Annotated in this window: 51 protein-coding genes and 1 tRNA gene (1 of these 52 running past the window's edge); 31 read left to right on the top strand and 21 right to left on the bottom strand. The window is 49.9% G+C overall.

From position 1 onward, the window contains the following. A protein-coding gene (locus GWK09_RS14205; protein WP_163694134.1) for an ABC-F family ATP-binding cassette domain-containing protein crosses the window boundary here: on the bottom strand, window positions 1–622 show its beginning. Its footprint begins 1,295 nt before the window's first position; the window shows 622 of its 1,917 coding nt (coding positions 1–622); it begins with the start codon at window positions 620–622; its stop codon lies beyond the left edge, outside the window. Window positions 623–685: 63 nt separating this feature from the next. Between GWK09_RS14205 and GWK09_RS14200 the strand changes: the two genes are divergently transcribed. Then, the gene (locus GWK09_RS14200) at window positions 686–1,093 is read left to right on the top strand and encodes a DUF983 domain-containing protein (RefSeq protein ID WP_163694133.1); all 408 of its coding nucleotides are present in this window, start codon (window positions 686–688) and stop codon (window positions 1,091–1,093) included. Here the strand turns inward: GWK09_RS14200 and GWK09_RS14195 are convergent. From GWK09_RS14195 to GWK09_RS14160, 8 genes are all read right to left on the bottom strand, one after another. Further along, the gene (locus GWK09_RS14195) at window positions 1,059–2,123 is read right to left on the bottom strand and encodes an NAD(P)/FAD-dependent oxidoreductase (RefSeq protein WP_163694132.1); all 1,065 of its coding nucleotides are present in this window, start codon (window positions 2,121–2,123) and stop codon (window positions 1,059–1,061) included. The two genes, GWK09_RS14200 and GWK09_RS14195, sit on opposite strands and share 35 nt — an antisense overlap. A 75-nt stretch (window positions 2,124–2,198) precedes the next feature. Further along, on the bottom strand, window positions 2,199–3,101 hold the full coding sequence (gene porN, locus GWK09_RS14190; protein WP_163694131.1) for a type IX secretion system ring subunit PorN/GldN: 903 nt from the start codon (window positions 3,099–3,101) through the stop codon (window positions 2,199–2,201). A gap of 24 nt (window positions 3,102–3,125) precedes the next feature. Continuing rightward, window positions 3,126–4,694 carry a type IX secretion system motor protein PorM/GldM gene (porM, locus tag GWK09_RS14185; RefSeq protein WP_163694130.1) on the bottom strand — a complete coding sequence of 523 codons (1,569 nt, stop codon included), beginning with the start codon at window positions 4,692–4,694 and terminating at the stop codon, window positions 3,126–3,128. A 56-nt stretch (window positions 4,695–4,750) separates the two neighbouring features. Continuing rightward, on the bottom strand, window positions 4,751–5,398 hold the full coding sequence (gene porL, locus GWK09_RS14180; protein WP_163694129.1) for a type IX secretion system motor protein PorL/GldL: 648 nt from the start codon (window positions 5,396–5,398) through the stop codon (window positions 4,751–4,753). Between the two features lie 64 nt (window positions 5,399–5,462). Continuing rightward, complete coding sequence (porK, locus tag GWK09_RS14175; RefSeq protein ID WP_163694128.1) at window positions 5,463–6,818, bottom strand: T9SS ring complex lipoprotein PorK/GldK; 1,356 nt, start codon at window positions 6,816–6,818, stop codon at window positions 5,463–5,465. Window positions 6,819–6,932: 114 nt separating this feature from the next. After that, a complete protein-coding gene (locus tag GWK09_RS14170; protein WP_163694127.1) occupies window positions 6,933–8,090 on the bottom strand; it encodes a formimidoylglutamase in 1,158 nt (385 codons plus the stop codon). Window positions 8,091–8,110: 20 nt separating this feature from the next. Continuing rightward, entirely contained in the window at window positions 8,111–10,576 is a 2,466-nt protein-coding gene (gene topA, locus GWK09_RS14165; protein ID WP_163694126.1) for a type I DNA topoisomerase, read from the bottom strand. A 114-nt stretch (window positions 10,577–10,690) separates the two neighbouring features. Beyond that, entirely contained in the window at window positions 10,691–11,923 is a 1,233-nt protein-coding gene (locus GWK09_RS14160; RefSeq protein ID WP_163694125.1) for an LVIVD repeat-containing protein, read from the bottom strand. Between the two features lie 158 nt (window positions 11,924–12,081). Here GWK09_RS14160 and miaB point away from each other — a divergent pair, with 158 nt between their 5' ends. The 14 genes from miaB (at window position 12,082) to rodA (ending at window position 26,516) form a co-directional block, all read left to right on the top strand. Then, window positions 12,082–13,530, top strand: a complete 1,449-nt coding sequence (gene miaB, locus GWK09_RS14155) for a tRNA (N6-isopentenyl adenosine(37)-C2)-methylthiotransferase MiaB (protein ID WP_163694124.1) — start codon at window positions 12,082–12,084, stop codon at window positions 13,528–13,530. Further along, entirely contained in the window at window positions 13,530–14,792 is a 1,263-nt protein-coding gene (locus GWK09_RS14150) for a sigma-54 interaction domain-containing protein (RefSeq protein ID WP_163694123.1), read from the top strand. The genes miaB and GWK09_RS14150 overlap by 1 nt, the downstream gene beginning before the upstream one ends. Further along, complete coding sequence (gene lptE, locus GWK09_RS14145; protein WP_163694122.1) at window positions 14,792–15,310, top strand: LPS assembly lipoprotein LptE; 519 nt, start codon at window positions 14,792–14,794, stop codon at window positions 15,308–15,310. The genes GWK09_RS14150 and lptE overlap by 1 nt, the downstream gene beginning before the upstream one ends. Then, window positions 15,310–16,239, top strand: a complete 930-nt coding sequence (locus GWK09_RS14140; protein WP_163694121.1) for a hypothetical protein — start codon at window positions 15,310–15,312, stop codon at window positions 16,237–16,239. The genes lptE and GWK09_RS14140 overlap by 1 nt, the downstream gene beginning before the upstream one ends. A gap of 1 nt (window position 16,240) precedes the next feature. Beyond that, a complete protein-coding gene (gene secG / locus GWK09_RS14135; RefSeq protein WP_163694120.1) occupies window positions 16,241–16,597 on the top strand; it encodes a preprotein translocase subunit SecG in 357 nt (118 codons plus the stop codon). A gap of 141 nt (window positions 16,598–16,738) precedes the next feature. After that, window positions 16,739–17,017: a co-chaperone GroES gene (locus GWK09_RS14130; RefSeq protein WP_163694119.1), complete on the top strand. Its 279-nt coding sequence runs from the start codon at window positions 16,739–16,741 to the stop codon at window positions 17,015–17,017. 62 nt (window positions 17,018–17,079) lie between these two features. Further along, complete coding sequence (groL, locus tag GWK09_RS14125; protein ID WP_163694118.1) at window positions 17,080–18,711, top strand: chaperonin GroEL; 1,632 nt, start codon at window positions 17,080–17,082, stop codon at window positions 18,709–18,711. A 110-nt stretch (window positions 18,712–18,821) separates the two neighbouring features. Further along, the gene (locus GWK09_RS14120; protein WP_163694117.1) at window positions 18,822–19,271 is read left to right on the top strand and encodes a GAF domain-containing protein; all 450 of its coding nucleotides are present in this window, start codon (window positions 18,822–18,824) and stop codon (window positions 19,269–19,271) included. A gap of 92 nt (window positions 19,272–19,363) precedes the next feature. Continuing rightward, window positions 19,364–20,896, top strand: a complete 1,533-nt coding sequence (gene purH / locus GWK09_RS14115; RefSeq protein ID WP_163694116.1) for a bifunctional phosphoribosylaminoimidazolecarboxamide formyltransferase/IMP cyclohydrolase — start codon at window positions 19,364–19,366, stop codon at window positions 20,894–20,896. A gap of 59 nt (window positions 20,897–20,955) precedes the next feature. Further along, entirely contained in the window at window positions 20,956–21,984 is a 1,029-nt protein-coding gene (locus GWK09_RS14110) for a rod shape-determining protein (RefSeq protein WP_163694115.1), read from the top strand. Window positions 21,985–22,060: 76 nt separating this feature from the next. Further along, on the top strand, window positions 22,061–22,879 hold the full coding sequence (gene mreC / locus GWK09_RS14105) for a rod shape-determining protein MreC (protein WP_163694114.1): 819 nt from the start codon (window positions 22,061–22,063) through the stop codon (window positions 22,877–22,879). Beyond that, a complete protein-coding gene (locus tag GWK09_RS14100; RefSeq protein WP_163694113.1) occupies window positions 22,869–23,378 on the top strand; it encodes a rod shape-determining protein MreD in 510 nt (169 codons plus the stop codon). The genes mreC and GWK09_RS14100 overlap by 11 nt, the downstream gene beginning before the upstream one ends. Further along, window positions 23,375–25,243 carry a peptidoglycan D,D-transpeptidase FtsI family protein gene (locus GWK09_RS14095; RefSeq protein WP_163694112.1) on the top strand — a complete coding sequence of 623 codons (1,869 nt, stop codon included), beginning with the start codon at window positions 23,375–23,377 and terminating at the stop codon, window positions 25,241–25,243. The genes GWK09_RS14100 and GWK09_RS14095 overlap by 4 nt, the downstream gene beginning before the upstream one ends. Beyond that, the gene (gene rodA / locus GWK09_RS14090; RefSeq protein ID WP_163694111.1) at window positions 25,233–26,516 is read left to right on the top strand and encodes a rod shape-determining protein RodA; all 1,284 of its coding nucleotides are present in this window, start codon (window positions 25,233–25,235) and stop codon (window positions 26,514–26,516) included. The genes GWK09_RS14095 and rodA overlap by 11 nt, the downstream gene beginning before the upstream one ends. Here the strand turns inward: rodA and GWK09_RS14085 are convergent. Beyond that, window positions 26,513–27,319, bottom strand: a complete 807-nt coding sequence (locus tag GWK09_RS14085) for a DNA/RNA non-specific endonuclease (protein WP_163694110.1) — start codon at window positions 27,317–27,319, stop codon at window positions 26,513–26,515. The genes rodA and GWK09_RS14085 overlap by 4 nt on opposite strands. A 139-nt stretch (window positions 27,320–27,458) precedes the next feature. On the opposite strand from GWK09_RS14085, the gene msrB reads away from it, so the two are divergent. Both msrB and msrA read left to right on the top strand, forming a co-directional pair. Then, window positions 27,459–27,920, top strand: coding sequence for a peptide-methionine (R)-S-oxide reductase MsrB (msrB, locus tag GWK09_RS14080; protein ID WP_163694109.1), 462 nt, complete (start codon window positions 27,459–27,461; stop codon window positions 27,918–27,920). Next, on the top strand, window positions 27,913–28,458 hold the full coding sequence (gene msrA, locus GWK09_RS14075; protein WP_163694108.1) for a peptide-methionine (S)-S-oxide reductase MsrA: 546 nt from the start codon (window positions 27,913–27,915) through the stop codon (window positions 28,456–28,458). Before msrB ends, msrA begins: the two co-directional genes overlap by 8 nt. Before the next feature lie 65 nt (window positions 28,459–28,523). On the opposite strand, the gene GWK09_RS14070 is transcribed toward msrA, so the two are convergent. Continuing rightward, window positions 28,524–30,653 carry a carboxy terminal-processing peptidase gene (locus tag GWK09_RS14070; RefSeq protein ID WP_163694107.1) on the bottom strand — a complete coding sequence of 710 codons (2,130 nt, stop codon included), beginning with the start codon at window positions 30,651–30,653 and terminating at the stop codon, window positions 28,524–28,526. Between the two features lie 191 nt (window positions 30,654–30,844). Between GWK09_RS14070 and surE the strand changes: the two genes are divergently transcribed. The 5 genes from surE (at window position 30,845) to GWK09_RS14045 (ending at window position 35,721) form a co-directional block, all read left to right on the top strand. Continuing rightward, window positions 30,845–31,627, top strand: coding sequence for a 5'/3'-nucleotidase SurE (surE, locus tag GWK09_RS14065; protein ID WP_163694106.1), 783 nt, complete (start codon window positions 30,845–30,847; stop codon window positions 31,625–31,627). Next, the gene (locus tag GWK09_RS14060) at window positions 31,617–31,901 is read left to right on the top strand and encodes a hypothetical protein (RefSeq protein WP_163694105.1); all 285 of its coding nucleotides are present in this window, start codon (window positions 31,617–31,619) and stop codon (window positions 31,899–31,901) included. The genes surE and GWK09_RS14060 overlap by 11 nt, the downstream gene beginning before the upstream one ends. 1 nt (window position 31,902) lies before the next feature. Next, window positions 31,903–33,021, top strand: coding sequence for a lipid-A-disaccharide synthase (gene lpxB / locus GWK09_RS14055; protein ID WP_163694104.1), 1,119 nt, complete (start codon window positions 31,903–31,905; stop codon window positions 33,019–33,021). Between the two features lie 104 nt (window positions 33,022–33,125). Next, complete coding sequence (locus GWK09_RS14050; protein WP_163694103.1) at window positions 33,126–33,701, top strand: C40 family peptidase; 576 nt, start codon at window positions 33,126–33,128, stop codon at window positions 33,699–33,701. Between the two features lies 1 nt (window position 33,702). After that, window positions 33,703–35,721, top strand: coding sequence for a ComEC/Rec2 family competence protein (locus GWK09_RS14045; RefSeq protein WP_163694102.1), 2,019 nt, complete (start codon window positions 33,703–33,705; stop codon window positions 35,719–35,721). Between the two features lie 5 nt (window positions 35,722–35,726). On the opposite strand, the gene GWK09_RS14040 is transcribed toward GWK09_RS14045, so the two are convergent. The 3 genes from GWK09_RS14040 to GWK09_RS14030 are packed head-to-tail and all read right to left on the bottom strand — an operon-like array spanning window position 35,727 to window position 41,079. Then, the gene (locus GWK09_RS14040; protein ID WP_163694101.1) at window positions 35,727–37,481 is read right to left on the bottom strand and encodes a peptide MFS transporter; all 1,755 of its coding nucleotides are present in this window, start codon (window positions 37,479–37,481) and stop codon (window positions 35,727–35,729) included. A 31-nt stretch (window positions 37,482–37,512) separates the two neighbouring features. Beyond that, window positions 37,513–38,898 (bottom strand): peptide MFS transporter, encoded by a 1,386-nt coding sequence (locus GWK09_RS14035; RefSeq protein ID WP_163694100.1) that lies wholly within the window; start codon window positions 38,896–38,898, stop codon window positions 37,513–37,515. 18 nt (window positions 38,899–38,916) lie between these two features. Further along, on the bottom strand, window positions 38,917–41,079 hold the full coding sequence (locus GWK09_RS14030; RefSeq protein ID WP_163694099.1) for a S9 family peptidase: 2,163 nt from the start codon (window positions 41,077–41,079) through the stop codon (window positions 38,917–38,919). A 176-nt stretch (window positions 41,080–41,255) separates the two neighbouring features. Between GWK09_RS14030 and GWK09_RS14025 the strand changes: the two genes are divergently transcribed. Then, window positions 41,256–42,578 (top strand): hydroxymethylglutaryl-CoA reductase, degradative, encoded by a 1,323-nt coding sequence (locus tag GWK09_RS14025; RefSeq protein WP_163694098.1) that lies wholly within the window; start codon window positions 41,256–41,258, stop codon window positions 42,576–42,578. 2 nt (window positions 42,579–42,580) lie between these two features. Then, window positions 42,581–43,495, top strand: a complete 915-nt coding sequence (locus GWK09_RS14020; protein ID WP_163694097.1) for a GYDIA family GHMP kinase — start codon at window positions 42,581–42,583, stop codon at window positions 43,493–43,495. Between the two features lie 48 nt (window positions 43,496–43,543). Here the strand turns inward: GWK09_RS14020 and GWK09_RS14015 are convergent, their stop codons facing one another. From GWK09_RS14015 to GWK09_RS13985, 7 genes are all read right to left on the bottom strand, one after another. Beyond that, window positions 43,544–45,664: a peptidylprolyl isomerase gene (locus GWK09_RS14015; RefSeq protein WP_163694096.1), complete on the bottom strand. Its 2,121-nt coding sequence runs from the start codon at window positions 45,662–45,664 to the stop codon at window positions 43,544–43,546. Window positions 45,665–45,755: 91 nt separating this feature from the next. Then, a complete protein-coding gene (locus tag GWK09_RS14010; protein WP_163694095.1) occupies window positions 45,756–47,045 on the bottom strand; it encodes a hemolysin family protein in 1,290 nt (429 codons plus the stop codon). A 2-nt stretch (window positions 47,046–47,047) separates the two neighbouring features. Continuing rightward, window positions 47,048–47,251: a hypothetical protein gene (locus GWK09_RS14005; protein ID WP_163694094.1), complete on the bottom strand. Its 204-nt coding sequence runs from the start codon at window positions 47,249–47,251 to the stop codon at window positions 47,048–47,050. After that, window positions 47,248–47,814: an LPS export ABC transporter periplasmic protein LptC gene (gene lptC, locus GWK09_RS14000; protein WP_239530957.1), complete on the bottom strand. Its 567-nt coding sequence runs from the start codon at window positions 47,812–47,814 to the stop codon at window positions 47,248–47,250. The genes GWK09_RS14005 and lptC overlap by 4 nt, the downstream gene beginning before the upstream one ends. A gap of 41 nt (window positions 47,815–47,855) precedes the next feature. Then, window positions 47,856–49,226: a hypothetical protein gene (locus GWK09_RS13995; protein WP_204260477.1), complete on the bottom strand. Its 1,371-nt coding sequence runs from the start codon at window positions 49,224–49,226 to the stop codon at window positions 47,856–47,858. Window positions 49,227–49,265: 39 nt separating this feature from the next. After that, a complete protein-coding gene (locus GWK09_RS13990; protein WP_163694092.1) occupies window positions 49,266–50,531 on the bottom strand; it encodes a porin family protein in 1,266 nt (421 codons plus the stop codon). After that, window positions 50,532–51,260 (bottom strand): type III pantothenate kinase, encoded by a 729-nt coding sequence (locus GWK09_RS13985; protein ID WP_163694091.1) that lies wholly within the window; start codon window positions 51,258–51,260, stop codon window positions 50,532–50,534. Window positions 51,261–51,494: 234 nt separating this feature from the next. On the opposite strand from GWK09_RS13985, the gene GWK09_RS13980 reads away from it, so the two are divergent. From GWK09_RS13980 to GWK09_RS13950, 7 genes are all read left to right on the top strand, one after another. Then, window positions 51,495–51,567 (top strand) — tRNA-Phe (locus GWK09_RS13980). A gap of 352 nt (window positions 51,568–51,919) precedes the next feature. Beyond that, entirely contained in the window at window positions 51,920–52,381 is a 462-nt protein-coding gene (locus GWK09_RS13975; RefSeq protein WP_163694090.1) for a hypothetical protein, read from the top strand. A 79-nt stretch (window positions 52,382–52,460) separates the two neighbouring features. After that, the gene (xerA, locus tag GWK09_RS13970; protein WP_163694089.1) at window positions 52,461–53,405 is read left to right on the top strand and encodes a site-specific tyrosine recombinase/integron integrase; all 945 of its coding nucleotides are present in this window, start codon (window positions 52,461–52,463) and stop codon (window positions 53,403–53,405) included. A gap of 58 nt (window positions 53,406–53,463) precedes the next feature. Next, entirely contained in the window at window positions 53,464–54,228 is a 765-nt protein-coding gene (locus GWK09_RS13965) for a DUF6090 family protein (protein ID WP_163694088.1), read from the top strand. 547 nt (window positions 54,229–54,775) lie between these two features. Beyond that, window positions 54,776–55,222, top strand: a complete 447-nt coding sequence (locus GWK09_RS13960; RefSeq protein ID WP_163694087.1) for a hypothetical protein — start codon at window positions 54,776–54,778, stop codon at window positions 55,220–55,222. 510 nt (window positions 55,223–55,732) lie between these two features. Then, entirely contained in the window at window positions 55,733–56,050 is a 318-nt protein-coding gene (locus GWK09_RS15145) for a TIGR04104 family putative zinc finger protein (RefSeq protein ID WP_163694086.1), read from the top strand. Between the two features lie 310 nt (window positions 56,051–56,360). Further along, window positions 56,361–57,080 (top strand): hypothetical protein, encoded by a 720-nt coding sequence (locus GWK09_RS13950; protein WP_163694085.1) that lies wholly within the window; start codon window positions 56,361–56,363, stop codon window positions 57,078–57,080. Window positions 57,081–57,671: the final 591 nt, after the last annotated feature.

Raw genomic sequence — 57,671 nt, 5'->3', positions numbered from 1 at the left:
CCGTGAGAAATTGCTCGAGCCAAAGGATGGATTCTATGTCGAGGTGGTTCGTAGGCTCATCCAGCAGCAGCACATCATTCTTCTGCAGCAGGAGTTTCGCAAGTTCGATCCGCATCCTCCACCCTCCGGAAAAAGTATCGGTCTTTTTGTTGAAGTCGTCTCTTTTGAATCCGAGTCCCAGCAGGATCTTTTCCGTCTCCCCCTGATAATTATAGCCCCCCAGGATCTCGTACCTGTGCGTGAGATCATTGAGATCTACCATCAGTTGGTGATACCCATCGGTTTCGTAATCGGTCCGTTCCGCCAGTTGCTCATTGACGTGGACGAGGTCGCGCTCTATGGCCTGGAGAGCCTCAAAAGCCTGGTAGGCTTCCTCTAACACGGTATTCCCCTCCTCAAAATCGATATCCTGCCTCAGGAAACCTATGTTCAGGTCCTTGTCCGAGGCAATGGTCCCTGAATCCGGGGCCATGTCTCCGGAGAGGAGTTTCAGGAGGGTCGACTTCCCTGCGCCGTTCCTTCCGATGAGTCCGATACGGTCTCCCGGGTGCAATCGGAAGGAGATTTCCTCGAACAGGTATTCCCCTGAGAAGGAGACAGAAAGATTGTGCACATTTAACATGATTGTAACCCGATTTACAGAGAATGGCAGGCAATAAGGTATCTTTGCCCAAAAGTTTTGCAAATGTTAAAAAAAGGAGGCAAACTCTACAGCATTTTAACAGGAAGTTGCCCTAAGTGCCATCTAGAGAGCATGTACGAGGACAAGAATCCATATCACCTCGGATCCCTTTTCAAAATGCATGAACGCTGTTCTCACTGCCACACGAAATACAAGATAGAACCCTCCTTCTTCTACGGGGCCATGTATGTGAGCTATGCGGTGGGTATCGCCTTTGCTGTGGCAGCCTTCGTCATCTCCTTCCTGTTGCTCGGGGCCACCCTGCTACAGACCTTTCTGAGTATCATAGGGACCCTGGTCGTATTCCTTCCGGTAATCATCCGCCTGTCCAGGAACATCTGGATCAATCTCTTTATGCATTATGATCCTGCCATACTCAGGAAGGGTTCTGCTTCCCGAAACGCTTCCTGAACCTTGAAATATCCATCTCGGAAGGGAGTTCCTTCCCTTCCTCTATGAATTGGCAGAGCACTTTGGAGGCAAAAGGGGCGATCATGACCCCCCTGGAACCAAAACCGTTCAGCACGTACAGGTCCTTGTGAACAGGGTGCCTCCCCAGGAGGGGCCTGCGGTCTGCCACTGTAGGACGTACCCCTGCCACATGGTCCACCACCTCGTATTCACATCGGAGAAAGGTCCTCAGTTTGGTTTCCAGCTCTTCACGGGCTTCCCGTGTCGGCAAATGGGTCTTGTCCTGCCACTTATAGGTCGCGCCGATCCGGTAGAGGTCTTCCCCCAGGGGGATGATAAAGACTGCGGATTTGATAACCCGACTTTCCTTTAGTTCAGGCGCCCTGATGGTGAGCAGCTCTCCTTTGGTCCCATTGAGGGGCAAATAATTAAAAAAGGGGTCCTGTTTTAGCCCAAAGCCCATGGCAAATACGATCTGCCTTGCCTCCACACCTTTGTAGGCCACCCCCGCATCAGTGAACACAAGGGCGTCAAAGTCGAAGGTTTCTGCCACCAGAAGGTTTCTTCTAGTGAGATACTTCCGGTAGGCCTGCTGCAGGAGTTCTGTATCGAGCCTTCCCGTATCCAGTACTTCTCCATATCCGAAAGGAGCATCGATGACCGGGTTGGTATTCTTAATAAGATCGGTGGAAAGCAGGGGGCCGAGTCCTGGTCTGTCCGAGGCCTCGAACCAGCCATTCTGCTCTTCCGTGCTCGCAAAGCGCCTCAGGACCCGAAGGGGAAAGTCCAGGGGTACCCCGAGTTTTTCCTCGAGTCCGGTGTAAAAAGGACGCAGCAGCGGGAGTTGTTCATGGGCTTTCCAGGAAAGGGTGAAGCGTTTGAGGATGACCGGATTGTAGAGCCCCCCTGCAACGGTGGAAGCCTTTTGAGAGTCGTCTGTGACCACGCGGAATGACCTTCCGTTCTGTTCCAGTGTCTCGCAAAAGGAAATGCCTGCCAGGCCAAGGCCCACTACAAGGTAATCTAGCATGTCACAAAAATAAAAACGCCGCTTGAATAAAGCGGCGTTTCCATCTTATAATTGAATTGGAATACTCTAAAGGTCCTAGTAGGCCCACATATCCTGCTCCCTGTCCCTGATCGCTTCCTTGATGCGATTAGACTCCAGCAGCTGGAAAAGGGCATTATCAGCAATGTAATCGTCTATTGCACGGTCTCCGTGAACGTTATCCTCCTTGTAGATGACGGCGTTAAACCTCCTGGCATTCAACAGCATGTCGAACGAGATAGGCTGGGCGGAATTCCGCTGGTTGTACACCTTGGCATCGTGAAGGATCTTCCTGGCACTTGGAAACCAGACCCAGAACAGCTCCACCTTGTTATCGGCAGGGCTCATGGAGTCGTCGTCCACGAAGTTAACATCCGGAGCCACAGGGGCTATCCCCAGCAGTCGATACTTCAGCTCTCCCTGGCGCTTGTCAAAATACCAAATACCTTTGATACGATATTCTTCGATATCCGCGGCGGTAATATCCCTCCTGTTTACGTATTCAGGGGAGAGTTCCTCGCCGGCGTTGATCTGCTCGTATCCGAGATCTGTAGTATCTATTCTGGTCAGGGTAGCCCTGAGATCCTCGAACTTCCTCTTTTCAGTGAAGTAAGAATCCACATAGACATCCGTTAGTTTACCGTTCTTGATGTTCTTGATTAAGACATCGTAGAGCGACCTCCTGTCGGCGCTGATATCCACGGTATCGGTAGGATAATAGAGGGTGAAATTCACCCTCTCATCCAGGTCGACCACTTCCCATATGGTTTTGGACCAGAGGATATCCCTGTCGTCCACATAACCGTATTCCAATGGAATGTCATCGTCCATCGCCAACTGGTTGGCTGTCTTCTTCCCGATTTCCTCAGGCTTCTTGGCATTCAGGATGTTTGCCTGGGCCATGATGGAGATCGGCAGCAAGGAAACAGCACCAACTAGTATTACATTCTTCCAATTCATAAAATTCAATTTAACTGTCAATTCTTAGTTTGTGATCTCCACCACAACAGGAGACACTTTCTTAAGTTTATAGGACTTGTTGTTCGTGATATAGGCTTCGATATCAAAGATCTGAACCGCATCACCTCTGCCTGCCCTTTTCAGAGCCGACTTAGCCCTGGCATCCAGTTTGTTTCCATTGACCAGGACGGTAGGCTGTCCGGGCACTTTGAACTTGAATCCGCTTACAGCAAGGTTCAGGTCAAAGTCGAAATCTTCCAGCAAGGCACCGATCGTAGAGATCTCGAGGTTTTGTCTGGGCATCTGTGTGCTTCCGGACTCTCCCCTTACAGAACCTGCAGGCCTTGGAATATCCTTGATCCTGAAGGTTGCCGGAGTTGAGATCTTCTTGCCATCGGGCAGTACACCAGAGGCATTGATAGTCACTTCACGTCCGGTTCCCGGGTTCATAACATACTTGCTTCCGGTCACCCTTTTAAGTCCAGGTGCACTTGCAGAAACTTTGTTATCCGGAATTCCGGGAATGGAGATGGTCATTGGGTTTGCAACCCCTCGGTAGACCACGTTCATCTTATCTGCAGAGATCACAGCCGCATCGGGCTTGGAAATGGTAGAGAAGGAGTTCTTTACGGGAACTTCGGTCTCCACACCATCCTGCATATAGAAAAGGGTACCTGCGATTTCGTGATCACCGGCGCTTCCTGCACCGATCAACAGCTCTACGCCCCCTTCTTTGAGTTCGTAGTCCTTTCCTTCCACCATTTTACGTCCGTCGATGGTCAATTCTGCTTTTACTGGTTTGGCAGACCTGTCGGTCTTCCCAAGCACCAGGCTTCCGCTGAATTTTTCTCCGGCGTAAAAGGCCGCTTTTTCAGAGTACAGCTGGGTCTCGAAATTGGTCAGTGAGACCTGGCTGGTAAGCTCTCCCTGTAACATGGACTTCAAAGCAGCTTCTTCCGTAGCCTTGATGTCTGATTGAAGGGCAGTCAGTTTGGTAAGAGAGGCGATCAGAGGAAAACCTTCATAATTGTAGTTGATCCAGTCTACCTTTACCCCGTCTCTACGCTCTACCTTTCCATTCTCGTCCCCTGTTTTGAAACGGGTTATCACCTGCTCCTTCACATCCGGGAAAGCATCTCCAAGGATCGCAATTACCTGTGTGCGGTAGTCGTTGATCCTCTTCATGAATTCCTTTCCTTCGGGGGCCAGATTGTCTCCCTGGAAGAACTTCTGATCGAGGTAGTCCGATTTGTCCATGACCTGGTAATCCTTCGGATCCTCCACGTCTACGGTCATCGATTTCTTTAACTCTTCCAGATAAGTGTAATACTCCGCTGAAAGCTCTTTTATTTTCCGGGCGTCGCCGTACAGCTTTTCATACTTAGCCGCATCTTCCGAAGCCTTCGTTTCCAGGCTTGCCAAAAACGCTTCATTGCTTTCGGTTGCCTTTACATTGGAAGCCTCGAACTTTTCGTTCATCAGGCCAAAAGCGGCCAGAACTTCCTTACTCATATTTAGCGCCAGCATTGCGATGAAGATCAAATACATTAGGTTGATCATCTTTTGCCGCGGCGTTTGTTTTCCTGATGCCATGTTTTTCTAATTAGTTTGGATTTGTAACTTGATTTGGGTTATTGCTTCGCGACTAATTAGTTTCTGCTCATGGCAGACAACATGCCACCATAGACACCATTCAGAGATGAGAGGTTAGACGCCAGTGATTCCATTTGATCTTTCAGAGCGCCGGCGTTCTGCACAACTTCTTCGTTGATAGAAGCCTGCCTGCTAGCACTCTCCAACTGAACCTTGTAAAGGCTGTTGAGGGATTCCATCTGAGCGGCGGCCACGGCCATCTCTTCAGAGTACTTCTTGGTAGTTTCCATAGCGTCTACCGATGGAGCGATTCCCTTGGCAGCTCCTTCAAAATTGCGGATACTGTCGCCGAGGCTGGTCATCAATTCTGCGTCGATATTGGCTTCTTTCAAGAGCTGATCCAATTTCTTGGAAAGCAGTCCTTCAGCTTCCTTGGCTTCTGCAGCAGCGTTCTTTCCGCTAGACTGTCCGCCGGCAAGCTCGGGGTAGACCAGAGACCAATCGTATTCGTCATCGACAGGCTCAAATGCACTGATCGCGAAAATAAGGGCTTCTGTGATCAGACCCACGGCGAGGAGGAGACCACCAGTAAGGGGGCCGAACTCCCAGTGAAGGATCTTGAAGAGGGCTCCGATAATTACCACCGAAGCACCGAGGCCATAGGCCATGTTAAATAGTTTCTTTGTTGATTTTGACTGTGCCATAATTCTAAGATTTAATTAAGTTTAATAAATAAGTATTTGGTTTTTGTTTGATTTGAATGCTTGATTACTGTGTTGAGTCTTCTTCTCCCATGTAGTCCTGTACGGTCCTGAAGCCGATGTAGCTCCTGGCGGAATCCTTGTACTCGTAATCTCGGGTGCTCACCTGCAGGAAGTACGCGACGTCCTTCCAGGATCCTCCCCTGATCACTTTCCTCGCATTGTCCTTGGAATCTGCGTTCGGGTTCATGGTAGAAGCGAATTCATAGGAACCTGTGAAATAGCTACTGTTGGTCCACTCGGATACGTTCCCTGCCATGTTGTACAGGTTGAAATCATTGGGTTCGTAAGACTTTGCCTCGACGGTATACAGGGCTGCATCGGCTGCATAGTCCCCGCGTTGCGGTTTGAAGTTGGCCATAAAACAGCCGGTGTCACTGATCACATACGGACCTCCCCAGGGGTAGGTACCTCCTTCAATACCCCCACGGGCAGCGTATTCCCATTCGGCCTCAGTGGGCAGTCGGAACTGGTTGACAAACTGCTTGCCCCGGCCTTTCTGATCGTCGTTCTTGAACTTCGTCCTCCAGTGGCAGAATGCCTTGGCCTGTGTCCATGACACCCCTACGACGGGATAGTCACTATAGGCATCGTGCCAGAAGTAGTCGTTGTGCATGGGCTCGTTGTAGGAATATTCGAAATCCCTGATCCAAACGGTGGTGTCCGGGTAGATCTCGAGTTCTTCCGTGCGGATGAAATCCTTTCTGCGCTTATCCCTGGTGCGGGCTGCAGCTTCAATATCCATCCAGGTGTATTTGTACTTTAATTTGGTCACGTCTATGGTGCGCTGTCCGTTGTAGGACTCCTCTTCAGGGATGTAGAGAGAATCCATCACCTCGGCGTAATACTCATCCGGATAATCTGAGGTATCCCAAACCAGATCTTCATCTGTATTGAGTTTATACCCTTCATACCCGGTGGCTCCGAGACCGGAGTAATTGTCGAGCATGTACTTTTCATAAACGGACATCCTGGTGGTGTCGGCACTCTTAAAGGCGTACTCGCCTATGCCTCCGTCCTCAGGACCCATTCCCAGTTCATCGGCCAAAATAGCCAATCGGGTCCTGACGATAGAATCGCGGACCCACTCTACGAACTGACGGTATTCGCTGTTTGTTATTTCGGTATCGTCCATATAGAACGATCGTACCGTTACTGTTTTGGTCGGGGCATTGAGAACCTGCGCCACATCCTCCTCGCTTTTACCCATGATGAAAGCACCTCTCGGTATGAGCTCCATCCCGTAGGGTTTTTCAGGGTACCACTTCTTTCCTTGGACGCCCACTAGTTCTCCTTTTGTCTTAGACCCGCAACTAGAGAGTAAAAAAACAAACGCTATAGATAACAACAATAGCTTCTTCATACTTAGGTTAAATTTCGATTTAGACTTTAAGCAGTAATGTCAATTATACTCTCTAAAACTACTTTTTGAGTAAATTATTGTACGTTACCAGCCTTCCTTGCAAAAATTTCAATTTTAGTTCAGCCCTTTCTTGTAGGCCTTAAACCACCGTTCCGGAATGATCTGATCACATGCGTCCAGATAGTCCTGTTCAGTGCAAGGTAATAACGAAGGTGGATTGGATTTAGTATGCGAAGAAGTAAATGGGGGAACCTCTACCCACCACCTGTGGGTGAGCAGGCTTTTATAAAAGATGAGTTCCTCTGTTTGGGTGGGTACGATGAATTTGGTGAAGTCCTTATTGGAAGCACTGGGGCGTTCCGTAATTCGGAAGTTGAAGCCTTCCATGAAATACCATATGATCTGTGACACGAGCTGATAAGACTGAGGGGTGTTCTCTATTTCGTAGATCCCGAAGACTGCTACGTTCTCACTGATCCCTGCATACCTCGAAATGGCACAGATCTCCCGCCCGTCAAAACCATTGGGAGAAAAGTGGGAAGGGCAACCCATCTCACTGGCCTTTACCGCCCGCATGTCCAGGCTCACGGAATGGGCATTGCGCAGCACGGGTTCCGCCAGAGTGATATCCGAAGTGATCTCCCCCAAGCGATAAGCATCGAAGAACAACCTTTCCATCAGGTCGATCTCCTCCTGGGCATTAAAATAGCTCTGGTACCCTATATTGGAAAAATTGAAGAGGTTGTTAGGCTTATCGGTGATGATCTTACTCATATAGGAATGGGAAGAGATCAGCTCCTCATCCGCCCCAAAGTCGAACCGGCTGTCAATAGACACCAGGTTGATCAGGTCCTTGATCCGGTCAAAGGCGCGGTAGGTGGGATAGGTGATGTCCTGGGTGGCACCTATTATTATAGGTATAACTTTTTCTTCGAGCAGTTCGGCAGTGATCTCCTTGACCACGAAATAGGTGTCCTCCACGGTCTCCCCTTCTTCCACATTCCCAAGGTCTACGATATTCACGTTCCAGTTGCCCATCATCAGCTTGTACAACTGTATGCGGATCTCGACCAGGGCGAGTTTCTCAGGCTTCTTTTCAAACGCGTTGCGGGATTCGTTCACCCCCATGATCGCAAAGGAGGCATTGGCCAGGACGGGCAGACCATCCCTGTGGGTGTGTTTAAAGATATTTTTTCCCAGAGACTGGGGGGGCAACAATTCACAATGCGCCAGGGCCTTGTCTTCTACCGGTACCAGGAAATCGAACGCCATAGGGCTCTTGCCAATAAAGGTTATTTACTTTTCTTACGGGGCTTTTTCTTATCCAGCAGGCCTTTGGCATCCTCCAGGCTTACTTTGGATATGTCAACTTCTTTCCCGAGTTCGGCCTTGGTCCTGCCTTTGATGACAGTATGCCTTCCCCAACGCGCTTTTTCGATGCGTATCCCTTCTTCCGGCCATTCCTTGACCACGCGCTCGGCTTCCTTCTTTTTCTTGGCCTCGATCAGTTCGGCAATATCCTTTTCGGACAGATCGTCAAAGTCGTACTTCTTGCTGACGTTGATGAACATCCCATCCCATTTGATAAAGGGTCCGAACCTGCCTGTGCCTTTGGTCACATCCTTCCCTTCGTAGGTGGTGATAGGCGCCTCTGCCTTTTGCTTGGCCTGGATCAGCTCCACGGCCCTGTCCAGATCCACGTCCATGGCACTTTCTCCTCCTTCCAGGGAAATGAATTTCTTTCCATGGCGAATATATGGGCCATAACGCCCCACATTGGCCTCTACTTCCTCCCCCTCATACACCCCGAGTTTCCTGGGGAGTTTAAAGAGGTCCATGGCCTCTTCAAAGGTAATGGTGGTGATCGACTGTTCCGGCAAGAGGCTCGCGAACAGCGGTTTTTCCTCCTCTTCAGCCGTGCCTATCTGGACCATGGGCCCGAAGCGGCCGAGTCTGGCGGAGACCTGCCTTTTGGTCTTGGGATCTATTCCCAGCACCCGCTCGCCGCTGGCGCGATCTGCATTTTCCTCCACATCCACCACGTTGGGATGGAAGTCCTTGTAGAAGTCCTTCATGACCTTTTGCCAATCCTCTTCCCCGGAGGCGATCTCATCGAAGTCCTTTTCTACCTTGGCGGTAAAATGGTAATCCAGGATATTGGCAAAATTTTCCACGAGGAAGTCGTTGACGATCATGCCGATATCCGTTGGGACCAGTTTGCCTTTATCCGACCCCACCGTTTCGGTAAGCGTGCTTTCTTTGATGGCATTGTTTTCAAGGACGAGCTGACGATAGGTTCGTTCCGAGCCATCTATGGTTCCTTTTTCGATATACCCCCTGTTCTGGATCGTAGAGATCGTAGGGGCATAGGTTGAAGGTCTTCCGATCCCCAGTTCCTCCAGTTTCTTTACCAGGGAAGCCTCGGTAAAGCGATAGGGAGGACGCGTAAACCGTTCGGTTGCCGTGATGTACCTGTTCCTAAGTGAGTCTCCTTCTTTAAGGGCCGGCAGGATACCTTCCTGTTCCTCTGCATCTTCTTCATCCTTTCCTTCCAGGTATACCTTAAGGAACCCGTCGAATTTGATAACCTCCCCATTGGCGGAGAATTCCTCCTCATGGGTCGTGGCGCTGATCCTCACGTTGGTCCTTTCCAGTTCGGCATCCGCCATCTGGGAGGCGAGGGTCCTCATCCTGATAAGTTCATACAGCCTGGCCTGGTCCCTTTCCACCTTGGGTTGCTGCAGAGTCATATCCGTGGGCCTGATGGCCTCGTGGGCCTCCTGGGCCCCTTTGGACTTCCCCTTGTAATTCCTCACCTTGCTGTAGCGCTCCCCGTACATGGAAACAATCGCCTGTTTGGCCTCATTGATAGCCTCTGGCGACAGGTTCACGCTGTCTGTCCTCATATAGGTGATAAGCCCTGCCTCGTACAAACGCTGGGCCACCTGCATGGTCCTGGCCACCGAAAAATAAAGTTTCCTCGAGGCTTCCTGCTGCAGTGTGGAAGTGGTGAACGGGGCTGAAGGCGATTTCTTGGCGGGTTTCTTGTCGAGTGAAGACACCGCATAGGCAGCCTGTAAATTCTTTTTCAGAAAGGCCTCTGCCTCTTCCCTGGTATCAAAGGTTTTTGGGAGTTTCGCACCGAAAACCTCCCCGTTGGCTGTGCTGAATTCCGCATTGATCCTGAAGGAGGCCTCAGGGGTAAATGCCTCTATATCCCTTTCGCGTTCCACGATAAGGCGTACGGCCACGGACTGCACCCTTCCGGCGGAAAGACCGGGTTTGATCTTTTTCCATAGGACGGGGGAGAGCTCGTATCCCACCAGCCGGTCCAGGACCCTGCGGGCCTGCTGGGCATTCACCAGGTCGTAGTTGATCCCCCTGGGATTGTCGATTGCTTTCTGAATGGCCGATTTGGTGATGGAGTTAAAGACGATCCTCCGGGTCTTGTTCTTGTCGAGGTCCAGGGTCTCCGCCAAATGCCAGGAGATGGCCTCCCCTTCCCGGTCCTCATCACTGGCCAGCCAGATCAAATCCGCCTTTTTGGCCAGGTCTTTCAATTTTTTGACGAGGGTCTTTTTGTCCTTGTCAACGATATATTTCGGCTTAAAATCATTGTCTACGTCAACCCCCAGCTCCTTGGAAGGCAGGTCTGCGATATGACCGAAACTGGACTCCACCTTGAAGTCCTTGCCCAAGAATTTTTCGATGGTCTTTGCCTTGGCAGGGGATTCTACGATTACTAGATTTTTAGCCATTCATTGATTTTTGAAGTCACAAAAGTATGGCAAAAAATTTATTTGCCTCCTTTTATACTTCCTGCGGCCAAATATTTCTTTCCCCACTACTTCTCCTGCAGGGGGTATCCGGGATCAGTTTAAGGAAAAGGTGCTGATCAGGTCCAGCCCCGTATCATTATATGTATACTGATACAAAACCTCTTCCCCTATCATGAGGAGGTGCTGCTGCAGGGGAATGACGTCGAAGGTGGTGATATCCCTAAAATGCTGCACGGGCACCAGGTCGGGGACATTCGATTTATCAAAGACCTTCAGGCCAAAGCTGCCGTCGCAAACGAACAACCTGTTATCTTTCACCCCCAGGCCGTAAGGCTCTTCCATGGGATAGGTAGAAAGCAGTTCTGGATTGGTGAGATCTGTGATATCGATCACAAAGAGACCGCTTTCGGTGGCCCCGCACATATTCCCGCCCCTTAGGGTAACATAGGCATAGTCGCCGTCCACGACCACGGGATCACAGGCCGTCCCATGCTGGAACTCAGAAACGAAACCGGGTTGGGATGGATTGGTGATGTCATAGATGTACATGCCGCTGCGGCTTCCCAAAAACAGATGGTTTCCCTGGTTAAAGATAGTCTCTATATCGAACCCGGCATAGACGTCCTCCAGGTCACTGGGGTTGCCCAGGTCCGTGATATCAAAAACGTTGATCATATGGTTGTCAACCGCATACAGGTAATCCCCAACGATCATAAAACGGGCCAGGGATCCCCCCTGCCCTATGCTGTTGGCTGCTGCATCCATCATGAGGACATTTTCAAATCGCATCTGAACTTCCTCTACCAGGCGGCGTTCCGTAGTTACTTCCCAGCCGATCAGTACCTGATCGGGATTTCCCCAGTCGTCGTATTCAAAAATATCGGCTTCCATAGGCCAGATCACATTGTCCCTGAGCACATTTTCCAGGCGGTTCACGATCTGTATATTATCGATGTCCGAAATGTCCAGGACGATCAGATCCGTCAGGCTGTCTGCATAGAGGTAATTGTCCTTCACGGAAATATCGACGTTCCCGGCGATCTTGATAAAGGCCACCTTCCTGGGGGAAGAGGGGTTACTGTTGTCGATCACATGCACCCCTTTGTATTTATCGTTGACAAAAATTAGGTCCTGATAGGCGTAGATCTTTCCGGATTCATCCATGGGGATGGGGGCGATCACATCAACCCCATTCCTGAATTCCTCCAGGGATACGGTCAGAGGTCTGGCAACGAGGTAGTCCGCATATTTTCCGGGGTCGTCCTCAGAACAGGACAACAGACCGGTGAGCGCCAGAAGTGCAAGCAGGGATTTCAGGGTTTTCATAGGATGTATATTAATTGGGTAAGGTTACTCTATAGATACGTTCCAAACCCCCGAGTTGCGTCTTGTTTTATGAAAATATTCACCTGCCAAATTGTCATAAAAAAGGATATTGTGTTATCTTTGCGATCCTTAAAACACAAGGGCAGCAGCCTATGGGTATGGATAAAATAATAGACGAAAGCGTACAGGGTTCTCCGACGATGATCGCAGGGGAAGGGAAGGAAGGCCGCAAATTGTACATAGAGAGCTACGGGTGCCAGATGAATTTCTCTGACAGTGAGATCGTGGCTTCCATCCTGGCGGGGGAAGGGTTCCAGACCACCTCTGAGCTGGAGGATGCAGATCTCGTCCTGGTCAACACCTGCTCTATCAGAGAGAAAGCGGAGACCACGGTGAGGAGGCGACTCGAAAAATACAATGCCGTCAAAAAGAACAGGCCCCATATGAAAGTGGGAGTACTCGGCTGTATGGCTGAGCGACTGAAAAGTCAGCTGCTGGAGGAAGAGAAGATCGTGGATATGGTGGTTGGCCCCGACGCATACAAGGACCTTCCCAATCTGGTGCGGGAGGTAGACGAAGGCCGCAATGCGGTAAATGTCATCCTTTCCAAAGAGGAGACCTACGGGGACGTTGCCCCCGTTCGCCTCAACTCCAACGGCGTTACCGCCTTTGTCTCCATCACTCGTGGGTGCGACAATATGTGCACCTTCTGTGTGGTTCCGTTCACCCGTGGCAGAGAACGCAGCCGGGATCCGCAATCCGTGGTTCAGGAAGTAAACGAGCTCTGGGAACAGGGGTACAGGGAAGTGACCCTTTTGGGGCAAAACGTCGACAGCTACCTCTGGTATGGGGGCGGACTCAAAAAAGACTTTGACAAGGCCTCAGAAATACAGAAGGCCACGGCGGTCAACTTCGCCGGTCTGCTGGCCCTGGTGGCAGAAGCCCAGCCGGGAATGAGGATCCGCTTTTCCACCTCCAACCCACAGGATATGTCACTGGATGTGGTCAGGACCATGGCCAAATACAAAAATATCTGCAATTATATCCACCTGCCGGTACAGAGCGGAAGCAACCGCATCCTGAAGGCCATGAACCGCTTGCACACCAGGGAGGAGTACATGCAGCTCATAGACGATATCAGGAGGATCATCCCCGATTGCGGGATCAGCCAGGACATGATCGCGGGATTTCCAGGAGAAACGGAGGAAGACCACCTGGAAACGCTTTCGCTCATGGAGTACGTGAAATACGACTTCGGCTTTATGTTTGCCTATTCGGAAAGACCCGGTACGCTGGCCGCCAGAAAACTCGAAGATGACATCCCCGATGCGGTCAAGAAGAGGAGGTTGCAGGAAATCATCGCCCTGCAGCAGAAACACAGCCTGTACCGCACTTCCCAGCATGTCGGCAAGACCGAAGAGGTATTGATAGAAGGGCCTTCAAAGAAATCGGACGCCCACTGGATGGGCAGGACGTCGGGAAATACCGTGGTGGTATTCCCGAAGGAAGACTACAAGGTAGGGCAGTTGGTCATGGTAAAAATCCATGACTGTACCTCCGCCACCCTCCTGGGTGAGGCTGTGGGGCCCGTAGAAAATTACAATTGATGGAAAGTGTACAAGCCATAAAGCAGCGTTTTGGTATCATTGGCAATGACCCCAAACTCAACAGGGCCCTTGAGAAGGCCATACAGGTGGCCCCTACGGATATCTCCGTGCTGGTCACAGGGGAAAGCGGGGTCGGGAAGGAAGCCGTTCCAAAGATCATCCATTCCCTCTCACACCGCAAGCACGCCAAATACATAGCCGTGAACTGCGGAGCCATCCCCGAAGGAACCATAGACAGTGAGCTTTTCGGGCATGAGAAAGGTGCCTTTACGGGTGCCACCCAGACCCGCAGCGGCTACTTCGAGGTGGCCGACGGGGGGACCATCTTCCTGGATGAGGTAGGGGAACTCCCCCTGACCACTCAGGTGAGATTGCTGCGTATCCTCGAGAACGGGGAATTCCTGAAAGTGGGGTCGTCCCAGGTACAGAAGACTAATGTGCGTATCGTGGCTGCGACCAACCTCAATATGATAGAGGCGATCAAAAAAGGGAAGTTCAGGGAAGATCTCTATTACCGGCTAAGCACCGTCGATATCAACATCCCCCCCTTAAGAGAGCGGAAGGACGACATCCATTTGCTTTTCCGCAAATTCGCCTCTGATTTCAGCCAGAAATACAAGATGCCTACCATCCGCCTGGAGGACGACGCAGTACAACTGCTGGAAAAATACCGCTGGCCCGGGAACATCCGCCAGCTCAGAAACGTGGCCGAGCAGATCTCTGTCCTGGAGGAGAGCCGTTCCGTCTCCCCCGAGACCCTAAACGGTTACCTGCCCCATGCGAGCGATTCCAACCTTCCTGCCGTGGTGGAGCAACAATCCCGGAAAGGAGATTTCAGCAATGAAAGAGAGATCCTCTACAAAGTCCTGTTCGATATGAAGGCCGACCTGAACGACCTCAAAAAACTGACCCTGGAACTGCTCCACGCAGAAGACTCTGAAAAGGTACAGGAGGAGAACGAAACCCTTATCCGGAAGATCTACGGGAAAGAAGGCAGCAGGAAAGAGGAAAACAGCAGTGCGGTGGAGTTGCTGCCCCCCCATGAGCACAGGGTGGAAAAACCCGTTGAGCCGGTTCAGGAAGACAAGTACCATTTTGCCGAGGAGATCGAAGAGGAAGAAACCTTATCTTTACAGGAAAAGGAGATCGAACTCATCAAAAAATCCCTGGAGCGAAACCGGGGAAAACGAAAAGCGGCTGCCTCAGAACTGGGGATCTCGGAAAGGACCCTTTATCGAAAAATCAAACAGTACGACCTGTAGTGAACAAAAGAATATTTACATCCTTCCTCTTTGCCATATTCCTGCTCCTGAATGGTTGCGGGGTCTACAATTTTACCGGAGGGGACGTGGGAACCGCCAAGACCTTTACGGTGAACTATTTTCAGAATTACGCCTCCCAGAGCCCGGGCTCGGTCTTTGATCCCGGCCTTGACCGGGAATACACCCTCTCCCTTCAGGACCTCATCCTGAATCAGACGAGCCTCGACCTGGTCTCGGCCAACGGCGACCTGGTCTACGAAGGGGAGATCGTGGAATACAGGATTTCGCCCATGTCGGCCACGGCCGAACAGCGGGCAGCACAGAACCGACTCAGCATTTCGGTGAACGTGAGATTCTTCAACAAGACCAAGGAAGGAGCCGAATTTGAGAAGAGGTTTTCCTTCTTTTTCGACTATCCGGCCACGGCCCAGCTCGCCTCCGTCAGGGACGAGGCCCACCAGGTGATCTTTGAGCGGATCAATCAGGACATCTTTAACGAATCTCTGGCCGACTGGTAATGAAGGTAACGGACTTTACATATCTCCTGCAGAACCCAGACAAGGTGGTGGACCCCGTCCAGACCCGTCAGCTGGAAGAGGTGGTAAAGGAATACCCCTATTTTCAGGCGGCAAGAGCCCTGCAACTGAAGGGCCTGAAGAACCTGAACAGCTTTCGCTACAACAATGCCCTGAAAGTAACTGCCGCGTATACAGCAGATCGGGATGTCCTCTTTGATCTGATCACTTCCCCGGAGTTCCTGCAGAATTCCATTGCGGATGCGATCTCAGGTAAAACAGCTGCCCTGGAAGCCACAGAAGTGGAGGCAGAAGCAGTGGAAGCAGGGGAAGAAAGCCCGGCCCCTATGCTGGAAGAATCCCCGGATGCCCCTCTGCCCAGAAACAGCAGGGATGCAGAGGATATACTGGATCCGGCCCTTTTTGCCTCAAAAGATCCTGAGATCGACAAGACACTTGCGAGGGAACGGGAAGCTGCCGAAAAGGAACTTGAGCTGGGTACACCCCTTCCGTTCCAACGGAACGAGAAACACTCCTTTTTGGAATGGTTGCAGCTGAGTTCGGTCAAGCCGCAGAAGACCGGCAAGAAGGTCCCGAAAAAATCAGCGGATATCCCAGGAGATATGGAATTTCCCATACCGGAGGAATCAGAAAAGAAGAAGAAATTCGAACTCATTGATCGCTTCCTGGAGGAGAATCCGAAGATCGTTCCCCAGGAAAAGGAGCACACCCCGGTGGATATCAAAGGATCTCAGAAGATCGATTCGGAGGAGTTGATGACCGAGACCCTCGCAAAGGTCTACCTGGAGCAAAAAAAGTACAAGAAAGCCCTGCAGGCTTACAAAATATTAAGTTTGAAATATCCGGAAAAAAGTAGTTTCTTTGCAAGCCGAATTAAAGCGGTAAAGCAGTTACAAAAGGAAAATTCTTGAGATGAGCACATTTACGATATTCATGATCCTGATCATAGTGGTCTGTTTCCTCCTGGTACTGGTGGTCATGGTACAAAACCCTAAAGGAGGCGGATTGTCCTCCTCTTTTGGCGGAGGCGGAACCCAGGTTGTAGGAGGGGTTAAAAAGACGGGGGATTTTCTGGATAAGAGCACCTGGACACTGGCCAGTTTGCTGATCGTCCTGATACTCCTCTCTAACGTGGCCCTCAAAGGCAACTTCGGGGAAGCAGATTCCAAACTCCTGCAGGGAGACGATATAGAGAATGCTGTTCCGGAGACCGTACCTGAAGAGGTCGTTCCCACCGATACAGCTACCCCTCTGGATACGATCCAGTAGCAGATCGAAACAGGAAACCTAACAAAAATGCCAGCTCAGATGACAAGCTGGCATTTTCATTTTACAAACTGTCAGTTTTTGGCGCTTGGCATAATTTCTGCCATGTTAAATCGGAATTTTAAAAATTAAAAAAATACACATATGGCTAAACTTAACATCAAACCATTAGCAGACCGGGTTCTCATTGAACCTATGGCAGCAGAAACCAAGACTGCCTCCGGGTTGATCATCCCCGATACTGCAAAAGAAAAACCACAAAAAGGAAAGGTCGTGGCCGTTGGTCCGGGCACCAAGGATGAGAAGGTCACTGTTAAAGTTGGCGATACCGTCCTCTATGGGAAATATGCCGGTACAGAGCTGAAATTTGACGGCAAAGACTATCTGATGATGCGCGAAAGCGACATTCTGGCGATCATATAAACCAAACCTGAGGGAGGTCATATATACTCCCTGCGAACGAAAACAAAAAACAACACAGCATTATGGCAAAAGATATAAAGTTTGATATAGAAGCAAGAGACGGATTAAAGCGTGGTGTGGATGCCCTCGCCAATGCCGTAAAGGTCACCCTTGGACCGAAAGGAAGAAACGTGATCGTGAGCAAATCCTTCGGGGCACCTCAGGTGACCAAGGATGGTGTAACCGTGGCCAAGGAGATCGAACTGGCAGACGCCCTGGAGAACATGGGTGCTCAGATGGTGAAGGAAGTAGCTTCCAAGACCAATGATCTGGCCGGTGACGGTACGACCACCGCAACGGTCCTGGCCCAGGCCATTGTAAAGGAAGGATTGAAGAACGTGGCTGCCGGGGCGAATCCCATGGACCTCAAAAGGGGTATTGACAAGGCCGTTGAAGCCATTGTGAATAACCTTACCAAGCAAGCTAAAAAAGTAGGTGATTCCTCAGAAAAGATCAAGCAGGTTGCTGCCATTTCCGCCAACAACGATGAGACCATAGGGGATCTGATCGCTCAGGCTTTCAACAAGGTTGGAAAAGAGGGAGTCATCACCGTGGAAGAGGCCAAAGGAACGGATACCTATGTGGATGTAGTGGAAGGTATGCAGTTTGACAGAGGTTACCTCTCCCCCTACTTTGTTACCGATTCCGAAAAAATGATCGCGAATCTGGACAATCCTTACATCCTGCTCTACGACAAGAAGATCTCCACCATGAAGGACCTCCTTCCTGTACTGGAGCCTGTGGCACAATCCGGTAAACCCCTGTTGATCATATCAGAAGATGTGGACGGGGAAGCCCTGGCCACTCTGGTAGTTAACAAACTAAGGGGATCCCTGAAGATCGCCGCAGTAAAAGCACCGGGATTCGGAGACCGAAGGAAGGCCATGCTGGAAGACATCGCGATCCTGACCAAGGGTACCGTGATCTCCGAGGAAAGAGGATTCTCTCTGGAGAATGCCACCCTCGACATGCTCGGCAGCTGTGAGAAAGTCACCATTGACAAAGACAATACCACCATCGTAAACGGGGCTGGCAATGCCAAGGACATTAAGACCCGTGTAAACCAGATCAAGGCTCAGATCGAGACCACGACCTCGGATTACGACAAGGAAAAATTACAGGAGCGTCTGGCAAAACTCGCCGGCGGTGTCGCAGTACTCTACGTAGGTGCTGCCTCTGAAGTGGAAATGAAAGAGAAGAAAGACAGGGTGGATGACGCCCTGCACGCTACCCGTGCAGCCGTGGAAGAAGGTATCGTAGCCGGTGGAGGTGTAGCCTTTATCCGTGCCCAGGCCGCCCTCACCAAAGTACAGACTGAGAATGCGGATGAGGCCACCGGATTGCAGATCGTATCCAGGGCCATCGAATCGCCCCTCCGCACCATCGTGGAGAACGCCGGAGGCGAAGGCTCTGTGGTCGTTGCCAAGGTATTCGACGGGAAAGGCGACTTCGGTTATGACGCCAAGACCGAGAAATACGTGGATATGATGAAGGCCGGGATCATCGACCCCAAGAAGGTGACCCGTATCGCTCTGGAAAACGCCGCTTCCGTGGCAGGCATGATCCTCACTACGGAGTGTGCCCTGACAGATATCAAGGAAGATACCCCTGCAGGACCCCCCATGGGAGGAGGCGGAATGCCCGGTATGATGTAATCCTGAAGGAAGTCACAATACGGAGAAAGCCACTGAGAAAACCAGTGGCTTTTTCTTTTACAAGCCCTCATTCAAAGGGGAGTAATTCCTATTTTTGCAAAAAAAAGAACATGTTAGAACGCCTGAAGCCTGAAGTAAGATCCATCCTTGGAAAAGAGGGTGCTGTGGAGGATCGATTGAAAAGCCTTTGTACCTTCCTGAAGACAGAGGTACCCCATTACGACTGGGTGGGGTTCTATTTCAGAAACGGGGACAAGGAGGAATTGAAACTGGGACCTTATGCGGGGGCACCCACAGACCATACGATCATCCCGTTCGGCAAGGGGATCTGCGGACAGGTAGCCCTGAGCAATGCCAACTTCGTGGTCCCCGATGTCTCGGCCCAGGACAATTACATCGCCTGCAGTCTTACGGTCAAATCCGAGATCGTCATTCCCCTCTTCGTAAACGGGAAGAACATAGGGCAGATCGACATCGATTCGGAAACTCCGGATCCCTTCACGGAAGAGGATGAACGCTTCCTGGAATTCGTCAATGCCGAAGTGGCCAAAATTCTTTAAAACTTACCCTTTTTTGTTGATAAGACAGGGACTTCCTTAGGCCGTAAAAAGGTATCTTTGAAGCCCTGGTCAGACAATTAAACACTATAGATATGGGCACTGCCAAAAAAGCCAAATCCGCACTGATCTCCGTCTTCCACAAGGACGGCCTTGAACCCATTGTAAAAAAGTTCCACGAGCTGGGCATTACCATGTACTCAACGGGGGGTACGGAATCTTTCATACGCTCCCTGGGATTAGAGGTCATTCCCGTAGAACAGGTCACGAGTTATCCTTCCATCCTGGGGGGAAGGGTAAAAACCTTGCATCCCAAGGTGTTCGGGGGCATCCTGAACCGTCAGGACAACCAGGGGGATGTGGCCCAGTTGGAGAAATTCGACATTCCCCAGCTCGATATCGTGATCGTAGACCTCTATCCCTTTGAGAAAACGGTAGCTTCAGGGGCTTCGGAACAGGATATCATCGAAAAGATAGATATTGGCGGTATTTCCCTGATCAGGGCGGCGGCCAAGAATTTCAAGGACGTACTCTGTGTCTCTTCCATGGAGGACTATAGGGAATTCCTCAGTCTGATCACCGAAGGCAAGGGCAGCACCACCCTCTCTCAGAGGAAATCCTTTGCGGCCAAGGCCTTCAATGTCTCCTCCCACTACGATACGGCTATCTTCAATTACTTTAACAGGGATCACGGGATCTCCTCCCTTAAGATCAGTGAGACCAAAGGCCAGGTACTCCGGTATGGGGAGAACCCTCACCAGAAGGGATTCTTCTTCGGGGACTTCGACGCCATGTTCACCAAGTTGCACGGGAAGGAACTCTCTTACAATAACCTGCTGGACGTGGATGCCGCAGTGAACCTCATGTCCGAATTCCGGAATGACGACCCCACCTTTGCCATCCTGAAACACAACAATGCGTGTGGGCTGGCCACCAGGGACACAATCCATCAGGCCTATGTGGATGCCCTGGCGGGAGACCCTGTCTCCGCCTTCGGGGGGATTCTCATCAGCAACGTGGCGATCGACGCGAAAACGGCCGAAGAGATCCACCAGCTGTTCTGCGAGGTAGTGATCGCCCCTGCTTTTTCGGAAGAAGCCCTGACCATCCTGAAGGGCAAGAAAAACCGTATCCTTCTGGTGCAGAAGGAGGTTGCCCTGCCCGAGACCCTGGTTCGCACCTGCCTGAACGGAGTGCTGGTACAGGAGAAGGACCACATCACGGATTCCAGGGAAGGCCTGACCTATGCGACGAAGAAAAAACCATCTGATCGGGAATTGGAAGACCTGATCTTTGCCTCCAAACTCTGCAAGCATACCAAATCCAACACCATCGTCCTGGCCAAGAACAAGCAGCTCTGCGCCAGCGGTACGGGTCAGACCTCACGGGTAGACGCACTGAACCAGGCCGTGCACAAGGCGCGATCCTTCAACTTCGACCTGGACGGGGCCGTCATGGCCAGTGACGCCTTCTTCCCTTTCCCGGATTGCGTGGAGATCGCACACAAGAGCGGGATCAGCAGTGTGATACAGCCCGGGGGATCTATAAAAGACCAGCTGAGTATCGATTATTGCGACGAAAATCAAATTGCAATGGTAATGACGGGCACGCGTCATTTTAAACATTAATTTTACTACTTTTGTCGATAAAATGCACCCGTTTATCCGAACCAAACTAAACACTCACGATGGGATTTTTTGATTTTTTAACGGAGGAGATTGCGATCGACCTCGGAACTGCCAATACCCTGATCATACATAACGACAAGGTAGTGGTTGACAGTCCTTCCATTGTAGCCAGGGACAGGATCACCGGAAAGATCATTGCTGTTGGGCGGGAAGCCAACCAGATGCAGGGTAAGACCCACGAGAATATCAAGACCATACGTCCGTTGAAGGATGGGGTGATCGCTGATTTCGACGCCTCGGAGAAAATGATCAATATGTTCATCAAGAACATTCCTGCCCTGAAGAAAAAATGGTTCCCACCGGCCCTGAGAATGGTCATCTGCATCCCTTCGGGCATCACCGAAGTGGAAATGCGGGCGGTAAAGGAATCTGCGGAGCGGGTAAACGGAAAGGAAGTATACCTCATCCATGAACCCATGGCTGCGGCCATCGGGATCGGTCTGGACATCATGCAGCCCAAGGGCAATATGATCGTCGATATCGGAGGGGGTACCACGGAGATCGCCGTGATCGCCCTTGGGGGGATCGTCTGCGACAAATCGGTCAAGATCGCGGGAGACGTATTCACCAACGATATCATCTACTACATGAGGACACAGCACAACCTCTATGTGGGTGAGACCACCGCCGAAAACATCAAGATCAAGATAGGTTCTGCCACGGAGGACCTTCAATCACCGCCGGATGAGATGTCTGTACAGGGAAGGGACCTGCTCACCGGAAAACCCAAGCAGGTGCAGATCACTTTCAGGGAGATCGCCAAGGCCCTCGACAAATCCATCCTCAGGGTGGAAGATGCCGTTATGGAGACCTTATCACAGACCCCTCCAGAGCTGGCCGCGGATATATACAATACCGGGATCTACCTGGCAGGAGGGGGTTCCATGCTCAGGGGACTGGACCGCAGGCTTTCCCAGAAAACCGACCTGCCCGTTTACATTGCTGAAGACCCATTGAGGGCCGTAGTGCGTGGTACCGGAATCGCCCTGAAGAATTTAGAACGCTACAAGAGTATTCTCATCAAGTAAATCCCGGAACCAAATCCTTCTGCTGCCTTGAAGCGGGATGTCCGGAAGGGATGGGAGCATCCAACAGGAAAAGCGCATGCAACAGATTATCAATTTTATCCTACGCAACAAGACTACCCTGCTCTACCTGTTTTTACTTACCCTGGGGATGGCCATGAGCATAAAGTCCCATTCCTATCACCAATCGAGGTTCCTGAATTCAGCCAACTGGCTGAGCGGGAGCATCTACAAAACCCAGTCGGATATCACGGGCTACTTTGGCCTGAGGGAAGAGAACGATCGGCTGGTGGAGGAAAACACCCGACTGAAGAAATTGTTGTACAATTCCGCTGATCTTACTGTTGCCGGGGCGGCAACGGATTCTTTTCCTTACCAGGTGATCCCTGCAAGGATTATTAAGAACAGTTATGCCCTGCGCAACAACTATATCACCCTGAACAAGGGAACTACCAATGGCGTAAAACAGGATATGGGCGTGGTAACCTCCATGGGTGTCCTGGGAATCGTGGAATACACCACGGATCGATTTTCGGCCGTTCAGAGCCTGCTGAACACTCGTTCCAACATCAATGCGAAGATCAAGAATACCAATAATTTTGGATCCCTCACTTGGAATACGGATCGTTATGACGTCGTCCAGCTAGAGGATATCCCGCGGATCGTCCCCCTGAACATAGGAGATACGATCGTCACCGGGGCGATGTCCAGTATTTTCCCTGAGAATATCCCCATAGGGACCATTCAAAGGATCGACCTGGAAAATTCGGATAGTTTTTACGAAATAGATGTGGCCCTGTTCAATGACATGACCAATCTTAAAAACGTCTATATCATCAGCAACAGGAACAGCGAGGAGATACGCCTTCTGGAAGAAAAGATAAACGATGACCAATAACCTGTACCTTCAGAACGGACTCAGATTCCTGCTCCTGGTGCTGGCCCAGGTGCTCATCTTCAACAGGCTGAATTTTCTTGGGTTTATCAACCCCATGGTCTATATCCTCTTCCTCTACTGGTATCCCATTAAACAGCGCAGGAGTGTCTTTATCATCATTTGTTTTATCCTGGGACTGGCGATAGACGTCTTTTCGGACACCCTGGCCTTCCATGCCGTGGCCTGTGCCACCATGGCCTTTTTCAGACCTACCATCATGCGCTTTGTCTTCGGGGTGAATTACGAATTCCAGAGTTTTAAACTCAGCAACACCACACGGGCACAACAAATTGCGTTTTTGACGTTCTTAATACTGGGGCACCATACCATCTTCTTTTTACTGGAGATTTTTAGTTTGTCCCATTTGCTATTACTTTTGAAAAAAATAGTCTTTACCGGCTTAGGTACCCTGGTGCTGGGTATTTTGATGATAACGCTTTTTAGTGCAGAGAAAGAATGAAAAAGTTCCTGCTTTCTTCCATCATTGTGATCATAGGAATTACCTTTATAGGCAGGCTTTCCTATTTGCAGATCTTTCGCACCGCCCCTAACCAGATCCTTGAGGATTCCGCCGTACAGGCGATCTACGACTACCCCGAAAGGGGATATATTTACGACCGCAACGGGGACCTGCTGGTCGCCAATCAGCCGGCTTATGATGTGATGGTGATCCCCAGGGAGGTCAAACCACTCGACACCCTGGAATTCTGTTCCCTCCTGGGAATAGACAAACCTAAGTTCCTGGAAAGGATGCAGAAGGCAAGGATCTATTCCCCCCGCCTGCCCTCCGTGCTGGTACCGCAACTCTCCAAGGAAGACTACGCCCGTCTGCAGGAGAAAATGCGCAAATACGAAGGCTTTTATATCCAGAAACGATCGCTCCGATACTACGACACTCACAGTGGGGCCAATGTATTGGGCTATATCTCCGAAGTAAACGAAACCGACATCAAGAGAAATCCCTACTACAAACAGGGGGAACTCACGGGAAGGACCGGAATAGAGAAACAATACGAGGAGGTACTAAGGGGTGTTAAAGGGGTTAAATTCATACAGAAAGACCGGTTTAACCGCGACATCGGCCCGTATAAGGACGGAGCACTAGACACCCTGCCTGAACAGGGGAAAGAGATCCGCGTGACCCTTGACAAACAATTACAGGAATACGGTGAGCAACTCATGGTCGGAAAAAGGGGGGGTATCGTTGCCATAGAACCGGCTTCCGGAGAGATCCTGGCCCTGATCTCTGGTCCTACCTATGACCCCGCCCTGCTTGTCGGGAGGGAGCGATCTGCGAACTACAGCAAACTTCATTACGATACGATCTCCAAACCGACCTGGGACAGGGCCCTCCTGGCACAGCCCTCTCCCGGATCTCCTTTCAAGACCCTCAATGCGCTTATCGCCCTGCAGGAAGGGGTGATGAGACCGGAGACCACCGTACAGTGCTACAACGGATTTTTTGTCGGCAACAAGAAAAGGGGATGCCATTGCGGGGGCGGACTCAGAAACATGAATACCGGGATCTTTAAATCCTGCAATGCCTATTTTGCCCAGGCTTTCAGAAAGATCTATGAGAAGTACCCCACTACGGATGAAGGAATGGATGTGTGGGAAAAACACATCAAGAGCTTTGGCCTGGGTGACTATCTGGGATATGACCTGCCTACCGGGCGGAAGGGCCGCGTTCCGGACAAGGCCTATTACGACCGCGTTTACGGGGATAACCGATGGGCGCCTTCCTTTATTATTTCCAATGCCATCGGGCAAGGGGAGGTATCAGCCACACCCATCCAGCTGGCGAATATGACCGCTGCCATTGCCAACAGGGGTTACTATTTCACCCCCCACATCATCAAAGAGATCGGAGGAGAACCCGTCAGCGATCCCACATTCACAACGCCCCATTACACCACCATAGACAAGGCGAATTTTGAACCGGTAGTTCAGGGGATGGCCGATGTATACACCCAGGGTACAGCCAAATGGCTGCAGGTCCCTGGCATCGAAATTGCCGGAAAGACCGGTACGGTCGAGAATTACACCAAGATCGACGGGGTGAGAACCCAGCTCACGGACCACTCCCTTTTTATTGCCTTTGCGCCTGTTGACAACCCCAAGATCGCCCTGGCCGTGTATATCGAGCACGGATACTACGGTGCGAGGTACGCAGGTCATATCGCATCCCTCCTGATCGAGAAATATCTCAAAGGGGAGATCACCCGCACAGATCTTGAAAAACGAATGCTGGAAAAGACCCTGGAGGCAGAATATGCCAAGCCCTACAGCGGGGAAGAGTTCAAGATCAACGAATATGTCTGGTAAAAGCGTCTTTAAAAGGGTAGACTGGTTAACCATTTTCCTTTTTCTGATACTGGTTTCCATAGGCTGGGTCAACGTCTATTCCACCACATTCTCTGAAGAAAGCAGTTTTGTATTCGACCTGAGCCAGCGTTACGGGAAACAGCTCTTTTTTGTCGGGGTGTCCCTTATCTCTGCCTTTATTCTGCTCAACTTGGAAGCCCAATTCTATGAGCGATTCTCAAGTGTGATGTACCTCATTAGTATGGTGCTTCTCCTCGGTCTCTTCGTCTTTGGGAAGAACATTGCCGGAGCTACTTCCTGGTACGATCTGGGTTTTTTTAACCTTCAACCTTCAGAACTGGCGAAATTTACCACAGCCCTTGCCCTGGCTAAATACCTCAGTGACATACAAACCGATATCAAGAGGGTAAAAGATCAGCTCTATGCCTTGCTGATCATCTTCATCCCAGTATTATTGATCATCCCACAACCCGATCCGGGCAGTGCCCTGGTCTTCATGGCCCTCGTATTTGTTCTTTTCAGGGAAGGGCTTCCCTTGTACTATCTGACCATTGCCCTGTTGGCAGTGATCATCTTTATCACCACCCTCATGTTCGGCACCATCTGGGTTGCGATCAGCCTGGCTTTGTTAATAGCTGTTTTCCTTCTTGTAAAAAAATCGAAGTTTAAAGTCCCCCTCTTTCCCCTGATCCTGTTTTTTGTTTTGTCCTTAGTATTTTCCCTCTCCGTGAACTTCGTTTTTGAGAACGTCTTCGAACAGCGACACCGGGACCGTTTCAGCCTCTGGCTGAGGCTGGAAAAGGATCCCGAAAAACTGGAAGAGATCCGAAAGACCATTGGCTATAATACCTACCAGTCCGAAAAGGCGATAGAATCGGGGGGCGGATTTGGGAAGGGATTTCTTGAAGGGACCCGTACCAAGGGGGATTTTGTACCGGAACAGGATACAGATTATATTTTTACGACCGTGGGTGAAGAATGGGGGTTCATGGGCACGGCCACGGTTGTTTTATTATTCACGGCTATGCTGCTCAGACTCGTCTACCTGGCCGAAAGACAGAAGAGCGATTTCAGCCGGATGTACGGATATGGCGTAATTTCCATCCTTTTGATACATTATTTTATCAATGTTGGCATGGTTACGGGTATCCTGCCAACCATAGGTATACCCCTGCCCTTCTTCAGCTATGGGGGTTCTTCCCTTCTCGGCTTTACAGCCCTCCTCTTTATCTTTTTAAAACTGGATGCAAATCGCCTCAACGAGTGGCTTTAGAACGGCCAGTAGGTGTCTTTTACCCCTTCTTCCAGCTTGCTCTCCAGGCTGTCCGGCACGGATTCAAAAAAATCGATTCCCGTCTCCTCTTCCAGACGATCGATGGAGACCCTGAACGTTTCCAGGGGCTGGGAGGTTTCCCCGTGCGGGATCAAAAATGCGATGGCCTCCAGGTCTTTCCCATTCTGCCTCACTACGATCTTGTAAAATAAACGCGGAACCGTAACCCCTTCATATCCTATGGCCGGAAGCCCACGCCTGAGTACGCCCCCTGTGATCACATAGAGGGAATCATACTTCCTCGCCCAGTTGCGGACCTGAATCTCCAGCCGGTTCCAGACCCCGGCGTTGAAATCGGATTTCATCGGACTGATATTGCTGGTGTAAAAGGTCTCATTATAGGCAGCCTCCGAAAATCTGCGGTCCCCTGCCGGGCAGAGGTGGCCCCTGTCATAGCCGGAGTTTCTGTAATTCCTCCAATCTGCGGAAAAGGTCTTAACCCCGGGATCCTCTTCGAAATAAGGCCTGCGACGGTCGTCAGAGGTAAGGTGTGAACGGGTGAGGGCATAGGCTACCCACCGGGCCTGCTCGTGAAGTTCACTGTACTCCAGGGTGTAATAGTTGTGCGTGACGACAGCCGAGGCATCCGCACGCGGTAAGACCCATGCAGGGAGGGTGGCCCGGGCCTCGTTTGCATCCTTGCTCAGGGATGGGAGGAGGTAGTACTCGACCGTCCAGAACAGGAAGACCACCACGACGAGCAACAGGTAATAAATGATCTTGTTCTTTTTCGATTTTCGCATGCCCTGCTTACGGTTCTTAAAACGCTGCTAAAATACAGGAATTCTGGGGACGAAGACCTACCTTTGAAGTGTAAGGATTCAGGGGATTCTCCGACTACCTAAGCCCCCTGGAAACAGGTTCAAAAAAACAATAAGACTTATGCTCACCTGGAAAGACGTCATACATTATTCGGTTCAAGGCAATCCCGAACCCGATCGAAGGGTTGAAAAAACGGAAGCCGAATGGAGGGAATCCCTTAGCCCGGAACAATACAGGATCACAAGAAAAAAAGGTACGGAAGCACCCCATTCTGGTGCCCTCTGCAGTATTCATGAAGCAGGGCGGTATGCCTGCGTCTGCTGTGGTACGCCCTTGTTCGATTCCACCATCAAATTCGATTCCGGGACGGGATGGCCGAGCTTTACTCAACCCATAAAGGAAAATGCCATAAAGTACGAAAAAGACAATTCCTACGGCATGGTGCGCGTGGAGGTGATGTGCAATACCTGCGATGCCCACCTCGGGCACGTATTTCCCGACGGGCCAGCACCAAGCGGCCTGCGCTATTGTATCAATTCCGAATCCCTTGAACTTTTAAAAAGCACAGCCGATCATGAGTAATCCAAAGGTGGAGGTGGCAACCCTCGGCGGTGGCTGTTTCTGGTGCACGGAGGCTGTGCTGCAGGAGGTCAGGGGGGTGCAAAAGGTCGTATCCGGATACACGGGAGGCAAGGCCCCCGGAAGACCCACTTACAGGGAGGTCTGTTCCGGGCTTACCGGTCATGCCGAGGTGGTCCAGGTTTCCTTTGACCCCGATGTGCTCTCCTATCACGACTTGCTGGTGATCTTTATGACTACCCACGACCCCACTACTCTTAACCGGCAGGGGGCAGATGTAGGCACACAGTACCGGTCTGTGATCTATTACCATAACGAGGAACAGAAGAGGGTGGCCGAGGAGGTCATTGAGGAACTCAAAGATTCCTTCGATGCGCCCATCGTCACAGAGGTAAGTCCGCTCGCCCCTTTTTACGAGGCCGAGGAGTACCACCAGAATTACTACAGGAACAATCCCCGGCAGGGGTACTGCAGTTATGTGATCAGCCCGAAGATCAACAAACTCAGGAAACTACACGCCGATAAACTCGGCAAAGCATGAAGAAGATGATTCCAATAGAAAAGGCCCTTTAATAGGGCCTTTTTTGATTTAATCGTTTCTGATACCTACCCCTTCACATGGGCGAGTTTATCGTTCCTGATGTGGTCCTCCCTGAGGTCCCTCAGCACGTTTACTGCTTCTTCTATGTACACGTCCTTCACCAGGTTCTTGTGCCATCGCTCTCTTTTCTCCCTGAGTAAGGTGTCCTGCACAAAGAGTCCCTGTTCGTATTTAAGGGATTCAAAGGTGAGTTGACTGTCGTAATCGGACAGTTGTTTGAAGTAATCCGATTTTTCCCTGTTGGCCTTATCCCTGGCCTTGTACAGGTCGTAATTCAGAGTGACGGTCATTTCGTCCTGCTGTTCCTTCAGCCATTTGGCGTTTTCCTCTATAAGCCTTACCTGGGGGTTCTGGGCGATACGCTTATTGCTGTTTGCAATGATCTTTTCAAAATCTATCTTTCCATCCCACGCCTTGTAATTAGCCGGATTGATCTTATCCCAGCTCATGGCATTCGCCTGACCTTTTTCTCCCAATACGATGTATCGGTATCGGTCCGGGATAACGATGTCGCTTTTCACCCCTTCCAGCTGGTTGGATTCCCCGTTTACCCTGTAGAACTTCTGGATGGTCACCTTGATCGCCCCCAGGTCGCCATACTCATTCACGTGAACCACATTTTCCAGTGGGTACATGGTTTGTACGGTCCCTTTCCCAAAGGTCTGATTGCTTCCGATAATGATCGCCCTCTTGTAATCCTGCATGGCAGCAGCGAGGATCTCAGAAGCAGAAGCCGAAAACTCGTTGACCAGGATCACCAGGGGTCCATCCCACTGTACCCTTTCGTCCTTGTCCTCATAGACCATCTTATCGTTGTCCGAAGCGCGCACCTGTACTACAGGCCCGTCCTTGATAAACAAACCGGCCATATCGATGGCTGTGCGCAGGGATCCTCCCCCATTATCGCGAAGGTCCAGGATGAGTCCTTCCATCCCTTCTTCCTTCAGCCTTTCGATCTCCCTGGCCACATCGGTTGCAGCATTCCGGTCGTTGTAATTCTTAAAGTCGGCATAGAAGCCGGGAAGCTGGATCAAACCGAATTTGTCTTCCTTGTCTATGATCTTGGCAGATTTTGCGTATTGTTCCTCCAGTTCCACGATATCGCGAACCACGGTCACCTCCTCAATGGTACCATCCACCTTTCTGACGGTGAGGTATACCTTGGTCCCTTTGGGGCCCTTGATCAGTTTTACGGCATCGTCCAGCGGCATACCCACGATGTTCACCGGGGTCTCATTCTCCTGGCCCACTTTGATGATCTCGTCACCCACCTCGAGCAACTGTCCTCTCCATACAGGTCCCCCGGAGATGATCTCCACGATCTTGGCTCCTTCGGGTTCGGGTTGAAGCCTGGCTCCTATCCCTTCGAAGCGACCGGAGATCTGGCGGTCAAAATAATCCTTGTCCTCAGGTGCAAAGTAAGAGGTGTGGGGGTCAAATTTGTCTACGATGGAATTGATGTACTGGGCGAACCGGTCCTTTCGCTCCATGTTGTCCACGAAATCGAAGAATTCTTCCAGGGTCTGCCGGGTAACGTCCCGGGCCTCCTTTTCGACCTCTTTCTCTGTGAGCATCACATAATTCGGGTCGTCTTTCTTCTTCTGGATCTCGTCCTTCAGTTTGGAGTCGAAGGTGTTCAGGGTCCAGAATTTGAGTTGTTGCCTCCATCGCTCCTTCAGTTCTGACCTGGTACTCGTAAAGGGCCTTTTGTCGTAATCGGAGTTGATGGATTCCTCCACGCTGTAATCAAAGGGGTCATCCAGAATCTCGTTGATGAGAACTTTTACCTCCCCGATACGCTTCATATACCTTTCATTTACCAGGTTGAAAAAGGAGATGTCCGTATTCTTGATCTGGTCGTCTATCTGGAACTTATATTGTTCAAAATCCTGGATATCTCCCGCCAGGAAGTACCTCTTGGTAGGATCGAGAACATCGATAAAATCCTCGTAGACGCTCACGGACAGATCGTCATTGATCGCCTTTGGAGAATAATGCCCTTTTTCCAGGATGTAGGTAATGATATCTAACAGGAGTTTATCCTTGTCGTTATTTTCAAAGGTCTTGTTCGTAAAGCTGCAGGAAGCCACCGCGATCAGAACAGCAAGAAACCCTAAAACCAAATTCTTCTTCATGTACATGTTGTTTCTACAGGATTCAAAAGACTTTGTGCAGTGCCCTAAAAACCTGAGGTTTATAAATTTAATCAGACTCTAAGATATAGAAAAAACCATGCCAATAAATGCCCCGGACGATAATTTTTTGTTAAAGGCGGTCCCCGCTAATCCTCAGTAAAAACGTATTTTTACGGCTTAAAGTATGCGAGATGAGTAAACCTTTGATCCTCGTGACCAATGATGACGGAATCACGGCTCCGGGATTGCGCACGCTGGTGCGCTGTATGAAGGAACTCGGCGAGGTCGTGGTGGTAGCCCCGGACAGTCCCCAGTCGGGAATGGGACACGCCATTACCCTGGACAACACCCTTTATTCCAAAAGGGTGGTGATCGACCCGGAGGCAGGGGCTCCAAAAGAGTACAGTTGCAGCGGCACACCAGCCGATTGTGTTAAGCTGGCCCTCCAGGAATTGCTGGACCGCAGGCCCGACATCTGCGTGAGCGGGATCAACCACGGCTCCAATGCCTCCATCAATGTCATTTATTCCGGGACCATGAGTGCCGCCATTGAGGCGGGTATCGAAGGCATCCCTGCCATAGGTTTCTCCCTCTGTGACTATTCCTGGGAAGCCGACTTCACCCCTGCCGAGGATGCGGTCAAGAAGATCGTAGCCCAGGCCCTGGAGAATGGCATTCCCAAAGGGGTGGTGCTCAATGTCAATATCCCCAAGACAGATAAGGCAGGGCTTAAAGGGATCAAGGTGTGCAGACAGGCAAGGGCCAACTGGAAAGAAAAATTCGACAAGCGCACCAATCCTTCCGGTAAGGATTATTACTGGCTTACCGGGGAGTTTCAGCTCCTCGACAAAGGAGAGGATACGGACGAATGGGCCCTGTCTCAGGGGTATATCTCCTTGGTGCCCACTCAATTCGACCTCACGGCTCATTTTGCCATTCAAGACATCAATACCTGGAACTTACATGAACACTAGAAAAGAACTTATCATTGGCTTTGCCGTGGGCGTTATTGCCAATGTTTTTGGCACCCTCCTCTATATCCTCCTCTTTTCAGACATGGGGATACAGGAGACCCTGAAGGCTGCCGAGGCCCAGGGATACCTGGGGAGCCTGGTGGCCCTGGGGGCCATCCTGAACCTTATCGCCTTCTTCGGTTTTCTGAGGATCCGCAGGGATCAGCGAGCCAAAGGGGTGCTGGTCGCAACCCTTTTAGCAGCCCTGGTCATTTTGTATTACAAGGTATTTTGAGATGAAATACTATATCATAGCAGGGGAAGCTTCGGGCGACCTTCACGGGTCGAACCTGATCAGGGCGCTGATAAAGGCAGACCCTGAGGCCGATGTCCGCTGCTGGGGGGGTGATCTTATGGAGCAGGCCGGCGGAACCCTTGTAAAGCACTACAAGGAAATGGCCTTTATGGGCTTTGCAGAGGTATTGGCCAACATCCGCCAGATCTTTAAGAACATCACATTTTGCAAGGAAGACATAGATGCGTTTAAACCGGATGTGGTCATCTTTATAGATTTCTCCGGGTTCAACCTCAGGATCGCCTCCTGGGCCAAGGCTGAAGGGTGCCGGACGAATTACTATATCTCCCCCCAGGTCTGGGCCTCCAGGGAGGGAAGGGTAAGGAAGATCAAATCCTCTATAGATGATATGTATGTAATCCTCCCCTTCGAAAAATCATTCTACGAAGAAAAGCACGGGTTTCCCGTACACTACGTAGGGCACCCCTTGCTCGACGCCATCGAGGCCGGGGAGACCACAGATCCATCCGGCTTCAGGAAAAAACACGGGCTTTCGACAGAGAAGGACATCATTGCCCTTTTGCCGGGCAGCCGAAAACAGGAGGTGGAAAAGATGCTCTCCCTTATGTTGTCTGTGGTCCCCGTATTTCCCGATCACGAGTTTGTGATCGCCGGAGCACCCAGTCTGGACAACGATTTTTATGAAAAATTTACCGGGAACAGTCGGGTGCATTTCGTAACGGGCGAGACCTATGCCCTGCTCCAGTGTGCCCGGGCTGCACTGGTGACCAGTGGTACAGCCACGCTTGAGACCGCCCTTTTTAAAGTTCCCCAGGTGGTCTGCTACAAAGGCAGTTGGCTTTCCTATCAGATCGCCAGGCGCATCATCACCCTGAAATACATTTCCCTGGTGAACCTCATCATGGACAGGGAAGTGGTAACTGAACTCATACAGAACGATCTCACCCACCAGGCCCTGGTCACCGAATTAAAGGCGATCCTTTCTGGCCCGAAAAGGGATGCCGTACTGGCAGCCTATGAGAAGCTTGAGACCAAACTGGGCGGGGGCGGGGCCAGTGAAAAAGCGGCAGGGATGATCGTGGATTCCATCAAGACATAAACCCTCGCGGGATGTCTGCGGGACGACTTAATCCTGACAGACTGAATACCCACTTCAGAAATAATTTATAATTTTGATCACAAGGTGCCCCTTTTTACCGGCCTATGTGGAGAAAAAACCTTGTACTGTTGCTTTGCCTTGGAGCCTTGTCATGCGGGGTGGTGAAAAAGCGCACCACCTATGGCGCGGGGCGCACCATCACCGTGGAACCCGATGAGGCACTCACGGAAGTTCTGCGGGATTCCATCACTACTGACAGCACGGAGGCGGCCCTGGACCCCGATATCATCTCCCATAACAAATCCGAACAGATCATACAGACCGCCCTGACCTATGCCGGGGTCAAATACAAATACGGAGGTACCACCCGCAAGGGCATGGACTGTTCCGGCCTGATGTACGTCACCTTCCAGGAATACGACATCTACCTGCCCAGGGTCTCCTTCTACATGGCCAATGAGGGCCGGAAGATTCCTTTGGAGGAAGTGAGTAAAGGCGACCTGCTCTTCTTTACGACCTCCGATAGAAGGAAGCGCATCAATCACGTAGGCCTGGTGGTTGAAGTAGACGGAGATGACATCAAATTCATCCACTCCACCATTTCCCGGGGAGTGATCGTTTCCTCCCTCAAGGAAGGATACTGGAACTATGCTTTTGTGAAGGCCACCAGAATCCTGTGAGATGAACTTCCCGGATTTCATCTCCGTGAGGCTGTGCATCTCCTTTGTCGCCGGGATCACCCTGGGATGGATATTTCCTCAAGAACCTTCGGCTATCATGCTGCCCCTGGTTTTGAGTCTTGCAGCCTTGATCCTGACTTTTTTCTTTGAGAATTACAGAAGGGGAATCCTCTTCGGGATCGCCGTACTCTGTACCTCGACCTGCCTGGGGATCCTGTCCATCTCCCTTGCTCAGCCCAGGTTCAGTTCCGGGCATTATTCCCATTCCATGCTGGAGGGCGAAAACCTTTGGGACGTCAGGGTAAAGGACGTCCTGAAATCATCGGCTTTCTACAACCGCTATCTGCTGGAAGTAAAGGGCCTGAACGGACAACCCGCAGGCGGACTTCTCTTAGCCAAAGAAAAGAGACCCGCACCGACCCCTTTGGAGGTGGATGACTATCTCTGGATCCGGGGAGAAATCAAACCGGTACCATCCCCCTCCAATCCTTACGAATTTGCGTTTGACCAGTACATGGAGGTCATGGGGGTCTATGACCAGGTGACCCTGGAAAATGGGAGTTGCAAAAAAAGGGAATCTTCCGCACGCAGTATCCGCGGATTTGCCCGGAAAAGCAGGGAAAGCGCAGTCCGTGTCCTGGAAGCCACTTCCATGGGCCAAAAGGAAAGGGGGGTACTCCAGGCGATTCTCCTGGGGGAAAGGGACGATCTGGATCCGAAGGTCTACGGTCATTACAGGGACGCCGGGGCCGCCCATATCCTGGCCGTATCCGGCCTCCACATAGGGATTCTCTTGCTGATGATACGTGTATTGCTCAGTCCCCTTCACGCGCTCCGACATGGAAAGACCGCGGCCGCCGTTCTTTCTATCGTCCTTATCTGGGCCTATGCCCTGTTTACGGGACTCTCCCCTTCGGTGGTCAGGGCGGCAGCCATGTTCTCCTTCCTCTCCTATGGCCTGTATCTCAACAGGCCCACCAACACCATAAACCTACTGTCACTGTCCATGCTGGCCATCCTCCTGGTGCAACCCCGTTACCTTTTCCAGGTGGGGTTTCAGCTCAGCTACGGTGCCGTCCTGGCCATCGCCTGGATCTATCCCCTCCTGGTAATATCCTGGTGCCCGCGTTCCTTGTTCCTGAAAAAATGCTGGAAACTGGTGGCAGTAAGCCTGGCCGCCCAGATAGGGGTTTTGCCGTTGTGCCTCTATTATTTTCATCAATTCCCGGGGCTTTTCCTGCTTTCAGCCTTCCTCCTTATCCCCTTCCTGGGGCTTATCATTGGCGTTGGAATCGCGGTGGTCATCCTTGGAAGCCTCCAAACCCTGCCAGATATGCTTGCCCGAGTCTACGCCCAGATGATCCACGGTATGAATGAAATTGTCCGGGTCATAGCAGAACAGGAGGCTTTTGTGCTCCGTGAGATCCCGCTCGATAAGATCTCGCTTTTGTTGCTCTACCTGCTGCTGGCCTTTCTGGTCCTCAGTTTTCAAAAGCCGAGGAACCGGACCCTGTTATTCCTGGGAATCTCTGTACTTTGCCTGCAGGGGTGGACCTATTATCAGGTACAATCGAATTCCAGAAGGCAGGAGGTCCTCCTCCTGCACCGGGTCGCCCAGACGGGCATCCTGTTCCAGAATGGAAGGCAGTTACACCTCTATAGCGGGGATCTTAAGCCGCTGGAACCCATAGTTCGCAACTTTCAAATGTACAGGTATCTTGAAAGGCCTGTTTTCGGGGATATGCCAGTCTCCTTTACGATAGGGAGAGAACGATGGATCGTAGTGGACAGTACGGGAATCGTACCCCGTGTTTCAGGCCTTCCTTTAAACTTGATCCTTACCGGATCCCCTAAGGTACACCTGGGACGTATTCTGAAGGAGATAAAACCCCGGATAGTGGTCGCAGATGGCAGTAACTACCTCCAGTTCGTCGAAAGATGGAGAAAAACCTGCAAGGCCTATGGTATCCCTTTCTATGATACGGGAGCATCAGGGGCCCTTCCACTTCATTCCTTGTAGACAGCCTACCTGATCCCGTGCATCATCCGTTTCAGGGGCCTGTTCAGCAAGATGGAGACCAACCCCAGGGCTATACAAAGTACCGTAAAGATCCCGAAGAAGCTGCTTAGGGAATAGGTGGCGGTGATCTCGTCTATCATGCCTCCTAGGGTCCCGGCCAGCTTCTGGCCAATGGCTATGGCCAGGTACCAGATCCCAAACATAAAGCCGATCATCCTGGGAGGTACCAGCTTGCTCAGGTAGGACAGTCCGACCGGGGAAACACACAATTCCCCCATGGTGATCAGGAGGTAAGCTAAAATAAGATAGATCATGCTCACCGAAGCCGAAGCGGCTCCCTGTGGGATGCTCAGGGTCCCGAAAACGAGCACGGCAAACCCAAGGCCCTGCAGGATCAGGCCTATCCCGTACTTGTGTGCCGCGCTGGGATTGTACTTGCTCTCCCACCAGCGTGAGAACAAGGGTGCCAGGGTGATGATAAAGAAGGAGTTGAGGATGGCGAACCAGCTGGCCTCCACCTCATTCCCTGTCTGGGCGAACTTGTCGTACAGTCGGAATATCAGCAGCCCCCATACGCCAAGAAAAGCCATGGCAAGGGCCAGGTTGGAATAGGGAATGCGGTCAAAGGTCTTCTTGGACAAGAGGTAGAGCACCCAGGTGATGATCATCATGGGGACCGTGGTCAGCAAGGCATCTATGACCTTAAAGACCGTGGAAGCCGATCCCGTTAGCATACGGTCGGTATAATCCCGGGCGAAGATCGTCATCGTCCCCAGATTCTGTTCGAAGGTGGCAAAGAAGATCACCGTAAAAAGTCCGAAGATAGAGACCGCAAAGATGCGGTTCCTCACTACCCTGGTGTATCGTATGGTCCGCGATATGATCAGGATAAGGAAAAGAATAAGGGAGATGATGACCACTTCATAGGACCCTTCATACCCAAAAAGACTGAAATCCAGGATATTGATGTTTTCTATTTTTGAAAGGGGATCGTTGAAGAGATACAGCAACCCTCCGAGGGAGGACAACCCGATAAGGAGGTAATCGAACCAGGTGAAGGGATTCAGTTTTTCTTCCACTTCCTGCTCCTCTTTGCTGTCATTGACCTCAGAAGCTTTCAGGGGCTTATCCCCTATCTTCCCGAAAAGGCTCCCTGCCAGCCAGAACTGCATCATCCCGAAGAACATAAAGATACCGGCCAGACCAAAGCCCCAGGCCCAGCCGTAATTCTCGGCCAGGTATCCGCACAGCATCATCCCGAAGAAAGCCCCTGCATTCACACCCATATAGAATATAGTATACGCCCCGTCCTTCTTCGATTCCTTCCCCCGGTACATCTCTGAGATCACCGAGGTGATATTGGGCTTGAAAAACCCCGTTCCTATGACCAGGAGTGCCAGGCCCGTATACAGGCTCCAGACGGTTTCCAGGGCCATACAGGCATGTCCCAGGGTCATGACGGAACACCCGATAATAATAGCCGTTTTATACCCTGTAAACTTGTCTGCGATATAGCCTCCAAGGATAGGGGTAAGGTAGAGCAAGGAGGCGTAGGTTCCTATCAATGCCAGGGCGTGTTCCCTGGGCCACTCCCATCCGGGGTTGGTGTCGAGAATGGGGGCCGTCAGGAATAGCACCAGCAGTACCCGCATCCCGTAGAAGGAAAAACGCTCCCACATTTCCGTAAAGAAAAGTACGAACAGGCCAGCGGGATGGCCCAGCACTTTGTCCTTGAATAAATTTTCAATATCCGTATTCATCTTCCTTTTTTTTTGGTCGGTTTATTTTGGCCTATGCTTCATCCGGAGTAATGACGTGCTCATCGTCCTCAGCTCCATGGGTAAGGGTCTCCAGTTTTTTCCTGAACAACATCACCAGGAATCCGAAGACGATACAGAAAACGGCGATCCCTGTAAAGACCGCAAACTCCCCGTATTCCGAAGCGGATTCACCCAGCAAACCAGCCAGTTTATTGCCAAGACCGGTCATGGCAAAATAGATCCCCATCATAAAGGAAGCGTATTTCAGAGGCGCCAGTTTGGTGATATAAGACAGGGCCACAGGAGAAATACACAGCTCCCCAACCGTATGGAAGAGATAGGCCAGCACCAGCCAGTACATGGCAGAAGCTCCTTCGTTGTTGAATTCCACGGCTGCGGCAGACATGAAAAAGAATCCCGTACCCATGATGATCAGTCCGAGGATCATCTTGAACAGGCCCGTGGACAATTTCCCCTTGAGCTTGCGTCGGGCCCAGTAACCGGCTACAGAGGTTCCCAGGAAGATAATAAACATGGAATTGAGTGACTGGAACCAGGAAGCCGGAATCTCATTGCCGATAAAAGGCAAGGAGAAAGATAATACGCGGTCTGTTTTTTCGGAGGCATAGAGGTTCATCAACCCTCCGGCCTGCTCAAAAGCTCCCCAGAATATGATCACCAGGGCAAAAGAGATGAACAGTACGATCACCCGGTCCTTTTCGATCTTGGTCAGAGGACGGTTCATGGCCTCCTTCTCCAGGGTGTTTTCTGATTCCCCCAGGTAATTACCAACGTGTTTTAAATATTTCTGGCCCAGCAGGTATTGCAGCAATCCCAGTGCCATCCCGATCCCGGCCAGACCGAACCCGTAATGCCAGCCATAGACCTCACCTACAGTTCCTACAATAAGGCTTGAAAGGAATGCCCCCACGTTGATCCCTATATAAAAAATGGTAAACCCTTTGTCCCTGCGGATGTCTCCCTGCTTGTAAAGACCTCCTACCATAGTGGAAATATTGGGTTTTAGCAACCCCACTCCCGCGATGATGAAACCGAGGCCTGAATAGAATGCCCACATCTGTTCCACAGCCAGAACGCTGTGCCCGATCACCAGGAGGATACCCCCGTAGAGAACAGATTTTTTCTGCCCCAGGAATTTATCGGCTATCCAGCCCCCCGGAATAGAGGCTACGTAGACCAGCATGGTATACCAGCCGTAGAGGGCCAGGGCCTCTCCACTGGTCCATCCCAGTCCCGGATTGTCTTCCGTTGTCTTGGCCACCAGGTAGAGGACTAGTATTGCCCTCATTCCGTAATAGGAGAACCGCTCCCACATTTCGGTGAAGAACAGGATGTACAACCCTACGGGATGGCCGAAAAGCTGTTTTTGGGTAGGTAGTTTTGTCGTTGTTGCCATGATGATTGCTCAGTTTGTTTAGAGATTGTCTTTTATAAAATTGGTCATTTTGGTATATAGTTGCAGTCGGGTGTTCTCCCCGGAGATCCCGTGGTCCTTGTCTGGGTAGATGGCCCAGTCGAATTGCTTGTTGGCCTGCACCAGCTCCTCTATCATCCGCATCGTATTCTGCACGTGAACGTTGTCATCCCCCGAACCGTGGATGAGCAGGTAATCCCCCTTCAGCATGGCCGGATAGGTAAGCGGACTGTTATCGTCGTACCCATTGGGATTGTCCTGTGGTGTGCTCATATAGCGCTCCGTATAGATGGTGTCGTAAAACCTCCAGCTGGTCACCGGGGCCACAGCTATGGCCAATTCGAAGGTCTCATTGCCCTGGAGTATACAGTTGGAGGCCATAAAGCCCCCGTAACTCCAGCCCCAGATACCTGTGCGGTCTGCGTCGATCCAGGGGTATTCACTCAATTTCTCAGCTACCGCTATCTGGTCTTCCACCTCGTATTTTCCGAGTTCCAGATAGGTCATTTTCTTGAAATCCCGGCCTTTGTATCCGGTACCTCTCCCGTCTACGCAGGCCACCACGATCGCCTGCTGCGCCAGCATCTGGTGCCAGTAGTCGTTGCTCGCCCACCACCGGTTCGCCACTTGCTGGGATCCCGGGCCGCTGTACTGGAACAAGAAGAGGGGGTAGGTTTTGGAAGGATCAAAATCGGCCGGTTTGATCATCCACATGTTCAGATCGTACCCATTGATCTCTATGGTGGAAAATTCCTTGGGGCTGGTCTTGTAGCCCTTTAATCTTTCCCTGAGGGCCGAATTGTCGAGGATATCCCTGACCTTTTTCCCGTCTGAAGCCTTGTGCAGGGTATAGACATTGGGGGTATCGGAACTGGAAAAGGTGTTGATGAAGTAGGTGAAACTGGCACTGAAATCGGCACTGTTCGTACCCTCCCTTAGGGTAAGGCGCTTCTTGTTCTTCCCGTTGATCCCAATGCGGTAGACATCCCGGTTGATGGAGCCATTCTCCGTGCTCTGGTAGAAGATAGACCTGCTTCCCGGATCGTACCCGTAATACCGGGTCACTTCCCAGGGGCCCGAAGTGAGCTGCCTTTTCAGGCTCCCATCCGGGTTGTGGAGGTAGATATGGTTGTATCCGTCCCTTTCACTGGTCCAGATAAAACTGTCGTCTTCCAGGAAGGTAAGGTCATCGGTAATATCCAAATAGGCCTTGTCTTTTTCTTCCATTAAAAGGGAGACCGATCCCATATCGGCTTTTACGGTATACATCTTCAGGTGGTTCTGGGCCCGGTTAAGCGTGCGCACGCTCAGTTCATTTTTATTGTGTTTCCATAGGATACGGGGGATGTAATAGGAATCTGAAAGGTCGATCTGTCTCGTGGACGCATCCTGGAGGTTGTATAGGTGAAGGGTTACCTGGGAATTTTCCTCCCCGGCCTTGGGATACTTGAAACGGTTTTGGGTGGGGTACAGCCCTTCCCCATAGACGTCCATGGAAAACTCGGGCACCTCCCTTTCATCGAATCGGAGGAACGCCAGTACAGACCCGTCCGCATTCCATTCAAATGCCCGGACAAACCCGAATTCCTCCTCGTACACCCAGTCTGTGATCCCATTGATTATGGCATTCTTTTCCCCATCGGTCGTGATCCTGGTTGTGCTCCCATTGGTTAGATCGAGATAGTAGAGGTCATTTTCGAACATATAGGCCACTTTGGAACCATCCGGAGAAAGAGAGGGCGAGATAATTTTCTTGTCAGATATGCGAATAATGGTCTTATCCTCCACATTATAAATGTAGTAAATCCCCCTTTTGGAGCGCCTGAAGATCTTCTCCTCCTCTGTCGAGAGAAGGATCTTTCGCTCATCCTCGCTGAAGGAGTAGGAAGTGAAATAAGGGACGTCACTTTCCGGTGAGGCCACCAGAATGGTCTCGGTGAGCTCCAGGGTTTCGTAGGCGTATTTTTCGATGCGGACCTCATTCCGGGCTTTATCCTTACTGAGGATCGTATAATGCAATCCGTCCTTCATGGATTTTAGAGATTCCAGGGTCCGGGCAGTAAAGGCGCCGCCCCAGATCTCTTCCAGGGTCAGGTCTTTTTGCTGTGTAAAGGCATGGGGGGTTGCTGCGACGATAAGGAACAGCAAAAGGTATTTTTTCATTCGTAGGGTTTGTACGGATTCAAACCCTCAAGTTTACTAATTTTATCCCTAATAAAATAACTTTCACCCCTGCAAATGCCTTTTCAGAAAGCCCGGATCACAGATTTCCCGCCCTACCAGAAGGCATAAAGGATTGTCGCATTATCACTATCTTTGCCGGCATATAATCCGTTGCCATGCCCTTACCTATTGAAGGTTTTTCAAAGCTATCCAAGGAAGAAAAGATCCGTTGGATCGCAGAACAGTACACCGGAGATCCGGAGGCCAGTATTTCCCTGCTCAAGACCTACTGGAACGAGGACGAGCAGCTGCAGCAACTCCACGAGGAATTCATCGAGAATACCCTCACCAATTATTATCTCCCTTTTGGCATTGCCCCTAACTTCCTCATTGACGGACATCTCTATGCCATTCCCATGGCCATCGAAGAGAGCTCCGTGGTGGCCGCCGCCAGCAAGTCGGCCAAATTCTGGCTCACCCGGGGCGGTTTCAGGACCGAGGTACTGGGCACGGAAAAGATCGGGCAGGTGCATTTTATGTATGAGGGGGATGCCGGGAGGCTTCGGGAATTCATCTCCTCCATCACTCCGCTTTTCTTCGAGGAGACACGGCCCATTACCAAAAACATGGTCGCCCGGGGAGGAGGGATAAAGGAGATCGAGCTGCGTGACCGCACGGCCGACCTCGACCATTATTACCAGCTGCATTGCACCTTTGAGACCCTGGACGCCATGGGGGCCAATTTCATCAACTCCTGTCTCGAGCAATTTGCAAAAACCCTCAGGCGGGAAGCGGCGGTCACTAACATCCTGAAGGATCAGGAAAGGGACATAGAAGTGGTCATGAGCATCCTCTCCAACTATGTGCCCCGGTGCCTGGTGAGGGCCGAGGTGAGTTGCAAGGTGGAGGAACTGGGAACGGAAGCGGGGATCCCTCCGGAGGAATTCGCCAACAAACTGGTAAGGGCGGTCGCCATAGCCAATGCAGAACCATACAGGGCCGTGACCCACAACAAGGGGATCATGAATGGCATCGATGCCGTGGTCCTGGCCACCGGAAACGATTTCAGGGCGGTAGAGGCCGGCATCCACGCCTATGCCTCCCGGGAAGGTTCGTACAAAAGCCTCACACGGGCAGAGATCAGGGACGGGGTCTTCCGGTTCTGGATAGAGATTCCTATGGCCCTTGGGACGGTAGGCGGGCTCACCACCCTTCACCCCCTGGTAAAGCTCGCGCTTGAGATCCTGCAAAATCCGTCTGCTAAGAAACTCATGGGGATCGTAGCCGTGGCAGGCCTCGCCCAGAACTTTGCAGCGGTACAGTCGCTCGTGACCACCGGGATACAACAGGGGCACATGAAGATGCACCTGCTGAACATCCTCAACCAGATGGGTGCTACCGAAAGCGAGAAAACACAATTGGTAGAATATTTTAAAAAACACAGCGCCACGCACAACGCCGTGGTTGAAGCCCTCGAAAAACTCAGGGAATCCTCATAACCATGTCAGTATCCTTCAGAAGCCATGGCAAACTACTGCTCACCGGGGAATACGCCGTCCTCGATGGGGCGGAAGCCCTGGCCCTGCCCACCCGTTTCGGCCAGACGCTGACCGTAGAGGAAGGGGATACGCCCGGACTCGCCTGGAAGAGCCTGGACCATGAAGGCCGGGTCTGGTTCGAGGCACACTTCGAGGATTCGGAATTCGATAAGAACAGTGGCCATCCTTCCGGGAAAGATACCCGGAGCATCTTACTGGGTCTGCTCCGCGAAGCCCTCAGGGTCAATCCTGAATTCCGTTCCAAGATCTCTGGAAGAAGGGCCTTGAGCCGGCTGGAATTCCCCAGGGAGTGGGGCCTGGGCAGCAGCTCTACCCTGATCAGCAACCTCGCCCAATGGGCAGGGGCCGACCCCTATGTGCTTTTGTGGAACGCCTTTGGGGGCAGCGGGTACGACATTGCCTGTGCCAGGGCCGACGGACCCCTGACCTACCGTGTGCAAAATCAGGTGCCGGTCGCAGAGCCCGTTTTGTTCGACCCCCCTTTTAAAGACCATCTGTACTTCGTATACCTCAACCGCAAGCAAAACAGCAGGGAGGCCATCTCCGCTTACAAGAAGAATGGGGCAAAACAGGAGGGGTTCCTTCAGCGGGTCACAGAGATCACCCGTGCCGTTGCCAGATGCTCAGCTCAGGACGAATTCAACGCCCTGCTGAAAGAGCACGAAAGTCTCCTTGCCGGGGCCCTGCAGATGCAGCCTGTACAGGAGCAACTTTTCCCTGATTTTAAAGGGGTAGTAAAAAGCCTTGGGGCCTGGGGGGGCGATTTTGTACTCGCCTCCGGCAAAGGGGATATCCCTGCCTACTTTCGCAATAAAGGACTGGACACCATCCTGCCTTACAGAGATATGATCCTATAAATTAAAAACCCCGGCAAGAGCCGGGGTCATTTTTCAAAATAGGATTTCTTAATAGAAGACAGACCGGTTGTCTTCGATCTCAGCCTTCTCCTTCAGGGCATTCACCAGGGCATTGGCCACTCTGGCCGCAAGACCGGACTGGAGGCTGTTCGCATAGGTGGAGTAATTATCCAGTTCGGGAGCGTCTTCCCGCTTGGTAACCTCGAACATAAAGACCCCTGACTCCCCTTCGATCAGCTTTGAGGTCTGACCTGTCTCCATGGAGAATGCAGTCCCTACCACCAGGGGCTCTCTGCCGGCTCCTGGGATGGTGGGCGATTTCACGGTAAGGGCCGTTGCGGTAGACACCGTGGTGTTATTAGCGGAGGCGATTTCGGACATGGATTTCCCGGTATTGGCGGTCTTGATGCGCTCTGCTTTTTTCTTCTTCCTGAGAAGGGGCAGCACGGTAACAGAAGCGTCTTCCACATCCATCAGGCCTTCCTTGTACGTGGCGGTCAGCTGTACCACTGCATAGCCATCATTCACATCAAATCTGCGGATGTCCCCCAGTTTGGTATCGTCACTGAAGGCCCACTGTACGATCCTTCTCTGGGCACCCAGCCCAGGCAGGTTCTCATCCATGGCTTTCAGCCTGTTCACCGGCCTTACCACATAATCGTTCTCCTGGGCTACCTCGCTCAGGCTTTTATCTGAATCCACCGCAGCCATCTCAAATTTGGTGGCGTCGGTGAAAAGGGAATTTACGGTCTCATCAGAAGGTTCAATATCCCGGGTAAGGGTGGCGAGTTGCACCAGGTCCCTCTTCTCATCGACCTTAACGATATGGAAACCGAATTCGGTCTCCACCAGTCCGATGTACCCCACCGGGTTGCCAAAGGCAAAATCATTGAATTTAGGGGTCATGACCCCTTCCTGGAAGTACCCGAGATCTCCTCCCCTCGGGGCAGATGGCCCGTCTGAATTATCCCTGGCCAGCTGTGCAAAACCAGCGTTGGGCTCCAGGGCCTTTTTCAGGACCTCATCGGCCTTCGTTTTGGCCCTCTCTTTGGTCCTCGTAACAGACGGATTGGCTCGCTCAGCTCCTGCATAGGTGATGAGGATATGGCTGGCCTTTACAGAGCCATTGGGCTTCTTAGCCATCATCCTGGAGACCTTAAAGACATCCCCATCCCGATATGGACCAAAGAGTTCTCCATCCCCAAGGGCCATTAAGGAATCGGCAAAGTTTGCAGGTAGTTCTGCCTTGGCTTTAAAGATACTGTCGTATTTCGCATCCGAATGTCTGGACAGGAATGCCTCCACGTCTTTGGTATTCCTGAATCCGGCAATGGTATCCGTCTTATCCTTGTCTGCTGAATATTCCACAGCGTCATCCAGCAGGGCGGTGATGGCAGACTTGGTCTCCTCCACGTCCTTTTCTGAAGGACCTTCCTCGAAATAGACGAACTGTATGTCCCTGGACCTTTCCTGGGTGTATTTCTTTTCGTTCTCTTTGATATAGGCCTCTATCTCCTTCTTGGTGACCGTGATGGTGCTGTCCGGGATTGAGGTGTAGGGTACCCGGACATATCGGATATCGACCTTGTTGTTGGCCAGCTTGTAATCCAGTTCCCCTTCCTTGAGGGTAGCACCCATCCCCGCGCGGACGAGGTTAAAGTAGGCCTGTTGCTTGGCATTTTCGATGATGGCCTGCTCATCCTGCAGCCAGTCCTGGTATTGGGTAGGTGCATTCACCTTCAGTTCCAGGATGAATTCCCTGAACCTTCGCTCGTCAAAATTCCCATTCTCATCCACGAATTGGGGGTTCTGGGCCAGGCCCGGACTGTTTTTGATGATCTCAATGATCTGGTCCTGTTCAATGTCGATTCCCAGGGCCGAGATCTGCTGATCAAGGAGGGTATTCCTTTCCAGCTGGGTCCAGATGCTGTTGACCAATTGCATGGAAGAGACATTCTGCCCGCTGGTACGGGTAGCCCTTTCAAGTTGCTGTCTGAATACATCGATGGAAATTTCCTCTCCATTGATCTCCCCTACTGAGGAGCCTACTTTTCCGCCGGAGAGACCATTGCTCGTAAAGATCCCGGAGATCACAAATGCAAAAAGCGCCATCCCGATGATCAGGATCAGTACCGTGGTCCGTTTCCGTATATTCTCTAAAATTGCCATTTATCTAGATTGTTTGAAATCAGTGGGCGAAATTACCATTTTCCCTTTAATAATAAAAGTTAAAGAAGGGCGAACTGCAAGGGGTTGTAGACTAGCTGTTTTCTGATACCTCGAGGGTCACCAGATCGATCTTGGTACTGGATACTTCCAGGACGGTGAAGAGGTAATCCCCTATCCTGATCTTGCTGTCCTTTTCGGGGATCTCACCAGTTTCGTGGACGATGAGTCCGCCCAGGGTCTCGAACTCCTCCGTATCCGGGAGCTCCAGTTTATAGGTCTCGTTGATGTAATCCACTTCGAGGCGGGCCGAGAATTTAAAGGTCTTTTCATCGATCTGCTCCTCGTGCAGGTCCGTAGTGTCGTGTTCGTCCTCTATCTCCCCGAAGAGTTCCTCCACAATGTCCTCAACCGTCATGACACCGGAGGTACCTCCGTACTCATCGAGGACCACGGCCATGCTTTTCCGCTTCTTGGTCAGGATTTTCAGGATCTCATGGATAAGCATGGTCTCCGGCACAAACTCCACCGGTAGCAGGATGCTTTTGATGGTCTTTGGCTTTTTAAAGAGCTCGTAGGAATGGATATAGCCGATTATATTGTCTATGGTGTCTTTGTATACCAGGATCTTGGAGTACCCGGTCTCTGAGAACAACCTGGTGAGGGCTTTGGGTGTTTCATGCAGTTCCACTGCGGTGATCTCTGTGCGGGGCACCATCACCTCCCGGGCTTTGACCGCCGAGAACTCCAGGGCATTCTGGAAGATCTGTATCTCGGAATCGAGGTCGTCATCCTCTTCCACGGCCTCCATCTGTTCTGTGATGTAATCCCCCAGTTCTACCTTGCTGAAGGCCAGCTGCACTTCATCACCCCGGGTCTTGAAAAAGGCTCTCAGGATAATGTCGGATACCTTGATGATGAATTCCGATACAGGCGAAAAAACTGCATAAAAGAGATAGGCGGGGATGGCCAGGACCTTGAGCAGGGTGTTCGCGTAGATCTGGAAAAAGACCTTGGGCAGGAATTCCGCCGTGATCAGGATGATCAGGGTAGAAATGATGGTCTGAGACAGCAGGCTGAAATCCGTAAGGGCCAGTTGTACAAATCGGTAGGAGGACGGGAGCATCTGCTGGAACCATCCCATTAAAAGGTCTCCCATATAAAAACCATAGACCACCAGGGCGATATTGTTTCCAATAAGCATGGTGGCAATGAATTTTGAAGGCTTGCGGGTGAGGCGCGAGAGAACTTCCGCCAGGAAACCCCTTTGTTTCTTCTCGATCTCTATGTGGATCTTATTGGCAGAAACGAAAGCGATCTCCATGCCCGAAAAGAAGGCGGAGAGGATCAGGCAGATGATGATAATGGGTATGGCGTTCTCCAAAGCTATTTGTTGTTATCTCGCTTTCTCTTCTCGAACCTCTTTCGGTAATTCCTCCTGAAGATGAACATCCCCAGGGAAACCACAGCAAAGAAGATGAAGATATAGGTGCCCTGACGGTCTGTTTCCCACAATTGCCCTATCTTATAGATAGATATCAGCGCCACGGCCAGGTAGAGGTATTCTGTGAATCTCAAGATCTTGATCATGTTTCGTCTTCTTTAATCGATATGTACCCATACGTCCTGTGGGCCTTAAAATAAGTGAAATCCCGGTTAAAATCCATTCCTTCCCCATCCATGATGGTGCCGTCCTCAGGATTGGTATATGTGAACTTTTCCTGAGTAAAGATCCATTCATCTTCGCGGTCCCAGTACAGCTGGGGGGTCTCCAGTTTCTTCCCCTCGTGGGTCTCTATCACCACGTTGCCGCGCAGGTCTATGATATTGGTCTGGGAATAGATGATCCCGTAATCCGCCTTTATTGTGCTTTTATTGTTGTCCTGATCGTAATATTCCAGTACCAGCCCCTGAGGGAAGGTCCTATACTTGAAGACCATGTTTTCGTAATCCTCACTCAGGGGACTTCTCAGAACGGCGATCACACGGGAGGATCCCTTGTCTTCGCTTTCCAGTTCGCCCGTGGTCTCCGTATAGGTGAGCTCAAAATTCTGGGCCACCCCCTGGGGGTAGATCAGGATCTGCCTTTCATCCCCTACCCGCTTATAGGTGTCCTGACAGCCGTAAAAAAAGATTGCCACAGTAAAAACCATGGCAATTGTCTTTGCTATTTTGGAACTCCCCTGTATCATCCTTACAGGCTGGGGACTGTCACGCTGCCGCCTACCCAGCATTTGAAGGCCAGGGTCTTACCGGCCATACCGGAATTAAAGATATCGGTCTTGGAAGGAGCTTTGGCATCATAACTGGCTGCAGCCTGGGAAGCGCGGTCACTCAGGGCCGGGTCTACCCTTCCAGCCTTGCGAGCCATCTCGGCAGCCTTCCAGTAAATAGCGCGTTTCTCAAAAGGGGTATCCCCGCATTCATTCGCACTGGAGGCATAGAGGCTGGCGATCAGCAGGTAGGCGTTACCGTTAGACGGGTTGGCATCTATCGCTTTCTGAGCATAGCTCCTTGAGGTCGATTTACTGGTATTCCTGTAGCTGGTCGCGATCTTGTAGGCGATGTTGGACTTCTTCCTGGGATTGGTCTCCAGTTCAAGCGCCTTGTTAAAGTCGGCTATAGCCCCGCTGTTATCCCCTGATTTCTTCTTGAGGGTTCCACCATAGACATAAGCATCTGCAGATGGATCCAGTTTCAACTGGGCCTCGAAGAGTTTGCGGAACATGGGATCATCGGTACATTCCTTGCTGAACATCCTGCCCACGGCTCGTTTCACCCAGGTGACGTCTCCTTTCCTTTCCTCGAAGTTCCTCTGATAGAGGGGAATAAGGTTCTCGCAATCTGCAAGGGCACCCAGTTTGGAATCCACACTGGAAGCGATCTTACCGTAGGATTCGGAATTGGTGGTCGCCACTCTAAGACTTCTTTTTTCTTTGGAAGTGAGGGTTCCTGCATCTTCTTTGGGAAGCAGAGCCGTGATCTCATCAGTGAGTTGGGCGTTCTCCTCTTCTATCTTTTCGGTAACGTCATCATAGGTATTGAAAACGTCCTGTAGGTCTTTTTTACCTGCGTTGTAGAGGTCCACCAGACTCGAAAAATAAAGGTATAGAGCTTTAGGGTTCTTGAAATTGGCACGGTCTTCCTTAAAGGCTTTGTCGAGCGAATTGAAGATCTCCTCATCGGAGGCCATTTTATTATCGTACTTCAAAAGAATAATATCGATGGCCACCATAGCGGTAGGAAAGCTTTCAGGAAAGTATTTTTTGCTGTCGGTATAGACGTTCATCAATTCTTTGATAAAACCGTCTTTTTCAGCCCCGGTGCTATTCTCTATCTTGTGTTGCAGGATTCTTTCCCCATAGGAGAAATTAGCCTTGTTGATATCCGGACACGCGGTATAGACCAGTTTCCAGGGCCCATAGGCAGCGTCGTAATTCTTAACTTTTGCGTGCTCTGCGTAAATGGATAGGTTGGTCATGCATTCGGCATTTTGCCCCTGTCCTAAACTTATGCCTGTTAAGCCCAAAAAGGCGAACATCATTAAGTAAAGTTCCTTTTTCATCATGTTGCGTTTTAAAGCGGTTAATGTACTAATTTTTTATTAATTTATTTTCCTTTTTTGGAACCATCTGTCATTGAATGAGACACCTACGTTCACCCCGAAATACTTTTCCTCTATCAGGTCTGCCGCAGTGGTTCCCCTTTTCCCCCATTCAAATCCGAGGTTGAGGTTGGAGAAACTTCCCCCCAGCGGTAAGCCTAATCCAAAAGTTATGCCAAAGTTCTGGATCTCCTTTTCGTTAACCACGATCCCGGTATAATCATATCTCACCCCGGCCCGGTAGGTCACCCTTTTAAAGTAGCTGTCAAATGAAGCAAAGTCCGGGATGTAGAAGGCTCCCATGGCGTAGCTCCTGGCATCGGTGTACTCCTGGTTCTGTATCCTGAGGAAGCGGTTCTCGAAACTGCTAAGTTGCTGGAAGCTGTATTCTGCTCCGAGGAACCATTTTTTATCCTCCCCGAAACCCAACCCGAAGGTGGCGATGGTGGGGATCTTGAGTTCGGTATTCTTCAATCCCTGTTGGGCGAGGTTTACCTCGAGTTCTTCTATGGTCCTGCCGGTGGTCAGGGAAAACGAATTGATGGTCTGGTTGTTCTCCGAGACCAGGTTCACCTGGGTGTTGATCACGGCGGAGGTAAAAAGGGTGTATTTGTCCTTGATCTTTGGGGTATAGGTAAGGCCGTAGACAAAGTCATAGCCCCCCACATCGGAGATCTGGGTTTCCCTGGTGCCGTATTGTAATCCTTCTACTCTCTGGGTCTTGGTGTTCCTGAGCGTACCGAAATTGAAGTTCACGGAAGCTCCCAGGTTCAGATTGCGGGCCACTTCAAAGCCAAGGGAGAAGAACACCTGGTTGATCCCCCCTTCTCCGGAATAGAGGTTGGTTTCCTCGTTCCCGTTGGCATTAGTCCTTTCCTGGAGCACATCGTAGCCTACAGAGGAAAACGGCCGCAGCCCAAAGCCCGCAGCGACCTTAGGGCTTATGGGGAACCCTATGGCGAGGTATTCCAGGTTGGTCACCGAGGATTTCTCCCGTTCCGTAAAACTGTTCAGGGAGATCTCCGTATGGCTGAGCCCGGCCGTATAGGTGGTGAGCTTCAGTTTACCATAACCGGCTGGATTTTTGAGGGTAAGGTGAATGCTGTCCGTGTAAAGGCTGAGTCCGCCCATCATCCGGTTCTCGATGGTGCTGCCCGACCGTAGGTCGCCCACCCCGAAGTAGGAGTAAGGAGATACGGTTCCATTTTGGCCGTACACCCCCATGGCTGTCAGGCATAAAATGGCGAAACCTATCTTTCTGATCATTTAGTGTTTGTTGTAGTCGAGCAAATAATTCAAGCCCTCAAGAAGAAAATTAGAGTTGGCAAATATGGTATTTTTTAACCGATTCGACAAAAATTGCCCGTCGCCCCCTGTTAAAATAACTGTTAAATGTTCGAAACGGCTCCTGTATTCGGAGATCACTCCGTCTATCTCATTGGAGATCCCATAGATTACGCCGCTGTGTATACTCTTTTCCGTGGTATTGCCGATGAGCTCTACAAAGGGGCTGGGGTCTAGCATAGGAAGCCTGGCGGTCTGCTCGTGCAGTGCCCGGTAACGCATCCTGAGTCCGGGAGAGATGGCCCCTCCCAGATACTCCCCGTAATCGTTTACCATATCGTAGGTAATACAGGTCCCTGCATCGATCACCAGTACATTGGAATTGGGGTAGGTGTAAAAGGCTGCCGTGGCCAGGGCGATGCGGTCTACCCCGAGGGTGGCCGGACTGGCATAGGAATTTTTAAAGGGAACGGAAGAAACGGAAGTGAGCAGCTCCACCTTGCAGAAGATGGAGAGCACATCCAGTTCCCTTTTGCTCAGGGAACCCACTGAGGCTACCAGGGCGTGGGCGATATCCGGGAACTTGGAAAAGATATCCTTTACGGTCTTGTGGAAGCCGTCTGCATCGGTAGTGGAATGGAACAAAAGGTCCTGTTTCCTGAATACCGCCAGTTTGGTGGAGGTGTTCCCAGCATCGATCACGAGGTTCATATTGCAAAGATTGCAAATTGGAAAAAAAGAAGGGGCTTTTTTTCCTTTTTTATTGGTAGTTCCTAAATTTGAAATTATATTTGCCCCCGCCTTAACGGCATGGTACCTTAGCTCTCCCGATATCCCGATAGCTATCGGGAGGGAGGTAGAGCAACGGACTGAACCCCGATAGTTAGCGGGGTGTGTGTCCTAAGGTCCTTAGAGCGTTAAGCTCAGTAGAAATTTTGACATCTTGGTACCTTAGCTCAGTTGGTAGAGCAACGGACTGAAAATCCGTGTGTCCCTGGTTCGATTCCTGGAGGTACCACTTAAAGCGCCAAAACCCGCTCCGAATGGAGCGGGTTTTTTGTTTCCGGATCGCGTCTTGAGCTTGCTTATGTAAGCGAAACGGAAACAAAAACCAGCCGCCCGTGGGGCGGCGAGGGTTTTGGCATTTTCAGTTGGGGGACCAAAGGAACAGCGACCCCGAAGTAGAGCGAAGCTCACTTCGGGGTAAGCTAATCCTGGAAGGGAAAAGGAAATTCCAAATACTCTGATATGGGCTTGTTAAGTCCGTTAACGTCTTTCGGCAGTCAAGTTTCTGATAAAGAGAATCGCATATTCACTAATTTAGGGATGGTTTCGACCTTCATCACGATCGTTTCCCAAAGTTCTTACTGATGGAATACAAGCATACCCAATACTGCTACCCCGTGGTTCTCTTAACCCTGGCTGTTCTGCTCCTCTTCGTATGGATGTACATCACAGCAGCCGCAGAACCTCCCTCCTATGATTCAGGCAACAACCTGGCCGTGACTGTAGCCATGATACTCATCCTCCTCTTCCTTTCATCCTTTGTGTCCTTTACTGTGATGATCGATGGGAATTATGCGTGCATTACATTTGGCTTGGGCCTGAGCCGGAAGAAGTTTTTGCTGAGGGAGATAGCAGCCGTTAAAACAGTACAGAACTCCTGGCACAGGGGGTGGGGAAGTCGGATCTGGTCTCAGCCCAGGACGTGGTTGTACGCTGTTACCTGCGCCAATACTGTGGAACTGACATTTAAAAATGGTAAAACCTACAGGATTGGCTCTGATGAACCTAAAATTTTGGAGCGAAACATCCTCCATTCTATTTCATAACCTCAAAAGGGTTCACCCAATTAGACCTGCACTATTATTTCGGTGTTACCAAGTACTTTAGGGATTTTAACCCTGTCCCTTGAAAGACTCCGATCACAATTCATTTGAATCGCTCCTGTCTGCGTCACAGGCCGATATCCTAAAGAAGTACACCCACTATTTGGAAGGCCTGCGCATGAGCCCGTCTACTGTCACAACCTACCGTAGCTTTATTGTCTTCCTCCTGCTTTTCTGGAAGGAACGCCCCCTTTCTGAACTGGACAACCCGGCGGTACAGCGCTTTATTGAAGTGGTGGTAAAGCGCAGGAAATACGGCATCAGTACCCACCGACAGCTGGTTAGTGCGCTTAAACACTTTGGCGACCGATTCCTGGAAAGCGGGATAGAACCCGAGGTTCTCAAGAGGCCCAAGCGCAGCCGGATCCTGCCCAATGTGCTGAGCAAGGAAGAGGTCATTGACCTGCTGAGAGCCACTTATAACCTCAAACACCGAATGGTCCTTGCCCTCCTCTATTCCTGTGGCCTCCGGATCAGCGAGGTGCTGGAACTTCGGATCGCAAACATCGATATCGACCGCCGGCAGGTGGTCATCCTTAATTCCAAGGGCCGCAAAGACCGATACGTGGTTCTGGCAGAAAGCACGGTGCCACTGCTGATCAATTATATCAGCAGTTACCGGCCCAGGAATTACCTTTTCAACGGTACGGACCATGGACCTTACAGCAGCACAAGTATCCGTGCGTTCCTAAAACGCTCCTGCCGCCGGGCCGGGATCCGAAAGCGGGTCACCCCCCACACCCTACGCCACTCCTACGCCACCCATCTGATTGAGAATGGGGTGAACCTGCGAATCGTTCAGGAGCTTTTAGGCCACTCAAAGCCAGAGACCACCATGGTGTATACCCACGTGGCCAAAAAGGACCTGCTGGCCGTCCGCAGCCCTTTGGACACCACCCTCCTTGAGCTCCGCTCTTCAGATAAAAATCTATTGAACCAATCCCTTTCCGGGAATCTAAACGGATAAAATGCTATTTTAGATCACATATAACCAGTTGTGCTTCATTATAACCAACCGCTAACCAATGATAAAATTCTTTAGAAAAATTCGCCAAAACTTACTTATTGAAAACAAAACTGGAAAGTATTTGAAATATGCTATTGGAGAAATTGTTCTTGTGGTCATAGGTTTTTTAATTGCATTATCTATTAATAATTGGAACGAGGAAAAAAAAGAAAAAAAAGAATTAAATCAATATTTATCAAGTCTAAAAGAAAACATAAAAGAAGATATTCAAGTATTAGATTCTCTCATTAAAAGAAGAGAACTTATAATAAATCGCAGTAAAAAAGAACAGCTTAATTTTTTAAATAAGACATTTAATTTTGATGATACACGATGGGCGTTATCTTCTTATGTAGACTTTTATCTTCAACCCAACACCAGTGCATATGATGCTTTAAAAAACTCACCATATCTAGGAAAACTAAATGGTACTGATCTAAACAATTTAATTATCGACTATTATGCTAAAACGTACCAAATAAAAGAAGCAGAAAAAAGTTATAATGAATTTTTAGAAAATTTAGAGGCAAAACAGGCATATGACATAGATAGAACATTAGTAATGGCATATATTTGGATGGACACTGAACAATTAAAAAGCACAAAAACGACTCAGGAAGAAATTGAAAATGTATTTAAAAAGATGCATCATTCTGTGGCATTTAGAAATATTGTAAGTCAAGCCGTAAATCAGGAAAAGGGCATTTTAGTACCCTATAAAGAAGCTAAGTTAATTGGATTGAATATAATTTCCGAAATAGATAAAATTGTAGAAGCTAAATAAAAGTCTTTATTAAAATTGATTAAAAAAATAACGAAAGCACAACACCGTGTATAATTAATTGCTAGGTCACTGCCGACTTACGAACATTCCTGCGGAATATTCTATCTGTGATTTATTTGCTAAATTAATTGCTTAACCACGCAACTAACCATACACAAAACCGTTGGGCTACATTAATTGAATTGACTTTGCTACTTCATGAGTTGGAAAAAACACTTAATAAACCGATACTATTTGGTTGGCGCTATTCTGTTAGTTATCAATTTACCCCTATTTATAGCGAAGTGGCTCATTAATGAGAATTACATCAGCTGGGCTTGGGGCGTTTGTCTTCTTTTGGGTGCTATTTTCATGTTTTTGGGGTATAGCCAAGAAAAGAAAGACAAGTTGCTTAAATCAAAAAGCAGTTCGTAACGATAGCCCAACAACGGCTATGGTTCATCGCCCTCCAGGGTCTGGGTTTATTTGCTATTTTAGGGATTAACAAAAACAAAACGGAAGGCTGGCGCCCCCAGGCGCCAAACCATAGCCGGAACAGTTATGCAAAATGTTAGAAACGAAACCGAACGCCATTAGAACTGTTGGGGGAATTATCATCGCGATTTCTGTGATGATGATTTTCAGTAACTCACTGTTTGTCATTTTTGGATCAGATTTTGACGAACCAAATTCAACCTCTGGATTCGATCCATTCAACTACTTTAATGTGTTGGGTTATGCCTTTATTTTCATTGGAGTTGCTTTATTTATTGGAGGTGTGTTTCTTTTGAAATTTAAATTATGGGCAAATAGACTTTTAACCGCAGTGGCTGGCCTTGCAGGAACGGCAATACTTATAATATTCCTAGTCATTGCGTATATAATGCCATCTGAACCTTCTATTGCATTAATTTTTAAAATTGCATTCTCCTTCTTCGCATTCCTGGCGGCAATTCCATTTGTTTTATTAATTAGGTTTCTAAATCGAGAAAGGATTTTAAAACACTTTGCATAACAACGGCTATGGTTCATCGCCCTCAGAGGTCTGGGATTATTTGCTATTTTAGGGATTAACAAAAACAAGACGGAAAGGCTGGCGCTTCCAGGCGCCAAACCATAGCCGAGACCGTTGGGCTACATTAATTGAATTGACTTTGCTACTTCATGAGTTGGAAAAAACACTTAATAAACCGATACTATTTGGTTGGCGCTATTCTGTTAGTTATCAATTTACCCCTATTTATAGCGAAGTGGCTCATTAATGAGAATTACATCAGCTGGGCTTGGGGTGTTTGTCTTCTTTTGGGTGCTATTTTCATGTTTTTGGGGTATAGCCAAGAAAAGAAAGACAAGTTGCTTAAATCAAAAAGCAGTTCGTAACGATAGCCCAACAACGGCTATGGTTCATCGCCCCCTTAGGTCCGGGATTATTTGCTATTTTAGGGATAAACAAAACAAGACGGAAAGGCTGGCGCCTCCAGGCGCCAAACCATAGCCGGAACCGTTAGGTGTAATTCAAAAAACTATGCAAAGTTGTGAGAACTGTAAACAGAAGTTTTCATTTGGTCAGATCTATAAGTCTTTTCTAATTGGATATAAACCGCTAGTATGCAAGAATTGTAAGACCAAATATGAACACACTTTTAAAAATAGGTGGATTGGGGCAGGTTCTGTAGGACTTGGTGTATTTTTTGGAGGAATCTCTCAGTTTTATTTTGAGCCAAGTTCGGGCTATAAATTGATGGTCGGGATTATTGTTACCATCTTTACAGTGTCTCTTATTAGTGCCATTTGTGTGTCATTTATGACATTTGAAAGAGAAGAAAAAAAGAACTACACCTAACAACGCCTATGGTTCATCGCCCTCAGAGGTCTGGGTTTATTTGCTATTTTAGGGACTAACAAAAACAATACGGAGGGCTCGGGCGTCCAGGCGCCAAACCATAGCCGAGACCGTTAGCTACAATTTTTAAATGAACTTAAAGTGTTTTTACATTTTAGTCTTCTTTTACCTTCCCTCACAATATTCATTGGCGAACAGCCCTCAAGTTCCAGATTATCTCATTTACCAAAACGATACAATTCCCACATATAATCTCCTTGTTGAACAATACTTACAAAAGATAAAAGGTGATAATGGGAAGCTGTTCAATATGAATTTTAGAAACTCTATTGATGGAAGATTGGGAGGCTCTCTAAATTGTTGGAGGGGCTATCAAGCTATTTACGAAATTGAAAATGATAGCTTATTCGTAAATAATATCATTGAATGTCACTCTTTAGCAGGTACAGTTAAGGATAAACCCAAAAGTTATCTTTCAGAAATATTTGGTGAAAAAGTAAAAAATGAAAGAGTTTTTTTGGATTGGTTTACGGGCAAAATCAGTTTTCCAACTGTAAGAGATGATAATTTAATTCTTCGTTGGGATGGAGTTTTCGAAAAAATTTATCATTACGAAATGGTAATTGATATTGATCAAGGAAAAATAATCGAATTAAATGATGAAGAAAATTACATCGACCTGGAAAATGGCATAAATCGGTTAAAGAAGGATACAATTAGTACTATTCTTTTTGAGCAATTGAGAAATTCTCGATTGAAAAAAAATAACAAATTTGATTGTTCCGACGAGTATTTAATTACAATTCTGGAGGATGGCAAAGTTGGTGAAATACGTATGGCATGGACCGATCAACAGATAAAAGAATTTTTTACTAAGAGAGAATATAATTATTGTATCAGTTTGTTGACAAAGTCATTATCAAAATTACAGTTCGATATAATAAAAAGAAAGGGTGAACCTCTTCAAGAAACTATCCTTTTAGAGATATGGCTAAATGATGACGGATCAATCGAAAACTGGACAAACTAAAAACAGTAGCTAACAACGGCTATGGTTCATCGCCCTCCAGGGTCTGGGATTATTTGCTATTTTAGGGATTAACAAAACAATACGGAAAGGCTGGCGCCTCCAGGCCCCAAACCATAGCCGGAACCGTTATATGCCATTTAAGACTTTAGACATATTAAGATTTACAATATGAAAAATAATACCTTAATCTACATCTTAAGCTTAATCCTTCTTGCCATTTGTATTGTTCTTTTACAATACGCCCCTGAGTCAAATAGGGCTAGTACTGTAGCTGGTTTGGTATGCGCTGTAGGGCTGGCTTTGAATCTTTTTGTATTCTTTAGGAAAGAGAAAAACTAAAACGTCATATAACAACGGCTATGGTTCATCGCCTTTCAGGGTCTGGGATTATTTGCTATTTTAGGGATTAACAAAAACAAGACGGAAAGGCTGGCGCCCTCAGGCGCCAAACCATAGCCGGAACCGTTGTACCACATTTAAGAATATGAAGAAATTTATAATTCCCATCTTACTTTTATCGAGCTTTATTATCTCAGCGCAAACTCAAAAAGTCTTTCGAGTTAACATTTTAAATCCTGGAGCCGAAATTGA

It is taken from the genome of Muriicola jejuensis, from assembly GCF_010671595.1.
Taxonomy (GTDB): Bacteria; Bacteroidota; Bacteroidia; order Flavobacteriales; family Flavobacteriaceae; genus Muriicola; species Muriicola jejuensis.
The sequence above is the reverse complement of the archived record's forward strand: the minus strand, read 5'-3'. Positions and strand labels throughout refer to the sequence as shown.

Bases quoted from the DNA above. Each gene is read 5' to 3' on its own strand.
- GWK09_RS14200 (WP_163694133.1), top strand. From the start codon at position 686: ATGTTAAAAAAAGGAGGCAAACTCTACAGCATTTTAACAGGAAGTTGC.
- GWK09_RS14195 (WP_163694132.1), bottom strand. From the start codon at position 2,123: ATGCTAGATTACCTTGTAGTGGGCCTTGGCCTGGCAGGCATTTCCTTT.
- porN (WP_163694131.1), bottom strand. From the start codon at position 3,101: ATGAATTGGAAGAATGTAATACTAGTTGGTGCTGTTTCCTTGCTGCCG.
- porM (WP_163694130.1), bottom strand. From the start codon at position 4,694: ATGGCATCAGGAAAACAAACGCCGCGGCAAAAGATGATCAACCTAATG.
- porL (WP_163694129.1), bottom strand. From the start codon at position 5,398: ATGGCACAGTCAAAATCAACAAAGAAACTATTTAACATGGCCTATGGC.
- porK (WP_163694128.1), bottom strand. From the start codon at position 6,818: ATGAAGAAGCTATTGTTGTTATCTATAGCGTTTGTTTTTTTACTCTCT.
- GWK09_RS14170 (WP_163694127.1), bottom strand. From the start codon at position 8,090: ATGGCGTTCGATTTCCTGGTACCGGTAGAAGACAAGGCCCTGGCGCAT.
- topA (WP_163694126.1), bottom strand. From the start codon at position 10,576: ATGGCTAAAAATCTAGTAATCGTAGAATCCCCTGCCAAGGCAAAGACC.
- GWK09_RS14160 (WP_163694125.1), bottom strand. From the start codon at position 11,923: ATGAAAACCCTGAAATCCCTGCTTGCACTTCTGGCGCTCACCGGTCTG.
- miaB (WP_163694124.1), top strand. From the start codon at position 12,082: ATGGATAAAATAATAGACGAAAGCGTACAGGGTTCTCCGACGATGATC.
- GWK09_RS14150 (WP_163694123.1), top strand. From the start codon at position 13,530: ATGGAAAGTGTACAAGCCATAAAGCAGCGTTTTGGTATCATTGGCAAT.
- GWK09_RS14140 (WP_163694121.1), top strand. From the start codon at position 15,310: ATGAAGGTAACGGACTTTACATATCTCCTGCAGAACCCAGACAAGGTG.
- secG (WP_163694120.1), top strand. From the start codon at position 16,241: ATGAGCACATTTACGATATTCATGATCCTGATCATAGTGGTCTGTTTC.
- GWK09_RS14130 (WP_163694119.1), top strand. From the start codon at position 16,739: ATGGCTAAACTTAACATCAAACCATTAGCAGACCGGGTTCTCATTGAA.
- groL (WP_163694118.1), top strand. From the start codon at position 17,080: ATGGCAAAAGATATAAAGTTTGATATAGAAGCAAGAGACGGATTAAAG.
- GWK09_RS14120 (WP_163694117.1), top strand. From the start codon at position 18,822: ATGTTAGAACGCCTGAAGCCTGAAGTAAGATCCATCCTTGGAAAAGAG.
- purH (WP_163694116.1), top strand. From the start codon at position 19,364: ATGGGCACTGCCAAAAAAGCCAAATCCGCACTGATCTCCGTCTTCCAC.
- GWK09_RS14110 (WP_163694115.1), top strand. From the start codon at position 20,956: ATGGGATTTTTTGATTTTTTAACGGAGGAGATTGCGATCGACCTCGGA.
- mreC (WP_163694114.1), top strand. From the start codon at position 22,061: ATGCAACAGATTATCAATTTTATCCTACGCAACAAGACTACCCTGCTC.
- GWK09_RS14100 (WP_163694113.1), top strand. From the start codon at position 22,869: ATGACCAATAACCTGTACCTTCAGAACGGACTCAGATTCCTGCTCCTG.
- GWK09_RS14095 (WP_163694112.1), top strand. From the start codon at position 23,375: ATGAAAAAGTTCCTGCTTTCTTCCATCATTGTGATCATAGGAATTACC.
- rodA (WP_163694111.1), top strand. From the start codon at position 25,233: ATGTCTGGTAAAAGCGTCTTTAAAAGGGTAGACTGGTTAACCATTTTC.
- GWK09_RS14085 (WP_163694110.1), bottom strand. From the start codon at position 27,319: ATGCGAAAATCGAAAAAGAACAAGATCATTTATTACCTGTTGCTCGTC.
- msrB (WP_163694109.1), top strand. From the start codon at position 27,459: ATGCTCACCTGGAAAGACGTCATACATTATTCGGTTCAAGGCAATCCC.
- msrA (WP_163694108.1), top strand. From the start codon at position 27,913: ATGAGTAATCCAAAGGTGGAGGTGGCAACCCTCGGCGGTGGCTGTTTC.
- GWK09_RS14070 (WP_163694107.1), bottom strand. From the start codon at position 30,653: ATGAAGAAGAATTTGGTTTTAGGGTTTCTTGCTGTTCTGATCGCGGTG.
- surE (WP_163694106.1), top strand. From the start codon at position 30,845: ATGAGTAAACCTTTGATCCTCGTGACCAATGATGACGGAATCACGGCT.
- GWK09_RS14060 (WP_163694105.1), top strand. From the start codon at position 31,617: ATGAACACTAGAAAAGAACTTATCATTGGCTTTGCCGTGGGCGTTATT.
- lpxB (WP_163694104.1), top strand. From the start codon at position 31,903: ATGAAATACTATATCATAGCAGGGGAAGCTTCGGGCGACCTTCACGGG.
- GWK09_RS14050 (WP_163694103.1), top strand. From the start codon at position 33,126: ATGTGGAGAAAAAACCTTGTACTGTTGCTTTGCCTTGGAGCCTTGTCA.
- GWK09_RS14045 (WP_163694102.1), top strand. From the start codon at position 33,703: ATGAACTTCCCGGATTTCATCTCCGTGAGGCTGTGCATCTCCTTTGTC.
- GWK09_RS14040 (WP_163694101.1), bottom strand. From the start codon at position 37,481: ATGAATACGGATATTGAAAATTTATTCAAGGACAAAGTGCTGGGCCAT.
- GWK09_RS14035 (WP_163694100.1), bottom strand. From the start codon at position 38,898: ATGGCAACAACGACAAAACTACCTACCCAAAAACAGCTTTTCGGCCAT.
- GWK09_RS14030 (WP_163694099.1), bottom strand. From the start codon at position 41,079: ATGAAAAAATACCTTTTGCTGTTCCTTATCGTCGCAGCAACCCCCCAT.
- GWK09_RS14025 (WP_163694098.1), top strand. From the start codon at position 41,256: ATGCCCTTACCTATTGAAGGTTTTTCAAAGCTATCCAAGGAAGAAAAG.
- GWK09_RS14020 (WP_163694097.1), top strand. From the start codon at position 42,581: ATGTCAGTATCCTTCAGAAGCCATGGCAAACTACTGCTCACCGGGGAA.
- GWK09_RS14015 (WP_163694096.1), bottom strand. From the start codon at position 45,664: ATGGCAATTTTAGAGAATATACGGAAACGGACCACGGTACTGATCCTG.
- GWK09_RS14005 (WP_163694094.1), bottom strand. From the start codon at position 47,251: ATGATCAAGATCTTGAGATTCACAGAATACCTCTACCTGGCCGTGGCG.
- lptC (WP_239530957.1), bottom strand. From the start codon at position 47,814: ATGGTTTTTACTGTGGCAATCTTTTTTTACGGCTGTCAGGACACCTAT.
- GWK09_RS13995 (WP_204260477.1), bottom strand. From the start codon at position 49,226: ATGAAAAAGGAACTTTACTTAATGATGTTCGCCTTTTTGGGCTTAACA.
- GWK09_RS13990 (WP_163694092.1), bottom strand. From the start codon at position 50,531: ATGATCAGAAAGATAGGTTTCGCCATTTTATGCCTGACAGCCATGGGG.
- GWK09_RS13985 (WP_163694091.1), bottom strand. From the start codon at position 51,260: ATGAACCTCGTGATCGATGCTGGGAACACCTCCACCAAACTGGCGGTA.
- GWK09_RS13975 (WP_163694090.1), top strand. From the start codon at position 51,920: ATGGAATACAAGCATACCCAATACTGCTACCCCGTGGTTCTCTTAACC.
- GWK09_RS13965 (WP_163694088.1), top strand. From the start codon at position 53,464: ATGATAAAATTCTTTAGAAAAATTCGCCAAAACTTACTTATTGAAAAC.
- GWK09_RS13960 (WP_163694087.1), top strand. From the start codon at position 54,776: ATGTTAGAAACGAAACCGAACGCCATTAGAACTGTTGGGGGAATTATC.
- GWK09_RS15145 (WP_163694086.1), top strand. From the start codon at position 55,733: ATGCAAAGTTGTGAGAACTGTAAACAGAAGTTTTCATTTGGTCAGATC.
- GWK09_RS13950 (WP_163694085.1), top strand. From the start codon at position 56,361: ATGAATTTTAGAAACTCTATTGATGGAAGATTGGGAGGCTCTCTAAAT.